We start from the raw sequence: 57671 nt of genomic DNA, 5'->3' as shown, positions 1-57671 counted from the left end.
GACACTCTTGTTACTCTTGAGATAGTCTTTGGTTTCTTGATGATAGTGTTCATTTCGGAGGGCTCGCTTTGGCTGGTTGAAAAAAGTCAAATCACCATAGAGACAGTTAACGCTGAGACTGACTTCCACATCTACAGGTACAATGATTTTAGTCGTTCCTACCATCTTTCTAAGTATAATGACATTGTCATGATTGGTTAGGATGACCCTCTCCAGATGAATGGTGTCCTTGCCCATGAGGCGAAAGAGATTGATATCATCAAACTGGCAAGTCTGGTAGCTTGAAAAATGATGGAGATTTCCAAACCAACGATTTTTCTCCTTCTTAACCGTCACCACCTCTTCAAAAATCAAATTTGTCTGCTCTTTTTCCTGGGTCATCATCGGATAAAGAAGAAAGAGGCTATAAATAACCGCAACAAAAATAGCTAAAATCACAAAAGGATTGAGCATGACGATGAAAAAGAAGAGAATGGTTGCCACTACTAAGAGAAGATTATTCCCCTCCTTACCAGTGTAATAGCGAATCAAAAGCAAAAAGAGGAATAAAATCAGCAGAAAACGCGAAAAATGCTCTGATATCATCAAAATCAGAGCTCCTGTCAAAAGACAGGCTTCGATAAATAAAAAGATTTTAAATTTTCTCATAGGTTCATCCTCTCCTTTCTATTTTATCACAATTCAAAAAAGCCACCTCAGTCTGAAGATGGAAAAAAGGCGGTGGTTACGCCTTTTTCATCTGATCATTTGCTTCTTTTAATTTTCCATAGAGAAGATAGTCTACTTTTTGCAAATCTGCTATGGTGGCACAATTAAGGGCACACATGATGAGTCGTAAATCATCTTTCCAACCCTGAACAATAGCAATGACCTCTTCAATCGAGTGGTTTTCTACTAACTCTAACATAGTTCGAGAAAGACCGACTGCCTTGGCACCAAAGACTAGGCACTTAATCATATCCAGAGGATTTCGAACCCCTCCACTAACCAAGAGTTCGACCTTGTCTTTCCAGTCTTGGGCATTGAGAAGGGCTTGCATGGTGGACTGGCCCCATTGATTGAGGTAATCACGTTGACCACTACGACGGTTTTCGATATAAGCAAAGCTGGTGCCACCACGACCTGATAGGTCAACAGTTCGAACACCCAGTTCATAGGCTCTTTCGATGGTCTTCACATCCATTCCAAAGCCCACTTCCTTCAAAATGATTGGAACGGGGATTTGCTTGCTATAATCTGCTAGATGCGATTGCCAGCTTCTGAACTTTCGTTCTCCTTCGGGCATGAGCAATTCCTGCATAACATTGACATGCACTTGCAAGAGAAGAGGATTCATCTCTTCTACAGTCTGAAGTCCGAACTCGACAGGCTTGTCCAATCCAATATTGGTCCCAAGAAGGAGATTTGGATGACTAGACTTGACAGAAAAAGAGTCATCTGTTGAATCTTTGAGAGCCGCACTATAAGATCCCGTCACAAACAAAATCCCACAGGCGTCCGCCACCTGAGCCAGCTTTTGATTGATTTCTTTACCTTTTTCACTCCCACCTGTCATGGCATTGATATAAAAAGGAAAATCCCACTTTCGACCAGCAAACTCTGTCGACAGATCGATTTCATCCAGGTCGTAAAGAGGCAAGGAATAATGAATCAACTCCACCTCATCAAAGCTATTATAGGAACTTTTCTGCTCAAGGGCATAGCGGATATGCTCATCCTTACGATTTGTCGTCATGTCCTATCCTTTCTTGATATAAGAGCTCAATCCCCAGATCGGCCCAGCGATTTTTTAGGGTTTCAGTTGATTGCTCATCAAAACTCAAGGCAATACCACAATCACCACCACCAGCGCCGCTACTCTTGGCAACGGCCTGCAAATCTTGACTAGCTTCTTTCAACTGTCTCAGCGAAGGTGTGTAAATATCTGCGCTCAAGCCTTCTAAGAGCTTGCTGGCTACTTCTACTTGCTCGATCACTTTTTCGGTTTCCCCCTGTTCCAAGGCTTCTACCAAAGAAGCCACCGTTTCTTTTGAGGAACTTAAAAAATTCTGATTGATATTTTGCTTGATTTGTTGAACCATATCACTAGATACAGCCACTTCCTTGGTCCATCCTACTAGGAAATCACATTCTAAAGTTGGTTGCACTTGCGAAATTGAAAAGCCCCAATCACGCTCTAAAATAGTCGCCAAATTTTCTTCTTCCAACCAAGCAGCCACCTTCTGGCGATCAAATGACTGGTAGAGAACCAATTCCTCTGCCACAATACAGGCAAGGTCTCCCATAGAACCATTGTCTCCACGCTTGAGCAAGACAGCGCTAACCAACTTGAACAAGAGCTCCTGATCAACCGAAAGATTATACAGAGCCAGCAAAGCCTTGACAACCAAGACAACGACGCTACCACTAGAACCCAGACCAAACTTTTTCCCTTCTCTTTCCATTTTTCCACGGATTTCTAGAGAAAAAGGTCGCAAGGTCTGCCCACGATAAACGAGGAAATCTTGCACTAAAGCAATCGTTTCTTGAATCAAGCTGTAGTCAGGATTTGGTGTCAAGTCCACTACGAAATCAAACATATCTGAGTAGATACGGTAACTATCAGAAAAAGCAATCTCCCCCTTCATATAGATGGGAATGGCCTTTATCAAGGCCAACTGCCCTGGCTCTAAAATAGCATATTCACCTGCCCAATAGAGCTTCCCGCAAGTTTTAACAGCAATCATCTTGGCTCAAATCCTTTGTTTTTGACACAATCAAGCGATAACGTTGACCGAAGATTTCTGATAAATGCTCCAAGTCTTTCTCCTGACAGAGAACCTTGACATTGGGACCAGCATCCATAGTAAAGTAACAAGCCTCTCCTTGCTCACGTAGCTGGCGAACAAAGTCCATGGCTTCATAAGAGGCATCCGTCAGATAAGAAAAGGTTGGTGACGCAGTTTTGGTCGTAGCGTGCATAGCAAGGGCATTTTTCTCCGTTAACTCCCCAACCTTGGCAAAGTCATTTTCCTTGAGATAAACCAGCATATCCTGATAGTCTTTCTCAGACTGACGGACCCAGTCATCAAAGGTCGTCGAGGTTTCCACACAGAGTTTCATCCCGTCACGACTAGAGATTGGTTTTTTCTTGTCCTCCAAGACCAACATAATCATGGCTAGTTTCAAGTCTGTCTCTACAGGGTAAATTTCCCCACTATCCTTATCCCAAGCACCTAGTGGTCCATAAAAACTCCTAGAGGATGAGCCTGATGCAAACTTAGCCTCCTGTGCCAACTGACTTCTATCCAATCCAAGCTGAAAATAAGCATTGCAAGCCTTAACCAAGGCGGACAAACCACTAGAACTTGATGATAAGCCCGCTGCGGTAGGCATATTGTTTTGAGTGTCAATACGAACAAAGCCATCACCATCTGGACGGTAGCGGTCAATAATCTTACTCATCTTGGCATGCTCAGCCTCATTCTGTAGCTGACCATTGATATAAAAGGCATCAGCAGTTGCAGGAGATGGCAGAGGCGACAAGGTCGTCTCCGTGTACATATTTTCCAAAGTCAGAGAAATACTGCTAGTAGCAGGCACCATCTCTTTTTCTTTTTTCTTTCCCCAATATTTGATAATAGCAATATTTGCGTAGGAACGTACTGTTACAGGCTCTCTATCCATGTCTGAACAGCTCCTTTCTCTTCTAATCTTTCTGCTAGTTCTTGTGCTTGTGTAAAATTGTCTGCCAAGGCTATGATACAGCCTCCTAGCCCACCACCGCTCATCTTGGAACCCAGAGCACCATGGCTAAGAGCCGTTTCAACCAAAGAATCTGCCTCAGGGCTACTGACACCAATTTCTTTTAGATGTAAATGCGCTTGACTAAGGATTTGTCCCAGCCCTTCAGCATATTTTTGTGAAATCGCTTCTTCTGCCTGCTGGGTCAATTCTCCCAAGGCATGCAAAAACGGTAGGGCATTCTTCCCCTTGCTTTGAACCACTTGGATGGCTTCACGAGTGTGACCATACACGCCCGTATCTGCAATGACCAAATAGGCGGATAAATCCATCTCAAGCTCTGTAAATCCTACGTTCTTAATAAAGCGAATAGGCTGGTCACTGAGACAGGTCTTGGCATCCAAACCACTTGGATTCATATGGGCAATCATCTCCGCCCGATTGACCAAGATTTCTAATACATCATGAGGCAGTTCTGCCTGATAGTAGTCAAATACTGCACGAATGGCCGCTATGCTGATAGCCGCTGACGAACCCATTCCCCGCTTCTCAGGGATAGCCGAGTCAATCTCACAGCGAATGCAGGCATCTTTGATATTCAAATACTCCAGCGAAGCATAAACTGCCATGGACAAGGTATCCTCCTCATAGAGACGCCAAGGACTCGCTGCAGGAACTACCTTACAAGTCACCTCCACCTCCAAAAGAGGCAGGGAAATGGCCGGATAACCGTAAACGACCGCATGCTCCCCTATTAAAATAATCTTACTATGTGCCTGACCGACACCAACTTTTTTTGTCATATTTTCCTTTTGCTAGACGAAAAAGCCGTCTCATTTTTTCATACAAGTGTTTATTCTTTCCTATCTATTTTATTATATTTTCACAAAAAAAGCGATTGTTTCCTTCACAATCGCCTCTTTCATTATTGAATCCATTCGCCATTATAGTTGACAGAATAGCCATCTACGGTCGTATTCACTGCCAAAGCACCTGAGTTGTAAGCATAGTACCATTTGCCATTGACCTGGAACCAGCCTATCTTCATATCTCCATTACTTGCATTTAGGTAGTACCAAGTTGAACCATCTTGATACCAACCAGTTGCCATAGCTCCTGATGAACGGAGATAGTACCACTTGTTACCAAGGTATTGCCAGCCCGTTTTCATATCACCATTTTCAGCATCTAGATAATACCAAGTCGAACCTTCTTGATACCAACCAGTCGCCATTGCTCCTGATGAACGGAGGTAGTACCACTTATTGCCAAGTTGTTTCCAACCAGTTTGCATAATGCCAGTTTCTGGGTCTAGGTAATACCACGGAGCAGGTTTGCTTCTATCAATGTCAACAGTAACATGGAAATCTTGAGTCCAACCCTTAGCAACTTCACCAATTGGTAGTGGATTGTAAGAATCATCGCCAGAAATTCCTAGCTTATTTAAATAATACCAATTGCCGTCTTCATAAGTCCAGCCTGTCTTTACAGCATAATGATTATCAAAATAATAAGTTCTCTTTTCAGCAGATGGAGCATATTGTTCACCGTATACTTTTCCTGTATTTTCAGACGTTTTTGCCTCTAGTACTTGTTTATCTGTTTGTTCTAGCAAAGCACCATCTTGTCCAAAATAGTACCACTTCTCCTCAAGGCCAATTTCTAAGACTGGACGATTATTAAATAAATTATCACGATAACCTGTTCCATGAATTTCTACGTATTGCCAACCGACAACCATCTCTCCTCTATCACCAAAATAGTAAGTTTTACCGTCTATTTTATGCCAATAGATTGCTTTATGATCATCTTTTACATAATATTTTCTATTATCCTTATCAACAAATTGGCCACCTGTGGTATCCGCAAATACAGTATTTGTAGCTAGCAAACCAAAGAAAAATGCTGTTAGTCCAACTTGCATCATTTTTTTCAAAAGTTTCATTTATATGTCCTCCAATATTAAATCCACTCACCAGATGAAGCAAAGTTATAAACTTTACCATCGATAGTTTGGCTACCTGTAACCATTGCTCCAGAGGAATTGAGATAATACCAGTTTCCTCCTACTTTTGTCCAACCTGTCTTCATATCTCCATTACTTGCATTTAGATAGTACCAAGTTGAACCATCTTTCACCCAACCAGTTGCCATAGCTCCTGATGAACGGAGATAGTACCACTTGTTACCAAGGTATTGCCATCCCGTTTTCATATCACCATTTTCAGCATCTAAATAGTACCAAGTTGAGCCTTCCTGATACCAGCCAGTTGTCATAGCTCCTGATGAACGGAGGTAGTACCACTTATTGCCAAGTTGTTTCCAACCAGTTTGCATGATACCAGTTGTTGGATCTAGATAGTACCAAGCTGAACCATCATTTATCCAACCTGTACGTATTTCACCACCAATATAGTCTTCTCCATTAATTTCTGTTTTAGCTAGATAATACCAGTTAGACTGGTCATAAAGCCAACCTGTCTTTAAAGAATGATCTTGATTAAAGTAATAGTTCGTGTAAAAACTCTTCTCTTCTTTATCTTCCGGATTTGTACGTTTTTCCCCATACTTTCTTCCAACGCTGTCTTTAGTTTTAACCTCTAATGCTTCCCAACCAACAAACTCTTGTAGCACTCCATTTTTATCGAAATAGTACCACTCTGACTTTGGAAAACCTTCTAATCTGATACCATTTGGGTAAGGACCAATTGTACTACCTTTAGATGGAAACGGAATATATTGCCAGCCGACCACCATCTCTCCAGATAAAGGATCAAAATAATAGTACTTCCCATCAATCACTCGCCAGTAGGTTTCTTTTAGGTCCCCCTTCTTGTAGTAGGTTCTACCATTTTCTTGGACAAATTGCCAACCTTCTGAATCAGCATCATCCGCCAATACTGCACTTGTCGCTAGCAAACCAAAGAAAAAGACTGCTAATGCAATTTGCATCAATTTTTTTATTATTTTCATTAGACGTATCCTCCATGACTGATTATAGCAAAGAGCAAACTGCATGTCAATATATAGAAAACCCTTCAAAAAAAGCAGTTACAAAACTGCAACTGCTTTTCTATTCTTGCATGGTGTAACCAACACCACGAACTGTTTTAATGTAGCTTTTTTGACCTTTTACATCAAGCTTGCTACGTAGATAACGAATATAGACATCCACGATATTTGTTTCGGTCGCACTTTCATACTTCCAGACACTTTCCAACAACTGCTCACGAGTCAGAACTTTCTTGCTTCCCATAAGAGTAGCCAAGAGGTCATACTCACGACGAGTCAAAGCAATCATCTCCTCGCCACGATAAACGGTATGATGTTCTACATCCATACGCAGATTGCGGTAAGACGTTGGAACCTTCATCTGACTACAGTGTTGGTCGATAAAGTCCCGACCTCGGAAAATCGCTGAAATACGAGCCACCAAATTGTCAATAATAACCGGCTTATAGATGTAAGAAACGGCAAAGCGTTGGATTGTTTCAATCTGATCTTGCAATTCTTCACGATGGTCCAAGACCATGATAACTGAGGCTGGCTTAGTCCGACTGAGCTTATCTGCAAAATCCTGGGCTGTCATATCCCCCAGACGAGCATTCAATAAAATCAAGTCATAGTCTGTCTGAAGAGCCATGGAGAGGGCTTTTTGCCCCTCCTCAACCTGATCAACTCGGTATTGCTCTTTTTGGAGTTCCAAACTTAAAAAATGAGCTAGATTTCTTTCTTTCTCAAGTAATAAAATCCGTTTCCCCATGGCAGACCTACTTATTTTTCGTCATACCAAGAGTAGTGGAAGGTTCCTTCTTTGTCTTTACGTTGGTAAGTGTGAGCACCAAAGTAGTCACGTTGCGCTTGGATCAAGTTAGCTGGAAGGTCAGCTGAACGGTAGCTATCAAAGTAAGTAATAGCTGCTGAGAAAGTTGGCACTGGCACACCAGCTTGAACGGCAAGAGCTACGATATCACGCACTGCTTGTTGATACTTAGCAGTAACATCTAGGAAGTACTCATCCAAAAGAAGGTTGGCAAGGTCTGCATCACGGTTGTAAGCATCTGTAATCTTTTGCAAGAAACGAGAACGGATGATACAGCCATCACGCCAGATAGATGCGATGTCTGCAAATGGCAAATTCCAGTTGTTTTCTTTAGAAGCTACACGCAATTGCGCAAAACCTTGTGCGTATGAAATGATTTTTGAAAAGTAAAGGGCTTGACGGATTTTTTCAATCAACTCAGCCTTGTCTCCTTCAAATTTGAAGGCAGCTGGTTTTGGAAGAACCTTGCTAGCATGTACACGTTCTTCTTTGTAAGTTGAAATGTAACGTGCAAATACTGACTCAGTGATGAGTGACAATGGTACACCAAGGTCAAGAGATGATTGGCTAGTCCATTTACCAGTTCCCTTGTTACCTGCGGCATCAAGAATGTAGTCTACGATTGGTCCATCTTGACCTTCATCATCTTTACGGCTCAAGATATCAGCTGTGATTTCGATCAAGTAGCTGTCCAATTCACCCTTGTTCCACTCAGTAAAGATTTCAGCCATATCTTCTGCAGAAAGACCTAGCAGGTGTTGCATCAAGTCATAGCTTTCTGCGATCAATTGCATATCACCGTACTCGATACCGTTGTGAACCATTTTCACATAGTGACCAGCTCCATCAGGACCGATGTAAGTCACACATGGTTTGCCATCTTCTGGTGCTTTAGCTGAGATTTCTTCAAGAACATCTGCAACCAATTCGTAGGCCTCTTTTTGACCACCAGGCATGATAGAAGGACCTTCAAGGGCACCTTTTTCACCACCAGAAACCCCAGTACCGATAAAGTTGATACCTGAGTTTGCCAATTCTTCGTTACGACGGATTGTATCTTTGTAGAAAGTGTTTCCTCCGTCAATCAAGATATCACCTTTGTCAAGGTGTGGAAGAAGGGCTTGGATAGTAGCATCCGTACCAGGTCCAGCTTGAACCATAAGCATGATACGACGAGGTTTTTCGATTGAGTTTACAAAACTTTCAACGTCATAGCTTGGTACAAAGTTCTTTTCAGGATGGCAAGCAATTACATCTTCAGTTTTTTCTTTACTACGGTTGTAAATAGCAACTGTGTAACCACGAGATTCAATATTAAGGGCAAGGTTACGACCCATTACGGCCATACCAACAACACCAAAGTTAGCTTTTGTCATTTGACACTCCTCTTGTTTAATTTGTTTTATTTTATCATTTTTACTTTTGAAAAGAAAGAATTTTGTAACGACTGCTTAGTAGTCCAAGTCATCCGCATGTCCAGAACCATTTCCAACAAAGTATCCTGTCTTACAGTTAAGGGTAAAGAGATAGGTTCCATCTGGCTTGTAGAGGTTGTAATAACCATTGCCATTAACGATATTGACACGTTCAAGGATGTATTGGTTACCAGTGATATAACCACGTGAGCGTGAAGTTGCTAGGATTTTTTCCAAGACACCATCCGCGAAATCCCAGGCAGAATTATTGCTATCATCAACAGCTGATTGATTGAACGGCACACGACTCGAAGCTCTCTGGAGGTCAACTCCAGAACTTGATAAACCGCCATGGCTATCATCACGTACAGAAACTGAATTGTTTGATGAGACGCTTGAAGATGGACTTGTGTTGTCTGTAGCCCTCTCTGTTGATGAACTTGAACTTTCTTGACTTGAGCTTGAACTTGAAGGAGCTGTTTGTTGACTCTTACCTAGACTGATAGCCTTATCTAGCACTTTATCAATCTCCGTATTTCCAGTTTTAATATCTGTAAATTTAGCATCTGATTTAGCTTTAGCGTTAGTGTCCAAAACTCCATCTACAATAGCTGGCTTATCAAATTGAGTATTGACATCTTGAATGGCCTTGATTTGAGTTGCTAGACTATCATACTTAGATTTTGCAAGCGTATATTCACGACTACCTTCTAGCTTATCAAGCAAGGTTTTAAGTTGACTCAGTTTATCAAACTGGCTATTCTTCAAAGCCGTTTTGTTGCTATCTGTATAGAAGGCATCATATAAATTATTGAATTCTTCCACATCTGACTGCGTGTTTGTAGTTGATTGAGAAGTTTGGATTTCCTTGGTCGAACGAGCCACTTGACGATAAACATAATAACCAGTTCCAAGGATAAGAACCACTAAGGCTGCTAGAATACCGTAAAGCGCCCATTTCTTCTTACTTTTTCCATCTTCACTATCTGTGACTCGATAAAGTGTTGGAATATCTTCAGTCTCAGAGGCTTCAACAAGAGGAGTTTCTGAAACTCGTGTTAATTCTAAATCATCAAACTGACTCAATTCATCTTCTGAAGCTGGAGAAGTTACTCCTGTTTCCTCACGAAGCTCTTGAAGTAAATTATCCAGAGTCTGAGTCTCCTCTATCTCTTCTATCCCTTCTTTTTCAACTAAATCATCCTTGCTAAACTGACGCGTTTCAAACTTATCTGCCTCAATTTCATCTTTATGTTGTTTCACATACTTGTCCAAGATAGAATCTCCAGGCAATACACCTGCTTCCACCTCTTCATTTTTTAGCATGGCTTCTCCAACCGTTAGCTCTTTGGCATCATCAAAATCAAATTGCGCTTCTTGATGTTCTGTTATATGACGATCATGTCTTTTCTTACTCATGAGTTTTCCTTCCTACTTTACTTCCTGACGTTTAACACGCTGACCGAAATATTGATACAAATCAACTTTTAAAGTTCCATTGTACAACTTGCGCTTCTTGTCCGCCTGACTGCCGTACTTGGTCTCAAAGGCTTCATCACTAGTTAGGATAAATTTGCTCCACGTTTTCAGCGGTGCAAATACTTGCCCCATCTCAGCATAGAGTTTGGTAACTCCTGCATCATCTGACAAGCGTTCCCCATAAGGTGGGTTAGAGATAATCACTCCATTGATTTTATCGGAACGCAAATCCTGCACGCGCATCTGCTTAAAGGTAATATCTCCTGCAACCCCTGCTGCCTGAGCATTGGCCTTAGCAATTTCCACCATACGTGCATCGATATCACAGCCCATGATATCTAGCTCAAGCTCACGATCCACTTTCTTAGCCGCTTCTGTACGCGCTTCTTGAATCAAACGATCACTAATCCAGTTCCACTCCTCAAAGGCAAAGGAGCGACGAAGACCAGGAGCCATCTTTCTAGCAATCATAACTGCCTCGATACAGAAAGTTCCTGAACCACAGGTCGGATCAATCAAGGGCTTGTCTGGATACCAGTTAGAGAGTTGCAAAATAGCTGCTGCCATGTTTTCCTTGATAGGAGCCCCACCCTTTTCGGTACGATAGCCACGTTTAAAGAGACTGGAGCCTGTCGTATCAATCATGACAGTTGCTATGTCTTTCAGAATAGAAACCTCAATCTTAAACTCAGGACCATTCTCCATAAGAGGAACACCTTCTGGACGGGCATAGTGTTTTTGCAACTTTTTAACAACAGCCTTCTTTGAAATAGCCTGAACACTGGGTTCATTGTGTAGTTTAGATTTCACACATTTAGCTTTGGCAATCGGAAATCGAGCTCCAAGTGGTAAATAATTTTCCCAATCTAGAGCAAAAACTCCCTGAAACAGCTCCTCAAAAGTCTTAGCTGGGAAAGTTCCTACGATGATCTTAATACGGTCTGCCGCACGGAGCCAGAGGTTGGTTTCGATGATGGCTCTCGCGTCTCCTTGAAAACGAACACGCCCATTTTCAACCTGACAATCGTAGCCCAACTCTCGCACTTCTCGTCCCACAACAGCCTCAAGACCAGCTGCCGCAGTCGCGATTAAATTAAATTCTTTTTTCATCTTCAGTCTTATAAGACCTTTCTATATGTCCACTTTAAAAAATGAGGTTGAGAAAATTTCTCAGCCCCAACCTATATGCAATTTTCTATAAGCCATGTTTTGTTCCAGAAGTGACTAGGACCACTCCCTTCGATAATCATCTGTCTACCACTAACAGCCTACAGCTGATAGCAGTCAGAGTACTACGTTCGTTTCCGCGTACTCCATGCCCCGACCGAAATTTGGGTTGCTAGCTTGAGGGGTTTACCGCGTTCCACTCTCTCCGTTTCCAGAAAGACTCCGTCACTGTGGCACTTTCAAGCCTACTCCGACCTATCCAAGGACTTAGCCATTTCGACTGCCGTAACGATCTCTCGTCCCTAGGCTTATGGTTTCGCCTAGCACAAACACTACAGGCATCACAGCCTGTGCTAGCATGGACTTTCCTCATGAAAAGAAATTCTCCTCACGCGATTATCCAAAAATTGCACTTTTCAAATAAGCTCTTATAAATCAGAGTTATCCAAAATTTGTTTACCAAATACTTCTTTCTCAAGACGATTTAGACGTTTCAAAATATCAAAATTCGTCATAGAAGTTGTAGCTGTCATTTCAAGAGGTTCTGCTTGAACCGGTGCAGATTCAGGTTTGCGAGACAATTCTTCCTTCAACTCTGCAATTTCTTGACGGAGAGACTTGACTAGGGCAGCATAAGTTTCGTAGTCCTTGATGACATCGTCCAAAAATTCATCAACTTCAACCTTACTATATCCACGGACTTCACGTCCAAACTCTTGCTCGAAAATATCTTTCGCTGAAAAAATAATACTTGCCATCTCTCTCTCCATTCTCGGTTTCTAATAGTATTATTATATAAAAAAAGGCATACAAAAATCAAGGTCAAAGCCTTACTTTTCAGAAAAATTTTCTGCTAGCTCATTTAAGTCTTCAAACGTTAACCTTTTTATGCGATAACCTGCCTGGTTTTTCATCAAATTGTCCATAAATTTTAATTTGGTCTCATTTTCTGGGTCATGGAAAAAATAAGCTAAGTCAGTATTTTCCAGCAAAAATCGTTGGTAGTCTCGTAGTTGCCCCATGTGTTCATATTTAGGATAGGCATATTTGACAAAATCGACCTGCTTAAATTGGTTAAGTTTAAGCTGATTCGCTTCATTCCAATTTTCCCCGTGTGTTTCAAAATCAAAAATGGTCGCTAGGCTGAAATCATATTCTTCTTTCATTTCATTTGCGACATCTAGCACCCAGGATTCAAATCCCAAGTTTCCTGTAAAGACCAGCCATTTAATCCCTTCTTCTGCTAAACTTTCTAAATCACGGCGAATGGCTTTCTTTATGATTTTTAATCTGATATCTTTTTCATTAAACAAACCCAAGTCAAAATTAGAATATCCCATAATTAAAGCTGTAGTCATTTTTACACCTTTCTTTATATTTTTATGGTATAATAGAGTGATGTTATTGTACCAATAAGGAGAAATATGGTCAACTATCCTCATAAAATTTCATCGAAAAAAAGCCAAACATCCATTTCTCAACCAAAAAATTTCGCAAATCGAGGAATGACTTTTGAAAAGATGATTAACGCTACCAACGACTACTATCTAACGCATGGCATGGCAGTTATCCATAAAAAGCCAACGCCTGTTCAGATCGTTCGAGTAGACTATCCTCAACGTAGTCGGGCCAAAATTGTAGAAGCCTATTTTAGACAAGCTTCCACAACAGATTACTCTGGCGTGTATAGAGGATATTACATTGACTTTGAAGCTAAAGAAACGCGACAAAAGAATGCTATCCCAATGAAGAACTTCCATCTTCACCAGATTCAACATATGGAACAAGTTCTAGAACAGCAGGGCATTTGCTTCGTACTGCTTCATTTTTCTTCTCAACAAGAAACTTATTTGTTGCCGGCACTTGATTTAATTCGCTTTTATCATCAAGATAAGGGGCAGAAATCAATGCCACTTGGATATATTCAAGAATATGGATATTTGGTTGAGCAAGGAGCTTTCCCTCAAATTCCCTATCTCGATATTATCAAAGAACATTTACTAGGTGGTAAAACAAGATGAATAAACAAACTATTCTGCGGTTCTTAAAGTATATTGGAATTACATTCCTCACCTTATTTATCGCACTATTTCTATTAGGTGGAGGTCTTTTCCTCTACTTTGTTAGCAAGGCCCCAGCCTTATCTGAAAGTAAATTAGTTGCGACAACCTCTAGCAAGATTTATGACAATAAAAACGAACTGATTGCTGACTTGGGATCTGAACGTCGTGTAAATGCTCAATCCAATGAAATCCCTACGGATTTGGTCAAGGCTATCGTATCTATCGAAGACCACCGTTTCTTTGATCATAGAGGTGTTGATACCATTCGTATCATGGGGGCAGCATTGAGAAACCTCCAAGGGAAAGGAGGGCTACAAGGGGCTTCGACCTTGACTCAGCAATTGATTAAATTAACTTATTTCTCTACTTCAACTGCTGATCAAACTTTGTCACGTAAAGCCCAAGAAGCTTGGCTGGCCGTTCAACTAGAACAAAAAGCAACCAAGCAAGAAATCCTGACCTACTACATCAACAAAGTCTACATGTCTAACGGTAACTATGGAATGCAAACCGCAGCCGAAAATTACTATGGAAAAGACTTGAAGGATTTAAGCTTACCACAGTTAGCACTCCTAGCCGGAATGCCTCAAGCACCAAACCAATATGATCCATATTCCCACCCAGAAGCTGCTCTAGAGCGTCGGAACTTAGTACTTTCAGAAATGAAGGGACAGAAATATATCAGTGCAGAAGATTACGAAAAAGCTATTAATACGCCTATCACTGATGGACTTCAAAGCTTGAAGTCAGCCAATAGTTACCCTGCCTATATGGACAACTATCTCAAAGAAGTAATCGACCAAGTCGAACAAGAAACGGGCTACAACCTTCTTACCACAGGTATGGAAGTCTATACTAATGTCGACAAAGATATCCAACAACGACTCTGGGATGTTTATAACACCGACCAATATGTCACTTATCCTGATGATGACATGCAAGTAGCTTCGACTATTGTGGATGTATCTAATGGTAACGTTATTGCACAACTTGGTGCTCGTCATCAAGCAAGCAATGTTTCATTCGGCACCAACCAGGCTGTGGAGACCAATCGCGACTGGGGATCAACAATGAAACCCATCACTGATTATGCTCCTGCTTTGGAATTTGATATCTATGACTCAACCGCTACCATTGTACGCGATATTCCGTATAATTATCCTGGAACAAATACCCCTGTCTACAACTGGGATAGAGGATACTTCGGTAATATCACCCTGCAATATGCACTACAGCAATCTCGCAATGTTCCTGCTGTAGAAACACTCAACAAAGTTGGATTAAACCGTGCAAAAACCTTCTTAAATGGTTTAGGAATTGACTATCCAGATATGCATTATTCTAACGCCATATCAAGTAACACAACTGAGTCTAATAAACAATACGGCGCAAGTAGTGAAAAAATGGCTGTTGCTTATGCTGCATTTGCCAATGGTGGTATCTATCACAAACCGATGTACATTAATAAAGTTGTCTTTAGTGATGGTAGCGAAAAAGAATTTTCTGACCCTGGTACCAGAGCTATGAAAGAGACCACTGCTTACATGATGACAGAAATGATGAAAACAGTCTTGACCTCTGGAACTGGTTTTAATGCCTATATTTCATGGCTCCCTCAAGCCGGTAAGACAGGTACCTCTAACTATTCAGATGAAGAAATCGAAAATCATATTAAATCAAGTCAACTTGTTGCACCGGATGAAATGTTTGTCGGCTATACTCGTAAATATTCGATGGCCGTATGGACAGGTTACTCAAATCGTCTTACTCCAGTCATCGGCAATGGGTTCACAGTTGCTTCTGCAGTCTATCGTTCAATGATGACTTACCTATCAGAAGATGACCACCCAGGAGATTGGAATATGCCTGAGGGCTTATATAGGAGTGGAGAATATGTCTTTAAGAATGGAGCTCGTCCTACATGGACTGCTCCTGCTACTCAACAAAGTTCTACATCTGCTCCTGCGAGCCAGACTCCAGAGACTTCAACCTCTCAGTCAAGTGTAACGACACCAAACACAAACACAAATCCAAATGCAAATACAGCTACTCCCAATGCTGGAACCAATGAGAATACAGTAACACAACAACCAAGTACCAATCAAGGTCAGCCTAACCAAAATCCTCAACCAGCGCAACAATAAATTACTAACCACCCAAAAATTGGGTGGTTTTTCAATCTTTTCTTTGTTAAATCAATAATTAGATAATAAAAACCTGAGAAGGCCAATTGTACTTCTCAGGTTTTTTGTTCTATACACTCCACTGGTTTAGAATACTATTAAGAAAGAGTTTAATTGTCATACACAACTAATCTTTTTTGCTTTTTGCTACAAAGATAGCAGATAAGACTAGTCCAACGCTTGCCAAGAAAATAGCTGTTTCTGACTGTTTTTCACCAGTCTCTGGCAATCTCTTGTCTTCCTTGGCAACTTGAACTGGTGCTTCTGGAGTCTGAGATTTTTCTAACGAACTTAGCTTAAATTCTGGTTTTTCTACTGTCGGAGCTGGTTGGTCACCTGCGGTTGACAATGGGCCTGTGTAGGCTGGTAGCTCATGTTTCAAGGCCATAACGGAGTTAACTCCACCCTGGAACTCTGGTTTCTCTACTGTCGGAGCTGGTTGATCGCCTACGGTTGACAATGGACCTGTGTACTCTGGTAGTTCGTGTTTCAAGGCCATAACGGAGTTGACTCCACCCTTGAACTCTGGTTTCTCTACTGTTGGAGCGGCTTGGTCACCTACGGTTGACAATGGGCCTGTATAAGCTGGTAGCTCATGTACCAAAGCTTCAACTGCATTCACACCACCCTGAAACTCTGGTTTCTCTACTGTCGGTGCAGCTTGGTCACCTACGGTTGACAATGGACCTGTGTAGGCTGGAAGCTCATGTACCAAGGCTTCAACTGCATTCACACCACCTGTAAATTCAGGTACCTCAAGCACTGGTGCTGGTTCTTCACCCTTGCTCGATTGAACAGGTTCTTCCGTCAATTCTTGATAGAAGCTCGCCAATTCATAAAACTCAGCCTTGCCACCTTCCCAGACCAGTTTAACATCTAGAAGAGAACCACCATTTCGGATAGCAAAGGTTTGGAGATTAGATGTAATGGCACCAAGATCTATCCAATTTTCTTGTCCATCCTTAAGTGTTCTCGCTTGAACTCGTGCTTTCGCTCCTTCAGGAAGGCTTGAAACAAGGCGTAGATGGTTGGCATTGGTTGGTTCTGACAAGTGATAAACCATTTCACCCTTATCATTTTCCGCCTTGTAGCTAGTCAAAACTTTTCCATCTACGAGATTAGTATAGAAGTTGCCTCGGCTTTCGCCACCGTTTCCTTCTACAGTTGGATCATTGATTGATTTGACAAATTCGCCATCATTGATCACCAATTCTGTAAATCCTACAAAACGAGCATCATAGTCAGCTGTATAGAGGACACGAAGATAATTAGCTTTGACTGGTGTTGTCAATTCACCCTCGATGTAACGATTTCCTGGCATCTTAGAATCATGTGTCCAACCATCTGTCAATGAATCATCGTGTGTACTATTGGCTACACCATCTCCCACTGTCACAACATCTGTCCAAGTTTTACCGTCTTGGCTGACTTGGATTTTACCATCACGAAGATAGTTTTGAGTTCCGTCTTGGATGTAGGCTCTGATCTTCTTGATAGTGCGTTCGCTACCAAGTTTCAAGGTTACATGTCCATCTTTATGGGCATAGTCTGAAAACTCAACGAAGTTGTTGTACACACCATCAAACAATTGATCGAGGTTATTAATCTTACGAACATCATTGCTTCCGTATGTTGGATGAATACCCATAGTTGTTGATTCTAGTGTTGTTGGTTGGACTTCTTTGGTAGTTACTAGAAGAGAAGTAGATGGAACAGCCTGTTCTTGGTCTGTTTTATTAACCAGACGAACATAACGTACCAAGTGGGTTGCGACAGATCTGTCTGTCAGCTGACTAGCTGGTGTCCATTCTTGCGCATTTACAGAGTACTCTAGACTGAGGGCTGGGTTGGCCTGGCCTTGGAGCTGGATGCTCTTGACTTGATGGATTCGATCAAGTTTCATACCTAGATAGCTATTCGCAGGAAGTTTGGTTCCAGCTGGAATTTGAAGTTCGTAACTGCCCAAGCTATCCACTACTGGTGTTTCCTTCAAGGCATCCACGTTGGTGTCTGTTAAGTCGCTATTTCCAGAACGTGTCTCAACAGAGAAGTCTTGGATACGCCACCAAAGGTCACTTGCCTTGGTATTACGTACTCGGATGTAACGAGCATTGATAGCTCTAGTCACTTCCTTAGTTTGTTCTCCTGATAGGCGATCTAACTCTTGCCATGCAGATCCATCTGTAGAGTACTCAAGTACACCTGCGGTAAGTTTATCGCCAGTTCCTTGGCGAAGACGAACTTTAGTAACTGACTTGACTTCACCTAGGTCAAGTTGTGCCCAGGCATCTACTGGAGTCGTATTGCTGCCGTCAGCATTTGCCATCATAGCTTCTGTATTATCTTTACCATCAGTAATTTGACTTGCTGATGTTCTCAATTTATAAACTAGATTTGAGCTAAGGCTAATTGTAGCAGTTTGTTGTTTACGAGCGTTCTCTACTGGACGATTTACTGCAATCTCGCGAACTGCAAACCAGGTGTCATCACGATCTTCTGTCGCAACCATACGAACTGCCTTAGCCTTAATATGGAGATTCTCAAATTTAAGAAGAGATTCATTTCCGACATAGCTTGGCTCTTTCAAGGTTACCCAGTTATCATTTTCATCCAAATACTGCACTTCAGCCTTGCTAAAGGTATCATGTGGATTTGCCTGAGTTCCCATAGCAAAGGTCAAGGTTTGGATATCTACCGGTTTGTTAAATTTCATACCGATATAATCACCTGTCTTGATACTATTTGGTGATTTAATCAAGGCATGAGTTGCCAAGTCACCGTCCGTTACTTCTGCCAAACCACCTTCTACACCTGTTCGATTGGTAATAAAGGTGCTGATAATTTGATCTGGATACAAGACTTTTTGAACTTCAGACGCTAGAACTTCTTTCAAAGATAGGATAAATGGACGGATATGTTGAACACCCAATTCAGCCTTTTCAAGATGGTCTACATAATGGAAGGTATGAGTTTGAGACTGTTCGTACAATTTCAAACCTTTATAGTAGCTATCCCAAAGTTTGGCTGCATCATTTGTAGCCATAGCCTCTGTTCCTGTTAGGAAGGCATCAAGGGCATTCATTTGGTCGATTGCATTATCCAACCAATAGTGGATCTGTGCAACCATCTTTTGATCACCTGATGCTTTATAAAGTTCAGCCGCTTCTTTAATCTTGGCAAATTCTGCACGCAAAGTTGCACGTTCTGCAGTTACATCCTGACCTGCTTTGAGCTTAGTCATGAAGTCTGTTAATTTTGGAGCCAATTCAACTGATTCTTCAAGTTTAACGACACGACCATCCATGTTTTGGTTGATCATATGCTTACCGAGTTCGCGGAAGGCTGCTGACACCTTGCTATCTTCAAAATGACCATTTTCAACAAAGTTGAAGGCAATGTCATTGAGTTTCTTAGCTTCTTCTTCTGATTTCCACTGTTTCCATGTATACTGAGCTCCAGCAAAGAGGGCAATCTTAGATGGTTCAGACTGTTGCATTGGGTTCAACATGATACCGGATAGCAAGCTTGGATCTACATTCGGATGAAGGAATTTCTCACCACCACCTAGAATCAAGTGTTGTTTAGAATTATCTGTAACCGGCCAGTTCACCCAAAGTGATACTGGACGATAAGTCTTACCACCTGCAGTTAGATTGTTCTTGAGAGTTGAGAGGAAGCTTTCAGAAACTTCACCCCAAATCTTACCACCCGTCAAGGTCATAGAGGTTGAACTTGGGAGATTTTCATTTAAAGATTTCAACTCTGCTTCACGCCCATTACCCCAATACTGACCTGGAACAAAGATCATTTCTTTGCGAAGACCGCTATAAGTTCCTTGCATTTCTGTCAACCAGTTGGTCATATCCTGCATCAAGCGGTTGTAGCTATTGTAGCCTCCAACTGGGCTTGGTGCATCATCGGCTAGAATACCAAATTCACGGACACCCACTTTCATCAACTGAGTAAATTTAGCCTTGATGGTTGCCAAGTCTTCTTGGTAATGCGCTTCATTACCAAATCGGATACGGTTGTTCATGAATGGATGAATGGTCCAAACATAGCGAGTTTTACTTTGATTTCCGACGCGAGCAAGTTCACGAATTTCAGCTAGTTTTTCTTCTGGGTAAAGTTCACGCCATTTCTTGTTGTGATATGGATCATCTTTTGGTGCGAAGAAGTATTGGGTCAATTTCAAATCGCCACCAAAACGCATGAGTTCAGCACGATCTGCATTAGACCATGGATTTCCATAGTAACCTTCGATGAAACCACGATTCTTGATTTCAGCGTAATCTTCCACTGTCACATTGCGAAGAACTGGAACTTGACTTTCCTTGAGCATATGTTTCAAGGTTGTCAAACCATAGAAGACCGCATCTGTGTCTTTTCCGACGATGGAAATTGAGTTGTCCTTGATGGTCAGAGCATAGGCATCAATCTTATCAAAGAGACCTGCTGAAACGTTAGATAAGTTTTGTTCTGCTTGTGTTCCTCGTCCATGTACTCCAAGATAGATATTAGTTGCGCCAGCAATTGCTGATTTACTAGTAGTGTAGGATACTTGATTGTCCTGCAAAACACTCTTCAAGCGATTACGAGTATAGATATCGAGTTGATCTCCCATTACCAGATTGACTTGCTTACGAAGAGCTGTTACTCCTTCTCCATAAGTCACTTTTTGTGGAGTTGGGAAAACCTTGTACTCTTTCTTGAGATAGTCTGCGCTCTTGCTGGCAGCCACAATGCTGTCTTCTCTAGCTGGTTTGCTTGCTGTGAATTGATCCGCTAGTTCAACTGTTCCATCACCTGTTTGCTCGACTTTTGGAGTTTCAGGTGTAGATGGTTGTTCTGGTTCTGGTGTTTCTTGTTCCTCTTTGATAGGCTTCAATAGATGAACTTCAGCTGCACTTGCAAAGCCCCCAACTCCTGATAGAACTTTCAACTCAATCTTGTTGGTATGAACCGCCGTAAAGTTGACTGTTTTTTCTTGAGCGTTGTTGTCCCAGTTTCCTTCTGAAACCTTGACCATTTTACCATCTTTTTGTGCGTAGATTTCGTAGCGAGTCACGACTCCATTTCCACCACCTGGACGTGGGAGATAAGTCAAACCATTGACTTTTTCTGCTTCTTTCAAGGTCATAGAAAGAGTGTACGGAGCAGTATCACCAGTCCATTTAGTATGCCAGAAGGTATTTGGATCATTGTCAAAGGCTTTTTCAACAACTCCTTCAGTCGCTGTTCCTGGTGTTTCTTGACTAGTTGCAGAAACTGTGAAATGATCTGTTGGAATCAAACGAGGATTTACAAATGGTTTATCTGACAGCTCTGCACTATGTAAAATTCCTTTGAACCCACCGATGCTTTCAAGCGGTAGAACCAAGCTATTGTGAGCAAAGCGAGGGTGAGCTGGATTTGCGATACGTTCAATCTTCTCACCATCCACATAGAATTCCGTTGATTGTGGTTTGGTCACGATAGAGATTTGATAACGTTTGTTCTTTTCAAGTTTTTTCTTGAACTGGATATGGAACTGTTCAAATTGATAAGCAAGATAGCCGTCTTTATCAGCTAGATAGATACGGTTGTCTCCACTTGTTGAGAAGGTTTGTTCACCGTCTCCAGTGACAGTTACATCAAACTTCAAGACATGACTTGGACCAACATCACCTGCCAGGCCTTCAATACTGCTATCTTTCTCAAAAGCCAATCCTTGCTCGCTTGTCTTCACCTTCTTGCTTGCATAGTTCTTCACTGTTTCAGGATTGATGGTAAACAAATCACTTTGATCAATCTCTTTTTCAGGATTTGACTGTGGCGCATAAGGGCTCGTTGGTAGGGTACGTTCTGCAAAGGTCGCAGCCGCACGGTCAGATCCCCAAGTGCGCTCTGCAGTTGTTTGCATGCTCTTAAAGAAGCGTTTAAAGATATCATAAGATGTCAAACCTGTCTCATGAAGATCAATATTGTCATTCCAAACTGCGTGGCCACCACCAATTACATTTGGATTTGATGCTTCTAGAAGTGGACCATGACCTGTTCGGAAATCATTTGGTGTCCACCTATTGTATTGTGTTTCATAGTTAGCATAGTCCCCATAAGCTGTTTGACGATTATCACCATTTGGTACACTATAAGTTGGAATATCTGTTATGTTGATAATCTTAGCTCCCTGAGCAATAGCTTCTTTTGGTTGCTGCCAACCGATACTCCAAATATCAACTTCTACATCTTTCCAATCAACCGCTGTTTTACCTCGTTTCGCACTGAGCGATCCCCAAATACGAGGTGTATAGCCTTTCCCTTTAATGTATTTAATAAGATCATTGACATAACGACGATAGCTTTCTCTACTTCCGTAGTATTCATCCGTTCCGATATGAACAGTAGATACCCCATGAAGTGGTGCATCTGGACCATCAAGAAGTTTGTCATAAACTGATTTGACAAAAGCCAGAGTTTCATCGTATTTATTATCTAGATCGAGCATGGCTACGCGCTCTACGTTATGTTTACCTCTGTAATCGCTCAGGCTACCTTGATACATGAGGTCTGGACGGACTTTAACAAATGACAGAGCATGACCTGGCGTGTCAATTTCTGGAACTAGATTGATATGCAAGGCCTTAGCAAGTTTAATCAGATTTTGCATCTCTTCTTTAGTATAGTGCTCGTCTGATGTTAATTTTTGACCATTCTTACCGACAATATCTGTCTCTACACGGAAACCTGTCTTAGCATGTTCTAGAACATACTTAAGCTCTTCTTCTTGTGTTAGATTCTTACCTGCCAAGTGTTCCTTTAGGAAGATATAGTTATCGTTGAGATGCAACTGCAAGTCGTTCATCTTGTAGTAAGCCATATTGAGCATGATGTCTACAAGGGTGTCATAAGGAATAAATTTACGACCTGTATCTAGCATAAAGCCACGGTGACTGAAACTTGGGAAATCACGAATTTCTCCATTTTGGAAATTGCTTTCCCCCATTTGAAGAAGAGTACGAGTGGCGTAGAAGGCTCCTGTGTTTGTTGCAGCTTCGATGGTAATGACACCATCTTGGATAGTGATTCCATAACCTTCCTTACCATAACCCTTATTTTCAACTTTTTTAAATTCAATTCGTTTTTGAGCCTGCTTGTCACCTGTCGCAAGTTCCAATCCACGACTTGCAAGGTCTGACTGGTAGAAGGTTGCTGCTTGTTCAAAGCCGGAATCCCCCGTCGCAAGAACTGTATCTGAAGTGATAGAAGATTGACCTTCTTTTCCATACCATTGTTGAACAGCTGGTGCTACTTTTGGTTTGATACCCACACCTTCGTCCTGATGTAGCCCCTTGATGACTACTTCAAATTCTTTAGTAAAGGTATGTGAATCTTTAATTTGCTCTACCATAACCTTAACGCGTTGATCAGTCAGAGGCTTATAAATGTGATTTTGAAGGTCAATCACACCTTGTTTGTTGCTACCGATAAGACTGACTTTTCCTGGTAAAGTTGGAAGTACTAAAGATTGTCCATCCTTAGCGACTGTCAATTCCGTAACTTGGCGAATATCTGTCACTTTAGTTGGATCAGGGATATTCGAATAAGCTCGAATTTCTTGAATACCAACGTTTCTCCAGCCCATTGTGCCCGCTTGATAGTCATTGATTTCTAACTTGAGATATTTAGCTTGAATACTATTGGCTAAGTCAACTTTCTCATCTAAAACAGGTTCTCCAGTCTTGGTATGAGCTAGCTTCCATTGTTTTTCTCCACTAGCATTTACATCATCTTGACCTGCATAGTAGAGGCTCCAAGATTTGATATTTGGATCATTTTGTCCCTTACGGACACGGCGATCCCAATCAATTTCCACATGTCTAATAAGTGTAGTCTTGGGAAGAGTTAATTCGAAAGTTGGTTTGTCAATATTTTGATTTGTTGCCCAGCGAGTATCAGGATTACCGTCCACTGCCTTGTCAGCAGTATAAGGAGTACCAGTTTCTGAGTCGTTTACTTGAACAGTAACACCTTCTAAGTGGTTACGATCTTCTCTATCTTCAATTTGCTTTTCAACTGGTTTGATTGTAGGTGTAGCTGGTTCTACAGGTTTAGAATCTGCTTTTGGTGTTTCAACCGGCTTCAGAGTCTCAGCTGGTTTGGGAGCTGTTGGAATTGTTGCTGGGCTTGTTTCTTCACTTGCTGCAGGACTTGTTCCTGCAGTATTTTCATGATTTTCTTCATGACCTGCATCTGCCGTTGCCTCTGATTCAGCTTTCTTTAAAGCAGCTGCTAAATCGTCCGGCAACTTGTCTAGTGGTTGAGCTTGTGTAATTGTTCCTTCTTTCTCAGGTGTTCCAACTGTCTCTGCAGCTTGCACTACATTTGCACCAAAGATACTAGCACCGATCATTACAGAGGCTGCACCAATTGCAAATTTTCGAATACTATAGTGACAGCGTCTTTCAAAAAAATGTCTATCCATCTTTCTCCTATTCCTTTCTCCCACTTATTACAGTAAGCGGTCTCATTTTCCATTTAAAAATGGAGAGAACCTAGAGGTTCTCTCCAACTAAGTTATTTCTGTCTGAATTCTAGTTCCTGTAAACTCTAAAATCCAGTCTTCTTTAATTTTCTTTTCGTTTTGTCGCAAGGACAGCAGCAGATAAGGCGAGACTGATGCTAGCTAGGAAGATAGCTGTATCAGATTGGCTTTCTCCCGTTTCTGGCAATCTCTTCTTATCTTCTGTTGAAACTGAAGTTTTAGATTCTGAAAGTTTACCTTGGCCCAATTGACTAATCTGATACTCAGGTTTTTCAATAGTTGGTGCTACTTGATCGCCTGCTGTAGTCAATAGTCCTGTATAGGCTGGCTTTTCGTTTACCAAAGCTTCTACTGCATTAGCTCCGCCTTTATATTCTGGTAATTCATGAACTAAGGCTTCTACTGCATTCGCCCCACCTTTATATTCTGGCAATTCATGAACTAAGGCCTCTACTGCATTGGCTCCACCTTTGTATTCTGGAACTTCATTGACAGCTGCTTCTGCCGCATTGACGCCACCTTTGTATTCTGGAACTTCATTGACAGCTGCTTCTGCCGCATTCACGCCGCCTTTGTATTCTGGAACTTCATTAACAGCCGCTTCTTCACCTGCTTTTCCAACTGGGCCTTTATACTCAGGTACCTCAAGAATTGGCGCTGCTTCTTCACCCGCTGTTCCAAGCGGGCCTTTATACTCAGGCACTTCAAGAATCGGTGCCACCTCTTCACCTTTGCTACTTGTAGGAGAATCTGGTTTCACAGTCTGATCTTGTAGTTGGTTAAGATATTCTGCAAAGTAGGCAACCATTCTTTCAGTCAAGAGATGGTTATCCGTAGCATATTTCATGCTAGCTACTACACTTGCTACTTCCTCTTGATTCTCTTTGCTGGTTAATTTTTGAGCTTTTGATAAAGCTGTTTCATAACCTGACAAATCAAGAGTTGTTTCTGCAACCTGTGGACGACTAAAGATCAACTCAGCAGCGGCTTGATATCTATCACCACCGTCTCCATAAGTCTTAGTACCTGTCAAAACAATTTTCTTAGCCTTGATTGTCTTACCAAAGTCAATGTCTTTTGGTTTATTGTTATCTGGCCAATCAGTTGCAGTGAAAGCATGTTCTTTACCAGACTCATCTGTCACAACTAGTTTCACATCTCGCAAATTACCATTTGATCCTGATCCTCGTGGCACATAACGGAAGCCTGTGATTTCTGTCGCTTCTTTCAAGACCATAGTTGCAGGTTTGCCAACATCTCCACCACTCCAAGATGTATGCCATAGACTTGACAAGTTACCATCAAAGGCATTTGCTAAATCTTCTCCCGCTTGAGCTGGAGCATTCAGACTTTCAAAGTCTTCTGCCACCAAGGCTGTTTTCTTTTGTACCAAGGCATTCTTAAGAGCATCAATCTTAGCAATTTCAGCACGCGCTTCTTCCACGCTAATGTCATCATCTGCTTGACTGAGGTTAAAGACAGCTTCCTTCAAGGCATCCATAGATTCCTTGGTATAGTTGGTCATAGCAACTGTTGGCAAGTAGTTCTTCAGAGCATTTTCTGTTAACATCTTACCAGTTAGAGTGACTTCCTCGATTTGAAGTTTATCCATGATAAAGTCATTGTAACCACGGAAGTTAGCATTTCCACCAGAATCTCCACGAGTATTGCTTGCGTTACCAGTTGAGTAGATACCCACCCAAGTATCGCCTGTTTCTGTACCTGTTACGAGGAAGGTTACCTTCTTGGCTTTCTTAGAATCTGTCCAAGTATTTGGTAGTTCATGCATTTCCAAATTACTTGCTTGATTACCGCGACGTCCTGATTGGAATTCTCCCTTACCAACTACAAAGGCGTAGGTATTGTCAGATCCTGCTTCGTATTCAAAGGTTACACGATAAGTCTTACCAGCTTCAAAACGGAAGTTTTGAGGAATTGTTTGGTAAACCAAGTTACGACGGCTAACTAGCCCATTTGTCTTCAATGACCAATTTCCTTCGATAACATCATCGACTTTCTTACCATTCCAATCACGTTGGGTATATGGATCATGTTTTTCAGATAAGTGAGTACGATTATCCTCAACCCCTTCGATACCACCAATTACAAATGGGAAAATCCCTTGAGCAACATTTTCAAAGTCTTGTTTAAATGTTCCTTTACCTGTATCATGATTATCTCCGTACATACTTGAATTGTTTTCGAAGGTACGAATTTCATCAAAGTAAGTTGCCTCATCACCAGCTTCACGACTCAAAGTAAGAGTGACATTTGATACATCTGAACCTGTTGTAAAGAAGGCATACATGTTTTGGAAGTAACTTGTATCATCAACTGTAGCATTGTCACGACGAGTATTATGGGCATAGGCCTTAACATAATTAAGAGCTAGTGACTTATTGGTATAGCTAGTCACTTCTTTTTCACCAGTATTTACTGTGATACTTGCCTTAGCATTACTACGGTTATCAACGCCAACATAAACAGCATACTTAGTATTTGGTTTCAAGCCAGTCAGTTTCTGAGTAAGGCTCACTGTGCTCTTATTGCCTTGGATACGAAGCATTTCATTTGCGCCTTGTGATTTGACAATTTCTGCCTTAGAAGCATCGCCAGAAATAGTCCAGTGTTTCAAAGTTCCACTGTTAAATCCTTGGTCATAGATGTGCATACCTTCGCTCCATGACATTTCAGGATTGGTTTGTTTTGAACGGTAGAGAACGTATGGTTGATTTGCAGTAAGATCAAGGGTAATCTTACCATCTTTCACAGCTACTTCCTGTTCTTCAGTCTTACCTTGGTCAGTTAGTTTATAAAGGTAAACCTTACTATTCGCCCAGTCGCTAGGAAGCGTCCAAGTTGTTGCACCAACTTGCGTATTGAAGTAGTACATTTTTTCCTTATCAGTAGGAAGTTTCTTACCATTCGCATCCCAGTTCCAAGGAGTCAAGTAAGCTGAACCATCTTGGATGACACGTCCGTTGAGAGTTACTGTACGTTCACGGTATTGTGGGCTATTGACATCATTTGACTTACGAGTCACAACTACCTTATTGTTGTCAGCATCTACCAATTCCACTCGCATTTCTGGAGTCCATTTATAGGTGCTACCGTTATCAGACATAGTGACTGGTGTACCGTTTTCCCACTTGCTTACAGTAAAGTGTTGGAAATACTTGGTCATGACATCATGAGCAAACAAGTTAGTTACATAGCCATTGTAGTCGCTACGACCTTGCCAACCTTCAAAGTCTTTCATGCTGTAACCACCTAGAAGTGGATAGTTGGCTGCACCACCGTAACTTCTGTAATCCCCAACCCAAGAATCTTTTTGGTGGTTACGGATAAAGCGCGTGATGGCACTGTTGATGCCTTTATTAGTATAGCCACCATAGGTCAAGTCAGCTGCCCAGTGTTGGAAGGTAGAGTCGTATTCACCACCATGGCCCCACTCGATTGCAAAGCGCCAGCCTTGTTTATTAATTTCTTTAGCAAGAACGTGGGTAGCCCAAGCACCATTATCACCTGATTGACCATTGCCCCAAACATCCACATAGATAAAGTCAAGACCTTCACCAAGTTTTTTCTTCAATTCTTCCCAGCGAGCTAAGCGACCATGCGCCAAGTCATAAGCAGCATCAATGTTAATACCTTGGTCTAGCCAGTTCCAACCATAGCTGTAGCTTCCATCTGGATTCTTACGAAGAATATTTTCGTTAAAGTATTTAGACTCAGGATAAGTTTCAGAAGCGTTGACGTGGATACCTAGATGAGCTCCATATTTCTTCGCTTTCTCAATCAAAGCCTTGAAATCTTCGACACCACCAATACGTTTACCAATATCAGCATAGTTCAAGTGGCCTGAGTCATGACCTTCACTACCATAACCTTTAAGGAGAACACCTTGTCCAAGACCATCTGTATGGAGATTGATCTTCTTGATACCATCCAAGGTCATAAGGAATGGGTTTTGTGCCTGAGAACCAAAGTTCATCGCAATACGATAAGCTGTGATATCCTTGACTTTTTCCCAACCTTGAGGGTTGTTCATGATACTACGATAAGCAATGGCACCATCTTGCCAGTCCACTTTTTTATCCGCATTAGCATCTTCAGTAATCACAACCTTTGCACTTGGAAGTTCTTTAGTGTACTCTGGGAAGACAATACCCTTATAAGCTTTTTCCCATTGCCACTCAGAACTATGAATTCCGACATAGTTGGCATTTCCAACGGTTTCTTTATAAGCCGTCAAACGGGTCCAGTCATTAGAGCCACCACCGTAACTGTTTTGAGAATTACTCCAAACACCTGCAGCAAGCTTATCTGTAGAAACAAATCCATACATGTAACCCTTAGCCAAATCCTTCATTGGATTGGTTACTTCAATATGATCATCCCCGCTGACATGCGTATTGTTTGACATAGTTGCCCCATCAAACTTAGCACCAGCTTGCTCACTAGAAACAGATACTAAAGCATTCCCGAGGAAACTAATAGTAGAGAGTAATTTTCTTTCATCGTCAATCTTTTGACCTGGAGTGACTTGATTGTGGTTGACAATCTTAGTTACATCAAAATGCAATTGATTATCCACAACTTGCAGACGAACTGTCATATCCGCATTAATAAGATTAGCCTCATCACGGAGTTTCATTTCATATTCTGCAGTTGTTTCATTTATTTTCTTATAAGTAACCTCAGGGGTAATTCTGTGGTTATTGATAAAGACTTGATTGAACTGTCGAACCTGTCCTGGTAAAGTATGGCCATTTAGTGTATATTCCTTGACACGTGGAAAGGCTTGGTCAATCACTGCTTTTAGGACTTTAGACTGGATGGTATCATAAGTCACTTTACTATCATCTACCACCGCACCAGTTTCTTTTTCAGCAGTAGCTTCAGTAGCTTGAACTCCGTCTTGGTTGTCAGTCTTAATATTTACAACTGTCTTTTCAGTACCATATGTACCAGCTTTAAGTAAGATTTTCTTTTCATTTTTAAGATTTTCATTAACAGCAGCTGGCAAAGTAACCGTATCAAAAAGTTTTACATCATTATTTGTTGCATTCAGCTGACCATCTGATTTTAAGCTAATAGTCAGATGATTCACTGAGCCATTTACTGGAGCTGCAACACGACCACCCTGATACCATGTGCTATTACCTGGTGTCTTGTATTCCCAGAACCAACCTGATTTATCATATCCAACAAAGACATTATTGTTTGTATCTTTAAATTTCAAGAAAACACCAAAACGTGATTTGCCTGTTTCAGATTCTTCTTTGAAAGTGAGATCTACATTCGCATTCCCATTCGCATCCACAGTCAGTCCTTGTTTTTCAAATAAGGCTGGTTTGCTGGCATTGTCATTTTGATCTGTTGAAGACAACTTATTGTATCGAACACCATTTTCCTCACGAATGGCTACAGTCCCTTGTTGTTCTTTTCTTGCTACAGTTTGCCATTCTGGAGTGACTTCCTTTGGTGTCTCTGGCTTAGCTGTCTCTGGTTTTTCTTCTTTCGGCTTATCTGCTTTTGGCTTTTCTTCAACTGGTTTTTCAGTTTCCTCTAAATTCGCAGGTTTTGAACTAGAGATTCCCTTAATATGATCTTGGATCCATTTTAATTGTGCTGGAGAGAAAAGGATTCCTCCACTACGAACGCCAACCACACCATTTTGATGAACCCCAATCAATTTACCATCCGTGTCAAAGATACCGCCACCGCTAGCACCTGGTTGTCCACCTTGATAACCAACTCCTTGGACTCCTTCACCATAAGATTCAGCAAAATCCACAGCAGTGTTAATAACTGGTGCCAACTTACCAGCAGGATAGCCAAACATATTGACTTTATCCCCAACTTTCTTAACAACTGGCTTTTCAGTAACTTCTACAGGAGCATTTTCAAGAACTGTACGCAATCTTACAAGAGCCAAATCATTCTTATAACCCTTTAGATAGCCATCTCGATCCCAGTGAATCACATCTTTTTTACTAAATTTTACATCTTCTAAACCAGGGTAAGAGATGCTAAAAATATCTCCATCCCCTTTATCATTATCCACAACTTTACGGATATTTCCATCTTGTTGATCCTTGATAAAGTTGTGAGAAACAGTCAAAACAAGATCCTTACCAATGACAATACCACTACCTTCTCCTGATGGAGTCTTAATCTTAACAGTAGCGCCATAGTTCAATTCTCCATTTTTTGTTTTGGCAACATCTTCAGGAACTAGACTACCAGTATCTTGTGCTAATTGGTCTTTATTTACCTCTTTACCATTATCAGTAGCTTTTTCAAGTTTTCCTTCCAATTCTTTCGGCAACTTGTCGGTAGTTTCTTTGTTTTCCTTTTCAAGAGCTAGTAACTCTTCTTCAGTTTTTGGTCCAGCTGTTGTTTCAGCAGAACCTGGATTTGCTGCTGCAGCTTCCTTATCGAACTCTCGTCCATTATCGCTCGCTTTTTTATCCAAATCAGCCAGCTCACTTGGCAAATTATCTGTTGAGCCAACTGTTGGTGTGTTAGCCATTACTGGAGCAGTAGCAAAAAAACTAGCTCCAATCATAACTGAAGCAGCACCTAGTGCAAATTTACGAATACTGTATGTACAGCGTTTTTCAAAAAATCGTTTGTCCATTAACCCCTAATTCCTTCCATTCACGTTCGTAAGCGTTTACATTTTTTGTTCGAAAAATACTCCTTTCTATCTGAAAAGTGCAATGCTTAACGTCTATAGATAAAAAATAATTGCACTTTTAATATAACAAATTTTGATAGATAAAGCAATAGAAAAGCTAGGAAAATTGCTAATTTTTTCTTCATTCTGACAAAATCATACTTTGAAATTAAGGGAAAAATTGTCACATAATAAAAAGGATTTAGCATTTCTATCGAATGCTAAATCCTTTATCATTCTGTTTCAATAGATGATTAAAATCTACTTCACATGTTTTGCAAGTTCTTCTTGCGCTTTTTTATTGGATTCTTCTTTTTCTTTCATCCATTTATCTTGAGCTTTTTGGTATTCATCTGCAGTGACTGCCTTGTCTTGAAGTTCAAGATATTTGTATCGGAGCGGATCGCTTGTCCCCTTGTTTCCTGCGAAAGAGAAAGGTAAGGTAAATGGTACCATCTTAGACAAGATTGGACGCCCTGTACGAGATGTCGTTGGAATGACTAGGGCACTATCTGTCAACCATGCTTGAGCTTCGGCATACTTGTTATAACGTTTTGTAACATCTGTAGTTTCTTCCCCTGCTTCATTGACCATTTTATCATAATCATTGAGACCAACCTTTTTAGCCGCCTCATTGTCTTTTCCTGAATCAAATCCTAGGTAAGTTCTCGTATTTTCCCCTACAGAAGGCTTGATGATATCAAGATAAGTTGATGGATCTGAGAAGTCTGGTCCCCATCCAACATTATCAGAAAGATCCCAATCCTCGCCAGCAGCAGTTTGTGCAAATAAAGTAACATTAAGCACTTCATCTTTTTGCAATTGTTGAATATCAAGAATGACATTATCAGTTCCTAAAGCCGCTTCCAAGGATTGTTTCATAGATTGGACACGCTGAACTTTTGTAGTTGCTGTTTGGTCAACAGGCATATCTAGGTGAATTGGGAATTGTACTCCCTCAGCTTGAAGGGCTGCCTTAGCTTTGGCAAATTCTGCCTTGGCTTTCTCTGGATTATAGAGACCATCTTGAGCATCAGCAAGGTTCACATCCTTCCATTCATCCCCATAAGTCACCAATTTTTCTTTGACCATGTCACCAAAGTTTTTCCCATCTGCTTGGACAAATGTTGGTGGCACAAAAATATTACGTAAGATTTTGCTTGCACCGTTTTGTCCATTGAGTTGAGAAGCATATGCTGTACGATCAAAACCAAAGGCAATAGCCTGACGGAAATCCTTGTTTAACAAAGCCTTTTTAGTTGAAGTCTTTTGTTCTTCGCTAGTCTTTGAAGTATATTTATAGGACTGACGGTCAATGTTTGTTCCTACTACATAAGTCGTAGAGTCCTGTTGCGTATAGACAATATTGTCCTTCATCTCTTTCTCAAGCTCTGCAAAACTTGCACTTGTTGGATAGAGACGAGCTGCTGAAAGACTACCATCTTTAAAATTTTCTGCAGGTTTACTAGTATCTTGACCATCCCAGAATGACAATTTGACTTTGTCAATATGGACATTGTCTTTATCCCAGTAGTTAGGATTTTTTGCAAATTCAACAGTAGATTTTGTCACAATGGATTTCAACAAATATGGACCATTATACAAGATGCTGCTTGGATCTGTTGCTTTAGCAAAGTCATCCCCTTTTGAGTTCAAAAACTCTTCATTGACTGGCGCTAAGACACCCATAGTTGTTTTAGAATTCCAAAAACTTTCAGGTTTGTTCAAAGTGTATTGGACTGTTTGATCGTCAAGAGCTTTAATTCCAACTTGAGAGAAATCTTTATTTTCCCCTTTAGCGTATGCATCCAAACCTTTGATTGAATCCTGTACCAAGTAAAGAGCTTCTGATTTCTTATCTGTCGCATATTTAAGACCTGTCACAAAGTCCTGAGCCTTGACAGGAGCATATTCTTCTCCTTCAGATGTGTACCACTTAGCATCCTGACGAATCTTATAAGTGTAAGTCAACCCATCCTTAGAAACTGACCAGTCCTCTGCCATTGAGGGAATAAGGTTCCCGTATTTATCATTTTCAAGCAATCCATCAATCACATTACTAGTAATGTCAGCAGTCGCTGCCTTACCAGTTGTTAAATAGTTGAGGTTATCTGGGTCTGTCTCGTAGGTAAATGCAAAAGTCTGCTCACCTTTAGCACCTGAGCCCCCAGAACAAGCAGCTAAGATACCTGCTGCTAATAAAGTGACTCCCGCAAGAGCCAATACTTTCCTTGTTTTCATAGTACTCTCCTTTGTTTTTCTATCCATTATAGACCCTTTTTAAAGTCCTGTCAATAGAATTTTCTGAATTTTTTGATTTATATTATATATTCTTACAATTCAGTCTCTTTTCTTCTTAAATATAATTCGATTTTCAATATAGACAATCAAAATGGAGAAAATCAATTAGATCTTCTCCATTTATTTTCTATTATCATCACGTAGGATGATTACTTTAATAAATTATTTTTCTTCCTTTTTTCTTGCTACCAACCCCAAAGAAGTGGTTGCAGCAATAATCGCAAGTACGATTGATGCTTTTGAATCTTTCATACCTGTTGTAGGAAGTTTTTTAGCATTCTCTACATATACGACTGATTGAGTTGCTTTTGGTGCCATATATGATACCTGAGAATTTGAAACTTCTTTCTTTGTACCGACTAAAACAACCTCATCAATAGCTTTCGTTAATACTTCTTCATTATCAACGACACGACCAACTTCTTTTCCATCAGCTTTAAAGATTGTAGCTTTGATCTTCTTACGACCAACTACACCTGGAGTTTTAACAACACGTTCACCTTCTGTAAGGGATGGATCGAGTTCTTCAACAATGTTAAACTTGATTTCCTCTTCTTTCACTTCCTCACTGAATGTTAATTCAGGATTTTCAGGTTGAATCAAATTAGAGATACGTCGTTTTAGAAGATCTTTATATTCATCTTCTAATTTAACAAGTTCAGTTTGTTTATCTGCTACACATTTGTGAAGCTCTGTAACTTTAGCATCTGAAGCAGCTTTTTCTGCTTTCGCTTTTTCATAGATTTGCTTAGCATTTTCAAGAGAAGTTACTAATTCTTCTGCTTTAGCTTTTTCAGCCTCTTTAGTTTTAACGTTCGCTTCAGCGTCTTTAACATCCTTCTCAGCTTGGGCTAATTTAGCTTTCGCTTCAGTAAGAGCAGTTGTAGCTTTTACAGCTTCTTGTTTAGCTGTTTCTAATGCAGCTTTAGCTTTGTTAAGTTCTTCAGCTTTATTAGTAAGACCTTGACGTAAGTTGTTTAAGTTAGTTTCAGCTTCTTGCAGTGCTTTTTCTGCAGTTGAAAGTTTGCTAGTTGCATCAGTAAGTGCTTTTTCAGCAGCTGGTAATTGTTTTTTATACTGCTTAGCTGTATCTAAGTTGCTTTGAGCAGTAGTTACTTCAGCTTGGGCATCTTTAACTGCTTTTTCAGCGGCTTGTTTTTTAGCGCTATATTCTTTTGCAGCTGTAGGATCGTTTTTGATTTCAGTTGCATCGAATTTAGAAGGATCAGTTACAATACTGTTTGTATCTTGTCCAGGTTCTTTATTTTCTCCAGCTGTTTGGAAGTTGTGGACAAAGATTTCAAGGTTATTAAAGTATCTATAAGCTTTATATCCATCACTATAAACTGGATCTGGATTAAATCTAACAGATGCAGTAACGCTTGTTGCGTTATACTCAGAAGCTTTACGCCCCAATTTGTTTCCTTCTCCATCTTTACGATATGCAATGCTTCCACCAATAGATAAAGCATTTTCCCATGCACGGTGAGAATTTGCACCAGTATAATCTTCGTTGTTAGTGAACATTTTATTGTTGTATGCTTCGAAGATATATTGTTTTAATTGTCCCATTGTCATAGTAGGTCTACGAGTGTTTTCTTTCATAACTTCTTCGATAGACTTAGGTATTTGACCTTTTGTAGCAGGAATTAATGTTTTATTATCTTCCGTGTTTTTCCATGTTTTAGCATTAGCAAAGATTATATCACTTTGGTTTTGGTTGTCACCAGTTTTGTATGATAAACCATTTGCTTTTGCTGCAGCGTTGATTCCATCGTAATCAGGTTTAGCGTAAGTTTCTTTAACTTTCGCATATTTTTTGTTACGATGATCAGCAGCTTCATTAGCGAATTTTTCCATACCTACAGTTGTTTTAACTTTAGGGTTTCCTAGTTGTTCACGGATTTGGTTAACGATGTGAAGACCAAATAAGTTGATTTCTCTCTTTTGATCAGCTGTTAAGTTCCAAATATCAACTTCACGTTTGTCAGTTGTATTAGTGTATGTATTTTTAGCCTTGTTAGTTTTTGCTAATTGTTCTAATTTTTTAGTATTAGCATTTACTTCATCTTGGTTTCTTGTGCTAAGTTCGTTGGCACGCCCATCACCAGTGTTGTTTGGATCATTTTCACCCATTAATTTAGCACGCTCGTTTAATGCAGCTGCAAAGTCAGCACCTAAATTAAATTTAACATCAGAGAAATCGTATGCTTGTGGTTTTTCACCAAGATCTTTAAGCGCTTTTTCTTTATCTGCTAAAGTTTGTTTTTTAGCAGTCAACTCATTATTTAAATCGGTTACCTTTTTATCTGCAGCATCATCAGCTTTTTTAGCGTCAGCTTTTGCTTTTTCTGCTTCAGTTTTAGCTTTTTCTGCGTCAGATTTAGCTTTTTCTGCGTCAGATTTAGCTTTTTCTGCGTCAGTTAGAGATGGAGTTCCATTTTCTAAGTCTTTTACTTTCTTAGCAGCAGCATCGACAGCAGAGTTCGCCTTGTCTGCTTCTGTTTGTTTTGGTGCTACATCTTTAGCAAGAGCGTCTTGAGTGGCTTTTTTAGTTTTTACATCAGCTTCAGCAGTTTTAACGGCTTCCGCAGCTGTAGTTGCGTTGTCTTTAGCTTTTTGGATAGCTTCCGGTGTAGCTTCCTTTACCTTTTTGGCTGCCACTTTTTCCTTTTCTGCAACTACTTTTGCATCAGTTTCCGCCTGCGTTAGATTAGCTTCTTTTTGTTTAATTGCTTCTTTAGTGTCTAAAACTTTTTTCTCAACATCTGCGATTTGTTGATCAGAAACTGGCTTAAGTGTTTCTACCTCTGTAGTTTCCTTATTAGCAGTTTTATCACTTGCCTCATCCGCACTTACTTGATGAACTGAAAATGCAGTAAAGGCCGCTGCAGTTGCTACCAAGGCTGTCTTTATTTTTTTATCCATCTGGTTTGAATCTCCTAAATATTTATACGTGTTTGAAGCTGATTATATCATTTTTTAAGCTTTTTTTCAAGTTTTTAGTTCGTTTTTATATGTTTTATATGTGTATCTAATATCTCAAAAAAATCGAAGATCTCCATCCTCGATTTCATTCACTATTTGACTTTTCTTAGATACTTCATTGGATAAAATACGAAATCTCCATAAGGTATTTTCTTAGAGAGATAAAGTATTACGATTGAACCAAACCATCCTAGAAGGAGTCCCATCAATATATGGATAGCGATATTGCTAACACCTAGTTTCAATAAAGCAATTCTAGTTACAGAAACGATTGGTGCATGCAGAAGATAGATTACCAAACTATCTTTTCCTATCTCTCTGAAATAATCAGCAAAGCGACTCAGTTTATCACTTAAAATGGGATAGGAAGCCATAGCTAAAATTACAGAAACCGGGAAAATGAACCCATTTAGACCTGGTCTATCGTATGAAATATAAAAAGTAGGTCCAGATAACTGCCAATAAATTAAAAATACTGTAATGACGATAAGTGTCACACAACTAATTAATTTCCATCTTTTTGTTAAAAAAGTTCCAACACCTGAGTGTCTGAGCCATGATCCTAACAAAAAGAAGAAAGTCCATAGAAAAATTTTCTGAACGATATAGATATTAGTTGGTGCAAATATAGAAAGAAGGTAGGTAACTACACTGATGATAAATAACTGATGATAGGATTTTATCCAAATAGAAAGGAAGGCAACCACTAAGTAAATCCACCAAAGAACATAGAGATACCACGATACTCCAAGAGGCGTTTGATAAATATTTAACAAATCCCCAAAAGAAGCTGCATTTCTCACTGTCGCTCCGCCTAATTTTTGAAGACCAAACTGTATGACAGAATAGAATAAATAAGGAATTCCTAAAATAATTGTTTTTTGTTTTACAAAGGTTGCAAAAGTCTTTAAATTGTCTACTGGTTTAAAGAAAAAGCCTGACAAAGCATAGAATACTGGAATATGAAACAGATAAAAAATCTGAGTCACAAATAATAACCATTGATTGTTAGCTTCAAATCTTTTGGATTCAAATAGGCCTAAAACAACATGGCCAAAAACAACCATTAAAACTGTTAAGCCCTTCCCAAAATCAATCCACTCTATTCGGCCAGGCTTTTGTTTACTAAAACTATTCATTTCTTTTGATATCTCCTATTAAGATGAATAAAATGAGGAAAAGAAGTATTCCCTCATTATAACATCAAATCTTTAGTTTCCCAACTCTTCCTCTACAACATTTAGGGCACGTTCAATGACCACATGCATGTCGTAGTATTTATAATCGGCCAAACGTCCGCAGAAAATCACCTTATCATTCTGTGCTGCTTCTTCTTGATACTTAGCAAACATAGCATTGTTTCTCTCATCATTGATTGGATAATATGGTTCATCTCCACGTTTCCAATCAGCTGGGTATTCACGAGTAATGACCGTTTTATCTTGTGTACCATACTCAAAATGTTTATGCTCAATAATGCGAGTATAAGGAATTTCACGTTTTGTATAGTTTACAACTGCATTTCCTTGATAGTTTTCTTCATCTAGAACTTCATGCTCAAAACGAAGGCTACGGTATTCTAATTCACCATGTTTGTAATCGAAATATTGGTCAATCATCCCTGTAAAGACAACTTTTTCAGCAGAAGCTTCTAATTCCTGACGATTGGCAAAAAAGTCAACTCCAAGTTCTACTTCTACACCCTTCAGCATATTTTCGATAATGACATTATAGCCACCGATTGGAATTCCTTGGTAACGATCATTGAAGTAGTTATTATCAAAAGTCAAACGAACTGGTAGACGTTTGATGATAAAGGGTGGAAGGTCAGTCGCAGAACGTCCCCATTGCTTTTCAGTGTAGCCTTTGATCAACTTTTCATAAATATCTGGACCGATCAACTTAATAGCCTGTTCTTCCAAGTTTTTAGGTTCAACGTCCTTCATATGAGCCGTTTGTTCAGCAATCTTATCTTTGACTGCTTGAGGAGTTTTTGTCCCCCACATAGCATAGAAAGTATTCATATTAAAAGGTAGATTATAAAGGCTACCCTTGTAATTAGCTACAGGCGAGTTGATATAGTTGTTAAATTCAGCAAATTGATTCACATAATCCCAGACTTTCTTGTTAGAAGTATGGAAGATATGTGCACCATATTTATGAACATTAACACCTTCTACATTCTCACAATAGATATTCCCACCAATGTGGTCACGTTTATCAATAACTTTTACTTTTTTTCCACGCTTAGTTGCTTCATAAGCAAAAATTGCTCCAGATAAACCAGCACCAACGATTAAATAATCGTACATATTACACTCCTTTATTTTTTAATAGTTGTTGTTTTAACTCATTTGGATTTATGACCTTCAAGATTAAAATCAAGCTGACATAAATGATTGCTCCCAGAACAGCATATAGTCCCACATTAATCATTGGTGATACATTTAGGAATTGCTTTATAAATAACAAGATACCATACATAACTCCAGATGAAACTATAATTTTAATCAATGAACCTAGAATGGGCACCTCTCTCAAATAAGAACGAGTATAGAATAACTGTATCAGCCATACTAGTACCTCTGTTAAGACAGACACAATTGCAGCACCTATATAGCCCAACTTGGGAAGCAAAAGAAGATTTAATCCTACACTAACAATAGCAGGAATTGTTGTTGATAGCATAAACTCTTTATTCTTATTATGAGGTATCAAGATTTGAATACCCATAATATTGGTCCAACCAATAAAGAACATTCTAAAAATCATAATTGCTATCGCATAACGTGCCTCTTGAAAATCTTGACCCAGGAAAAAATTTACAAAATCATCATTTACAATTAACATCCCTGCCATAATGGGGAAAATTACCAAATTATAAATCAGAAATGACATCTCATGCATTTTGTTAACTGCTTTATGATCTCCTGTAGATAAAAGATTTGAAACTCGGGGTAACATGACACTTCCTAATGAAGTTACCAATGTTAGTAGAATCTTTACTAATTTCAGTGATTGGTCGTAAATACCAACATCCCTTTTGGATGCTAGCACTCCAAGCATTGTACTATCTAAGGTGATATAGAGCGATATCGCAATCTGAGGTAAGAATAATAAGATTACTGGCTTCAAATGCTGTCTAGCATATTTCCAATCAAAGTGCGGTTTCCCAATGAACTCTCTCGCTGGTAACCACATACTTAATTGCCCTAACAATTCAAAAATCGTAATCAGTGATATATATAAATAGAGATTTTCAGGTGTTTTTATGAACGAAAAGATAGAAATAACACCAACTAACCTAACTGTAATATTTCTGATTGTAATTTTTCTAAAATCTTCTAAACCTTGAAATAACCAAGAAATATCTAAACCTTTTGATATTAAACTTAGACCTAAAATATAAGCTACAGGATTTTGCATAGCCGGTAAAGTAAGACAGAGAAGGATATAAAGAGCAGAAGAGAACAGTGTCGCTCCTAGTTGCAGTGTATAAATCCCCCAAAAATTCTTTCTAGTATCTTTTCTACTACCTGAAATCGCCTTAGTACCATAGTTGTTTACTCCCAGAGTAGCTAGCATAAGAAAATAGGTAACAATTGAGTTAAAATAACTATAGGTTCCCAAATCATCTGAGCTAAAAACCCTAGTAACATAAGGTGTCGTAATAATCGGTAAAATGATGATTAATAATTGATAAGAGAGATTATAAGCGTAATTTTTTAGAACTTTCATTATTTTTTACTTCTAAACATATTTTTTTATTATCAATCTGTAAATTTACAATTCAAAACTTGATTTGTCTGGGAATTTAGACTGAAATGCCTGATGTATTTTTTGATCATATTCAGAGAATTTTCCATCTTCATCCGTATCGTTGATACAAATAATCTTATATTTCTCATTTTGAATAGCTCCTTGAATTTCTTCAACTTCCCAAATATCAAAATACTTCCCAAAATGAATAGATTGGGGCATGAACTTACCAGACTCTACATTCCAGTGAGACATAACATAATGACTAATATCTGATAACTGTCTAAATCTATGAGAGCTAACTTCTTCCAATAATTTCGGCTCTTTTTCCCAGATTAAATCAAAAGTCGATTTTAAATGCGACAAACCAATATGGTAATTTTTATATCCTAAAATACCTGAATAAAAAATACTGAAAATATTCCCAACTAGGTACTTTCCTAATTTTAAACTATAAAATTTACGCCATTCTGAGAAAGTTTTTCTTTTTTTATTAAAATGTTTATTCATCAGAATGGTATTATTTAATTCTATATGGTTGAAACTTTCTCGAGGAGTTATTGGTAAATAAATCCCAAAATCCTTTGGGAGATTTACTTTAAAGAAATCATCTGCTGTAGTCGGTGCAGCAAAATACATATCATCATTTAAAAGAATAAAATTTTCACTTAACTCTTCGATTCTATGTAAATTCAACTCAATTACATTAGAATTATAAGTTGGAAGATATTCCTGAGGTATATAATCGGTATGTTTTACAATTTTTAATTTTGGATTCTTTGTATTTAACCATTCTGGAACATGACCATAAGTTATAAAGAAAATACGGTTAATCCAATCTGCATAACGTTCTACCGCACGAAACCAATACTTAAAATTTTCTGATGGTCTGTATCGATTGGCATTGTTTGATTCTGACCACTCAACATCAGATTCATATAACCTCTTTTCTTGTAACCAATCAGGATCTGTACCATCAACCCAAGTAATTACAAGATCTATTTTATTATTCATATACTTCTCCAAAGAGTCTATTTAATTATCTTATCCACTGCAGTCTTTAGATAATAACCTTCTTTAAGATTTTTCATAATTTTTTTAGCGTTTGTTGCCATTTGCAGATATTCATCCCGACTAATTTTACCAAGTATTTCAGATAATTCAAACAGACTATTGACTACTAAGCCTACTCCATTCTTTTCAACAAAGTTTGCCTCAGCTGAATCTTTCCAAACAATAACTGGTAGACCTGACGAAAGATACAGGGATAACTTATGGGGATTATTATATCTTAAATAATTTCCTGTTACGCCGTCACAAGTGTCTAGACTTTCTCCGTCCCATACTAATCCGAATCCACTGTTTAAATGATTAGGAACATCTTCTGGAGCAAAGGCACCTAAATAGGAAACATTAGAAATCTCTGTTACTGGTTGAAAACCAATTCCCATCAATTGAAAATGAATATCAGAGACTTTATCTAATTGATACAAATAAGGACTTTTATCAGGAGAAAGATTTCCTGCGACAGTCACTTTTTTGGAATATTCAATAGAGGAAGACACGTCTTTATCATTCAAATAATCAAATATTTCTAAAACAACAAGCTTCTTTTCATCTACGCCATACTGAACAAACCAATCTTTCATTTTTTCATTATGAACAATAATTGAATCAGCGAAAGATAGCATTTCATCAAATTCTTTCTGGTAGAATGGATCATCATAAATCCCTCTAATTAACTCCACATCATGAACCAATGAAATAATTTTTACTTGTTTTTTCTTTAATTTCAGAAGACTTGATGTTCTACCAAAATGATTTCTGCGATAGGGATGTTGTAACAACAAAACATCCCCTTTAGACAATCTATTCAAAACATTATTCCACTGTTTATAAAAAGAAAGTTGTCTTATAATTTTCGATACAGGGGATTTATCCTCAGGCTTGTGGCGTACAATTTCTATTTTTTCGAAGTCTAATTCTTCCAAAATATTGACACAATCGTTGGTCGCTTTACTCCCTGCGTGCATGTGTGTCCCATACGATTCAACAATCTGATATTTTTTCATTCAGTTCTCCCAACAGTATATTCTGTAAAGTCAATGCTTGAGTTTCAATTTCAAATCCTTTTAGCTTAAACATTTCTTTTATTTCATACTCGCTTGATCTAGGTGTTTCTAATAACTCAAGTATATTTTTTGCCCAAACATCAATAGAGTCATCTAGAGACAGGTAACGAATAGAATCTACTATTTTCAATTCTTTCGTAACTGCATCACTCACCAAAACAGGTAGTCCATTTGCTTGAGCTTCGACAGCAGATAGGGGCAATCCCTCAAATATCGAAGGCAAAACGAATAAATCGAGAGAACTTAACCATTTCTTCATATCATTCTGACTTCCTGCCAGCAGAACTTTATCTTCAATTCCATAAGATTTTATTTTTTCTTTGATTAAATCTACAGTTGAATTTGCACCCGCAACCTTACCGATTATTACTAATCGAAGATTAGGATTTTTCTTGCAAGCTTCATTAAAAACATCTATTAAAAAGGGTTGATTTTTTTGGATATCTAGTCGGCCCACATTACCAATAACTTTACAATCATTCCATCCTAACTCTGTTCTTAGATTCAGTCTATCTTTTTCTGAAAAAGAAAAGTTTTCTACATCAATAGCATTTTGTATAATTTTTGCACTTGATCTTATCTCATCAGGAAACATATAATCTGCAGCAATCCCAGAGCAGGCAAAAAAATGTGTTGCTGTTTTTGGCAACTTAGATCTGTTCACATTATGTAAAATCTGTCTTATTGTATTTCCCTTGAACATCGAACTATGACTATGGATAATTCGTGTTTTTATCCCATATTTTTTAGCATATTTTAAAAGGTCAAGATTTGGAATAGCCATTGCATTATACCAAATAGCATCATATTTTTTCCCTTCTGTAGCAAAAAACTCTCTTAATTCCCTCATATACTTAAGAGGATTTTTTCCTTTACGAGGTAAATAATAAACTTTTGAACCTTTTGAAACAATTTCATCTTCAAATACAATAGGTTCTCTAGTCCTTTTAATAAAGTCAACTTGAAAAATAGATGAATCAAGATGACGATAATAATTCATGATAAAGGTTTCTGTACCAGCAAGAACAGGTGACATTCCTGTCATTAAAATTTTATAGACCATTATATTTCCTTAGTTAGTTCTACGATTAGCTCTTTAATTTTGGGATAGTTTTCTATATCAAACTTTCTTGAAAACAGGTATCCATTTTTGGCAGCTAGTCTTAATTCTTTTAAATCTTTCTCACTGTCAGTCCAAGTGTAAGGTTTGCCATCCCACCAATTAATATAGCGTAAATTTCCTTGAAATTCTTTTTTATAACCGTGATTAATTGATGCATCGTACACCTTATAGTCTCTTAACTCTTTATTTAAAATCATTGGTATAAATATTTCGTCACTAAGAAAAGATTTTCTAAACATTTTCTCAGTATCTGATTCTTTATCGATTAATATTTCCACAATATTATTTGGTAGTGAAACCCACTGACTAGCTTTTATAGGGCTAACATTAAACAATTTATAACGATTTACTCTAAATAGTTTTTGAATCCATACTTCTAAATTACGATAAATCTTGAATGCAAGTTTACCAACAGCACCTGGTAGAGTCCGATATGTAAAGCTTTCAAAAAGATGATAATATTTAAATCTATTTATATCTTCACCATTATCCTCTAAATTCATAAAAGTAAGAAATGAATAACCTTTATAATCGTCAAAAAAATCATGAATTCTTTGCTGAGAAAGTAATGGTAAATCTACCCCACTTATTAAATGATAAAAATAGTAAGAATCTCTTTTAGACGCAGCCTTAAATAAAATCATTTCAGCTTCAATTTGGGAATATCCTCCCCAACTCACTGAAACTCTTTCTGTAAAATAAACTTGAGATTGCTTTGCACTGGATTTAATTAAATCCAAAAAATAATCATCAATATTTGATTTCTTATCAATATGAATAAAAATATCATTATCTTGATGATCCAATAAAGAAACCAAAAACGCTAGCTGATTAAATTGGCTGTGAGCTAAGATTAAATATGCATGCTTATGCACCATAATTTTTTATCCTTATCATAGTATTTATCGCTTTAGCAAATATGTTATAGGAAGTTGTAAAGAGTATAATCAGTATCTTTCGACTAAGAGGAATGGCTTGTTTTAGCAAGACTCTCTTGTTTTTCTTCAATCTAGATTGCATTAATTTGATTTGAGTTTCATTTAACCTGCGAATGTTCTTATAATCTTCAGAAAGAGCTATTTCTGTCAAAAGAGCCAAATCCGCTCTATAGCGATTAACTTGAGCCCACTCTTTGTATTTATCATTATTACTTTCAGTCGCATACTGACATACTAAATCCCAGCCTTTTAACACATCAAAATGTTTAGATGTAAATTTAGCTGTTAAACCCGAATTATTAATAAAATAATTATAAACAATCTTATCAGTAACTACTATCTTTTCTGAGTTTAGAATGTAGCGAAACATTGTTGGAACATCTTCTGCAAAGAAACTAGGTGGAAATTCTATATCTTTTACAACTTCTCTTTTATACAATTTATTCCAAACATAATACTCAATTGTCTGACTTTCAATCTTAAAGTAACGTTTGGCATACTCTTCCTGTGTCAATACTTGCGAAACAGGTGTATTTTGTTGATGGTCCACAATCTTTGAGGTTCTATAGACCCCTCCTACAACCATATCTGCATTGTAACTTTTAGCTTGTTCCAATAAAAATTCGACTGCATCAAGTTCCAACCAATCATCCGAATCCAGAAACATGACAAAATCTCCTGTCATGTATTTTAACCCAGTATTACGTGCTTCAGATAACCCTTTGTTTTCCTGATGATATACCTTAGCTCTTTTATCTGTTTGAACAAACTCTTCACAAATAATCCCTGATTTATCCGTAGAACCATCATTAACTAAAATCACTTCTAAATCTTTATATGTTTGATTGAGTACAGAGGACAGGCACCTATCCAAATATTGTTCTACATTGTATACAGGAATAATAATACTTACTTTCGTCATTTTTCTCCATTATCCAATTGTAAATTCTCTTCAAAAGCAGACTGGTTCTGATTCATTAAAGTCCCAATCAAAATCAAAAAAATGTTATAGTGAAGATTTATGATCAAATCGTCTATCATAGCATGAAAACTTAGTATAATCAGAATCAATGATAACACATATTGTTTTTGCTTCAAAAGATAATGTAAAGTTAATGTAAAAATTAACAATAGTATCACCAAAACAAGTAATCCATAACGTTGTAATATTTGGATATAGAGATTATCAACATACAAATATTCACTCAATCCCTTTTGTCCATTGATATCTAAACCATTCCCAACCCAGTTAATCTTTTGTCCAAATAAATTATATCCATAAATATTTAACGAACGATTGGCATAGTAAATTCGGCCACCTAAAAAATGGTTGATTTTTATACTCAAATCGTTTAAATAAGAATTGGAAAATTGTAAGTACATCCTCGAAACTACATAGCTAAAATATGCATTGACCAAATAAGTAAATTTAAAACTTTTCAGTATAATAGAAAAAGTTTCCAAAACGGAAGGATACCATTTCACTATTAAATTAACACTAAGTAATAAAACTGAACTAATAAAAGTTAACCTTGAATCAGTCTGAAGAAAGAGCCAGAACGTTGATACAAATAAAAAAAACAAACGTTTATAGCTTATCTGATCCCGAGCTAAAAATAATGTTGTCGCGACAATGTTCAGCATTATTGTAGATGGAAATAAAGAATATCTAAATCCCAAAAAATGTCGAACTCTTCCTAATGAAACCTCTACATAATTCGGAATATAGCCTATTTCACTACTAATAATTACAAATAACAAAATCAAGACACTGACATATAAAGAAACTCGAGCTACATAGGTGAATGAAATATCCCTCAATCCAAATATAAAAAGAATACTAATAGCTATGGTTGATAAAAAACCAGTTACACTTCCAACCAAAAGATAAACAAATAGAATTCCTAACAACGAAACTAAATTTCGAATATTAAATTTGTTACCAATCAATTCCTTCACTATTAAAAAAAGTACAGAAATGATAGTCATAAGATAATAAATTGATCCAGATATATATCTTGCATAAAAGCTTGTGTTTATTAAAGATACAAATAAAAATAATGCCAAAGCAAATATGCTTAATAGCTCTCCCAATTTAATTTTTCTAATTGTTATACTCATATCTAAGTCCTAAAAACTTTTCCCATATTTCTTCCCAAAAAACTTTGCCATTAAAAATGAATTTATTTTTTTGAACAAATCCACCTTTTCCATGTACATAAAAGGTACTTCTTTTGGCATTAAAGAATGTTTTGTCAACCAAACATTGAACAATAACTCACTAACTCTACCAAATAATCTTGCTTCAAATGGAGTCAATCCTGATAAATCCATGCACCCATACATATTATCTAAGATAGAAAATAACCACGTAAAGTAACTATCTGCTAATTCCTTTTTCATGATAAACATGTTAAACATATAGCCACTTCTCTGCTTCATTACCTTATCAAAACTTGACAAATATTCTGGATACTTCTGTTGAATTATTTTTCTAGCCAAATCTAAATGACTGCCATCAAGTGTATGATCATAGTGAGAATAAAGAGTTTCTATGTAATAATTTCTTTTTTTGGGAACAATAATATCCGAGTTCTCCAATAACTCCTCAATTTCATTTTTATTCAAAATAACATCATCTATATTTATTGATTCATTATATAACAATGCTTTTTTCGTGAAATATCGACGATAATGTACCAATCCCAAGTAGTCACATTCTAAATTTTTCCATGCCCAATAGAGACCAGTAAGTTCACAATAGTACGGATTTAAAACGGAAATATTGTCTCCAGTATTGTCTCCTTGAAAACCCAAATCTCTTTTTCCTTCACATCCAACATGGATTGGGAGATAAAGTTCTTTATCCTGTGGCATAATAAATTCTTTATGTGTAGCCACGATTATTTTTATCACTGACATTTTCTATCTACTTCGCTCCATCTCTCATAAGTACAACTTTAATAGTTTTTAGTAAAATTTCAATGTCTTTCCAAATTGTCCAATCGTCTATATAAGCTACATCTAATTTAACAACTTCATCAAAATTCTTAATCTCACTTCTACCACTAACTTGCCAAAGTCCAGTGATACCCGGTTTAAAACTCAATCGACGTTTTTGTTCAGGTTTGTATGTCTCATATTCATCAACTGTTGGCGGTCTTGTTCCAACCAAACTCATGTCTCCTTTCAGAACATTCCAAAACTGAGGAAGTTCATCCAAGCTAGTTTTACGGATAAAGCGACCAATTTTTGTAATGCGAGGATCATTGTCCATCTTAAACATACCACCCTGCATGGTATTTTTCTCCAACAATTCTCTCTTTTTATCCTCAGCATCAATACACATTGATCTAAATTTATAAAAAGTAAAATGTCGGCCGTTTTTCCCTATGCGAGTCTGGGCAAAAATAGCAGGTCCACCATCTTTTCGAATAGCTGGAACTAGAACTATACTAACTAGACCACAAATCATTAAACCAAAAATAGAACCAATAATATCTATGACACGCTTAGCAATTACATGACTATTCTTATAAAATTTCGTCGAAAAAGTAATGACATTTAAACCAGCCATCCCACGGATTTTTTTGTCACGCCCTAGATTATGGTCAAAAGCATTTAGATTAACCGTTACATCAATTCCCATCGTTTCAAAACGAGAAATAAATTCACCAATATCATATTCTTCACTAGGAAGATTGATAAACACTTCGTCCACAACTTCGTGAGTTGCAAAATTTAAAATATCTTCGACTGGTACGACGGTAATAGTATCATGTTGGAAATTAGGTCTATCTAATACACTAACTGCCACCAGTTCTCCAAAGAAATCACCAGTATCAAGTAATTTATTCATTACTTTTTCAACTCTAGATGTTGCTGTAATCAAGAATAGTTTTTTACTCCATTTCAAATTAGGAAATATCCGTTTCGAATAATATTTGATACAAATATTGACTAGATACATTAGAATCGAGTGTAAGGTTAAGAAATACACCATGCCTCGTCTAGAGATACTAAAGCGTTCTTCTAAAAAGAAATTAGAAAGACTAATTGCCAATGCAAAGAAAATGATATATTTTGTCAAGCGAACAAGTTCAATCAAACTCCCTCGTCTAAAAAAATCTTGACCGTAATCGCTAAAATAAAATACGATGTAGTGGAGAATATATAGGACAATCATTGTTGTTGAAAGAATATCTGTCTCTTTAACAAAACTAAGAGAATACCCCAGTAACACTACTATAAAACTCTGGATTACTGCCAGAGATATTTTTATCCCTTTCTCTTCCATAACTACTTCCTTAGTCTATCCCCTATTTTTTACCGTAAGAACCATACTCACCGTAAGAACCATATTTCTCAGCTGAAGTATTGAATTTATTTAATACAACTCCTAAAAATGGTTTATTCGTTTGTTCCAATTGACCTTTAGCCTTGAGCACATCTTTTCTGTTTGCCTCTCCTGCCGCAGTAACTAAAACAGATGCATCACATTTTTGTGTAATAATAGCTGCGTCGATAACGATACCAATTGGCGCTGTATCCACAATAATATAATCAAAATATTTGCGAAGTGTGTCAATCATAGTACTGAAGTTTTCACTTTGCAATAAAGCAGTTGGGTTGGGTGAGATAGACCCAGCTTGAACCACAAATAGATTTTCAACATTGGTATCACATAAACCATGAGATAGGTCTGTTGTTCCAGATAAAAACTCGGTCAATCCAGTAATTTTTTCACGTGATTTGAAGACACCTGACATGACCGAATTACGAATATCAGCATCTACTAACAAGGTCTTGTAACCTGCACGCGCGAATGCCCAAGCAATATTTGTAGAAGTCGTTGACTTTCCTTCACCCGCTTTTACAGAAGTGATAGAAATTACTTGTAAATTATTTCCACTCAATTGTATATTCGTACGCAAGGCATTATAGTATTCTTCCGCTTTTTTGACCAGATTTAATTTTTTCTGTGCTATTTCTAATGTCGGCATAACTCTCTCCTATTTCAATTTCTCCAAATTTGGAACAACTCCCAACAATGCGATTTGCATAACATCTTCAATATCCTCTGGACGTTTTACTCTTGTATCAACCAGTTCAACGATAAGAACAGCGATAACCATAAAGACCGTTCCCCCAAGTAATCCAATAATTGTATTTCTACGGATATTTGGAGAAGATGGTGCTATAGCAGGACGAGCTTCTTCAAGTGTTGTGACATCAGAAACGCGTGTGATACTGATAATCTTTTCAGCAGCTACCTCTCTTAAGGAGTTAGCAATCCGACTAGCTTCCTCAGGGACTCTATCATTAACTGAAATAGATACGATACGGGTATCGACTGGTACGGTTACTTTGACTTTATTAGCCAAATCTTTTGGAGACAAATCTAGTTTCAAATTAGACGTAACCTTTTCCAACACATCTTGAGACAAAATAATTTCACGATAGTCTTTAACTAAGTATGACCCAGCTTGCAAGTCTTGGTTTGTCAAACCTGGTTTATCCCCTTGATTACGGTTGACTACATAAATCCGTGTTGTACTGGTAAACTCCGGTTTAACGATAAAAGCACTATAGGCAAAAGCTAAGGCTCCAACTACAATTGCAACCATTGCAATCAGAATTTTTCGTTTCCAAAGAATTTTAAGCAGGTGTAATACATCGATTTCCATAGTATTTTGTTCTTTCATATTTTCTCCTAAATTATTTGATCCATTATAATTTTCCTAGGGTTCTCTACAAATAGTTCTTCCGCCTTAGCTCTACCATACTTTTTAGAAATAATCTGATAAGCCTCCTCCATATAAGGAGGTCTACTATCTAAGTTATGCATATCACTTGCAATGACATGAACTAGGTCTCTCTCTAAAAAATATTGAGCTCTCTTTTTCATAAATTTATAGGTTTCACCAAAGAGCTTAGGTTTTAGAACATGCGAACTATTTACTTGTGTATAGCATCCCATATCAATCAGCTCTTGAACACGTTTTTCATTATTTTCCAGAGCATCATAACGTTCAATATGAGCAATCACCGGGGTAATCCCTAACATCAAAATATTGCTTAATCCTTTATGAATATCGCGATAGGGTGTATTCATACTAAATTCAATCAAAGCATAACGACTATTGTTGAGAGTAGGAATGCACTTTTTTTCTAATTTTTCTAGAACATCTGGAGTATAGTATATCTCTGCTCCATAAGCAATGACCAAATCATCTGCCACTTCTTTAGCAATCTCACGAACCTTTAAAAAATTCGTCGCTATTTTTTCTTCTGGAGTCTCAAACATCCCTTTTCGACGATGGGAAGTCGAAACAATCATCCTAACACCTTGTTTATATGCTTCTCTTAAAAGGGCTTTACTATCTTCTATAGACTTTGGCCCGTCATCTACATCAAAGACAATGTGAGAGTGGATATCAATCATGTCATCTTCCCTCCATCACATCTTGTATCGCACTTTTAGCAGCTGCTAAGCTACTATCATCGATTTCCATCATATAGAGATTACTATCTGGCATAGCATAAGAAGGAAGTCCCATTTGACCTGTACCTTTGATATCTTGAGAGTTGACTTTATAACTACCACCACTATCTAACTGAGCATTAACCAAATCCATCATCGTTTCGATAGGCATATTTGTTTGAAGAGAATCTTGCAAACCTTGAATTATATCACTATAATTTTTCAAGGCTTCACTGGACGTTAATTTCTGAATGATTGCGACAATAACCTTTTGTTGATTACGTCCACGATCACGATCTCCATCAGCTAAAGAGTAGCGTTCACGGACAAATCCAAGAGCATCTTTCGAATCCAAATGTAATGTACCTACCGGATAATTTTTCCCATTATTTGTATATGCATTAAACTCTTGATCATTATAAACATCAACTCCACCAAGGAGGTCGATCAATTTCAAGAAAGAAGTGAAATTCAAACGAGCATAATAGTTCAAGTCAATACCATAGAGATTTTCCAGTGTATGAATTGAAGCATCTACTCCATAAATACCTGCATGAGTCAACTTATCTTTTTGATTATTCCCTCCGTCTGCAATCGGAACATAGGAATCACGAGGCGTTGTTGTCAAGAGAATCTTTTTCGTTTCACGATTAACTGTCATAATGATATTGACATCAGATCGAGAAACTGAACTGATTGGACCGTAAGTATCAATCCCACTCACATATACATTAAAGGACTGATTCTTAGAAACTTTAGGAGCAGCTACTTCTTTTGTGATATTTTTAGTGTAGATTTTCCTAATTTTTGATGCGTAATCAGGATATTCTGATTCTATAATATTTTCAAAGACACTGTTTAGAATGATTGCCTTTGTATCACCAGCTAGCAAACTCTTATAGGCCGCAAGGTATGAAGTGCTTTGTACAACCGTCAATTCTTTGCTCTGACTAGCCTTGATATCAGCTATCAATTTTTGAATATTCTCATTATCTGTATTCGTAGGCCCTGTAACACTATCTAGTTGCGTGACATTATGAACGTCACTATCTTTCAGAACAACAACACTCATTGAGTATTCTGAGTAATTTGAAGTAGAATTGATATGACTAGTAAAGCCGACAAATTGTTGTAGTGCAAAAAAAGAAACTGAACTCACTACAATAGCTAGCGTTAAAAAGAAAATCGTAAACTTTTCTGCTTTTCTATAAATGATCAAAAGCAGACTCGCTAAAGCGACCAAAATCACTACAGCTGCCGTCATAACATTCAGGTATCTAAACGCCAATATATTATGTCTAAAAATCAAGAACAGCAAAAAACCACCCAATAATACATAAATGGTTAATAAAGCTATATTAATGCTCCGCTTAACTTTACCCGAACGGGCTCTTTTTGAACGTTTATTCATAGTTTTCCCCTATATGTTGATTATCAGAATTATTATATCACAATCATGAAATAATTTCCATTTATTCCTTTTTTTATCAGCGTTTTCAACACATCTTCTAAATGTACTCCGAAGGAAGAATTGTTTTTTTATAATCTGTATAGTATCTATCGCTTCCTATTTTGACATTCTCGTTTCATAGACAGAAGAATCAAAATCAAAAATATAACAAACAAGGTCCCTTACGGAACCTCGCTCATCATTATTTAACATGATTTTCTGCTTCTTTTTGGGCTTTTTCGATTGCTTTTTTGCTTTCTTGCTCCCATTTGATTTTAGCTTCTTCATACTGTTTGGTTGTTACAGTATCTTTTTGCAGCTTCATGTACTTGTAGTTATTGCCGTCACCCTTGATGCCGACTAGTGAATAACCTCTTGTAAATGGCGTTACTTTGGTTACAGATGCTGTTCCACCGCTCGACATAGCTGACATAATCAGAGAATTGTCAATCATCCAAGCCTGTGCTTCAGCATATTTTTCATAGCGTTTGGCTACATCTTTATTTTCACTATCTGCATCTTTAAGCATCTTAGTGTAGGTATCAAGACCCAAGCTAGCAATCTTAGCTTTATCTTCCTGAGCATCTAGACCAAAGATCTTGAGGTAGAATCCATCCTCTGCATTGAAAGGATTGAGATAAGTTGATGGATCTTGATAGTCACCTACCCAACCATCAAAGTTCAAATCATAGTCACGATCAGCTGGTGTCGGTGCCAAGAAGGCTACGTTGTTAAAATCATCTGTTGAAAGTTGTTGAACGTCAATGACAATGTTATCAGCACCCAAAATTGACTCAAGGGTCTGCTTAACTGAGTTCATGCCTGTCACAGCATTTTTACTCGTCTGATCAACTGCCACATCCAAGTGAATTGGGAAGGTCACACCTTGACTTGCCAATTCTTTTTTAGCTTCCGCAAATTTTGCTTGGGCTTTTTCTTTGTTGAAATAGGCATCCTGAGCATCTGCCAAGTTAATACCTGACCATTCTGTGCCATAGTTAACCAATTTAGAAGCGATTACTTCTCCAAAGGTCTTGTCTCCAACTTGGACAAATGTAGGAGGCACTAGGGTGTTACGAAGGGTCTTGCTAGCTGCTTCTTCCCCATTTGACTGGGCAGAATAGGCTGTACGGTCAAAGGCAAAGTTCACTGCTTGACGGAAGTTCTTGTTCAAGACAGCTGTCTCAGTTGACTTCTTCTGCTCATCTGTCGTTTTAGACGTATGGTTGTAAGCCTTACGGTTGACGTTGAAATTGAAATACCAAGAAGTCTTGTCCTGCAAGCTATAGACGATATTATCCTTATATTTCTCCTTTGTCTTAGCAAAGTTAGAACTATTTGGATAAACCCCAGCGATTGAGTAAGCTCCACTTTCAAAGTTACGGATGGTCAATTCTTGGTCTGAGCCATCAAAGTAAGCCAATTTTACGTGTTCAATCGATACTTTGTCATGATCATAGTAATGCGGATTTTTCACATACTCGATCGATGATTTTGATGTGAAATCTTTTAACAAATAAGGTCCACTATAGAGAATGCTATTTGGAGATAGGGTTCCAAAATCTTTCCCTTTTGAATTTAGAAACTCTTCATTTACTGGGAAAAGAATACTGTTCGTTGTTTTTGAGTTCCAGTACGGTTCTGGGCGTGCCAAAGTATACTCAACAGTCTGGTCGTCGATGGCCTTCACTCCAACCTTAGAAAAGTCAGAATCCGCTCCTGTAATGTAATCATTCAAGCCCTTGATCGAGTTTTGAATCAAGTCAAGCGCCTGTGATTTATTATCCACTGCGTACTTGATACCTGTCACAAAATCCTGTGCCTTGACTGGGGCGTACTCTTCACCATCAGCTGTGAACCATTTGGCATCTTTTCTCAATTTGTAGGTATAAGTTAGACCGTCGCTTGAAACAGACCAGTCTTCTGCCAAAGACGGAACTAGGTTTCCATGATTGTCATTTTCAAGCAAACCATCAACTAAGTTAGTAATGATAGCTGTATTATCAGCGTAGTAGTCTAGTAAATAGTTAAATGTAGTTGGGTTTCCACTAAAGGTTGATGAGTAAGTTTTTGTATCTGAACCTGATTGTCCGCAAGCAGCCAAAAGCAAAGCAGCTGCAAAAGTCAGGCCTGCACTAAGAACACGCTTTTTTGTCTTCATCTTCTTTCTCCTTTATGTCAGTTTTTATAACATAATCTTATTTTACCAAAATAGTGAGAATTTGTAAAGTTAATTGAATTTTGAGAATGAAAGTTTATAAACATTGACAATAAAAAAACAAAGGATTTTTGCCTTTCATACAGTTCTCCCTTGTTTTTATACGATTTCATTTTTAGATTTTTCTGTAAAAAATGTTTATAGCAATTCCACACAGAAAGCATCCCATGGAGCTAAGACTTGTTTTTCAAAGGCTTCTTGAGCTGAGGTGTTTTCAATCAAGATCGATTTGACGTTTCCTTCTACGGTCAAGTCTTGTTCTTCATTGGATAAGTTAGCTACGACTAGGAAGCGACGGTCACCATCTTTACGGACATAGGCAAAGACTTTGTCAGCTGTTTCCAATAGTTCAAAGTCAGCTCGAATCAGCCAGCTATTCTCCTTACGGATTTGAACTAGCTTCTGATAGGTATAGAAAATAGAATCTGGATTTGCCAGCGCTTCTTGAACATTGATTGTTGGATAGTTTGGATTCACTGCCAACCAAGGTTGACCTGTTGAGAAACCAGCGTTTTTGCTCTCGTCCCATTGCATAGGGGTACGGGCATTGTCACGTCCAATAACACGGATACTGTCCATGATTTCTTCCATCGGAACACCTTTTTCAAGAGCCTCACGCGCATAGTTAAGAGATTCAATATCTTCTACTTGATCCAGTGTTTCAAACGGATAGTTGGTCATCCCAATTTCCTCACCTTGGTAGATATAAGGAGTTCCTCTCATGAGATGAAGCAAGATGGCAAAGGCTTTGGCAGATTTTTCTCGATATTCTTGGTCATTTCCCCAGATTGAGACGATACGAGGGAGGTCATGATTGTTCCAAAAGAGTGAATTCCAGCCGTCCTCAACGCCTAACTCTGTCTGCCATTTGTTGAAGATTTCTTTTAACTTAGGAATATTCAGTTCTTTTTGATAGTGCCACTTAGGCTGACCTTCCTGATACTGAAGACCGATATGTTCAAAATGGAAGACCATAGACAATTCTTGCCCCTTTGGATTAGAGTAGAGCTTGGCAATCTCTGGCGTTGCTCCCCAGGTTTCCCCTACTGTCAAGAGATTCTTATCTCCAAAGGTCGCTTGATTCATCTCCTTGAGATAGGGATGGAGCATAGGTCCATTATTGACTACTTTCTCATCAGGAATTTTGCCAATCATGTCAATAACATCCATACGGAAACCGCCAATGCCTTTATCAATCCAGAAGTTCATCATCTCATAAATTTTCTGGCGAAGTTTTTCATTCTCCCAATTGAGATCCGGCTGTTTCTTGCTGAAAAAGTGGAGATAGTATTGACCCGAATTTTCATCGTATTCCCAAGCAGATCCGCTAAAGATAGAATCAAGGTCGTTAGGTTCATCCCGCCAAATATAGTAGTCTCGCTCAGGACTGTCGGGATTTTCACAGGCCTCGACAAACCAAGCATGCTCATCTGAGGTATGATTGACCACCAAGTCCATGATGATACGAATATCACGCTTCTTGCCTTCCGCGATTAGTTGATCCATGTCCTCCATGGTCCCAAAAATAGCCGCAATCGCTTGATAATCAGCAATATCATAGCCATTATCATCCATAGGACTGTCATAAACTGGAGAAAGCCAAATCGCTGTAATTCCTAACTTGGCTAGATAGTCTAACTTACTGGTAATTCCTAGCAAATCGCCAATTCCATCTCCGTTGCTATCCATAAAGCTCTTAGGATAAACTTGATAGACTACAGCATTGTGCCACCATTTTTCTTGCATCTTCTTACCTCATTATTTTAATAATCTACAGTCTATGATAGCGCTTTTCAGAATTTTGTGCAAGCGTTTGCCTAATCTTTTTGATTTCTTTTTTAACTCCATAGTTTCCTAACTTCCAATTTTTTATTATAATAGAGGTCAGAGGTAAAAAAATGAAAAAACAATCTTTTAGTTCTGAACAATATTTGAATCTACAGCGCGACCACATTTTGGAGCGCATTAACCAATTTGACGGCAAGCTCTACTTGGAGTTTGGTGGCAAAATGTTAGAAGATTTCCACGCTGCTCGTGTCCTTCCTGGTTATGAGCCCGACAACAAAATCAAGCTCTTGCAAGAGTTGAAAGAGCAAGTCGAGGTTGTAATTGCCATTAATGCGAGCAACATCGAGCATTCTAAAGCGCGTGGCGACCTAGGCATTTCTTATGACCAAGAAGTTCTTCGTTTGATTGATAAATTTAACGAATTGGGAATTTTTGTTGGCTCAGTTGTCATCACACAATACGCTGGCCAACCTGCTGCAGATGCCTTTCGCAACCAGTTAGATAAAAATGGGATTGATTCTTATCTTCATTATCCAATCAAAGGATATCCGACGGATATGGATCACATTATTTCTCCCGAAGGCATGGGGAAAAACGACTACATCAAAACCAGTCGCAACTTAATCGTCGTAACCGCTCCTGGACCTGGTTCTGGAAAATTGGCAACTTGTATGTCCAATATGTACCATGACCAACTCAATGGCATCAAGTCTGGTTACGCTAAGTTTGAAACCTTCCCAGTCTGGAACCTGCCCCTTCATCATCCAGTCAACTTGGCCTATGAGGCTGCCACCGCAGACCTTGACGATGTCAATATGATTGACCCTTTCCATCTCCAAACCTACGGAGAAACCACTGTCAACTACAACCGTGATATCGAAATCTTCCCAGTTCTCAAACGTATGTTGGAACGTATCCTAGGTGAATCTCCATACGCTTCACCAACAGACATGGGTGTCAACATGGTTGGTTTCGCTATTACAGATGATGAAGCTGCTGTCGAAGCTTCTAAACAAGAAATCATCCGTCGCTACTATCAAACTGTTCTTGATTTTAAAGCTGAAAAAGTCGGAGAAACTGCTGTCAAGAAGATTGAACTTCTCATGAACGACCTCGGTATCACACCTGCAGACCGCAAGGTTGCTGTCGCAGCACGCCAAAAGGCAGAAGAAACTGGTGGCCCTGCCCTAGCCCTTGAATTGCCAAATGGGGAAATCGTGACTGGTAAAAACTCTGAACTCTTTGGTCCTACAGCTGCTGCCTTGATCAATGCTATCAAAAAATCAGCTGACATCGCTAAGGAAGTGAAACTAATCGAGCCTGAAGTCGTCAAACCAATTCAAGGTCTTAAAATCGATCATCTAGGTAGCCGCAATCCTCGCCTCCACTCAAATGAAATTTTGATTGCACTTGCAATCACAGCTATGG

37 protein-coding genes and 1 other RNA gene (2 of these 38 running past the window's edge) are annotated in these 57671 nt (G+C 38.5%); 3 read left to right on the top strand and 35 right to left on the bottom strand.

Annotated features, from left to right (window positions below):
- The 14 genes from liaF to D7D53_RS00685 all read right to left on the bottom strand — a co-directional run.
- On the bottom strand, positions 1–648 hold the 5' portion of the coding sequence (gene liaF / locus D7D53_RS00750) for a cell wall-active antibiotics response protein LiaF (protein ID WP_120769817.1). 51 nt of this gene lie to the left of the window's left edge; 648 of the gene's 699 nt are visible here — the first part of the coding sequence; it begins with the start codon at positions 646–648; its stop codon lies beyond the left edge, outside the window.
- A gap of 76 nt (positions 649–724) precedes the next feature.
- Complete coding sequence (fni, locus tag D7D53_RS00745; RefSeq protein ID WP_120769816.1) at positions 725–1735, bottom strand: type 2 isopentenyl-diphosphate Delta-isomerase; 1011 nt, start codon at positions 1733–1735, stop codon at positions 725–727.
- Positions 1719–2726, bottom strand: a complete 1008-nt coding sequence (locus D7D53_RS00740; protein WP_120769815.1) for a phosphomevalonate kinase — start codon at positions 2724–2726, stop codon at positions 1719–1721. Before D7D53_RS00740 ends, fni begins: the two co-directional genes overlap by 17 nt.
- Positions 2713–3666, bottom strand: a complete 954-nt coding sequence (gene mvaD / locus D7D53_RS00735) for a diphosphomevalonate decarboxylase (protein ID WP_120769814.1) — start codon at positions 3664–3666, stop codon at positions 2713–2715. The genes D7D53_RS00740 and mvaD overlap by 14 nt, the downstream gene beginning before the upstream one ends.
- Positions 3648–4526: a mevalonate kinase gene (gene mvk / locus D7D53_RS00730; protein WP_120769813.1), complete on the bottom strand. Its 879-nt coding sequence runs from the start codon at positions 4524–4526 to the stop codon at positions 3648–3650. Before mvk ends, mvaD begins: the two co-directional genes overlap by 19 nt.
- A gap of 122 nt (positions 4527–4648) precedes the next feature.
- Complete coding sequence (gene cbpC, locus D7D53_RS00725) at positions 4649–5668, bottom strand: choline-binding protein CbpC (RefSeq protein ID WP_120769812.1); 1020 nt, start codon at positions 5666–5668, stop codon at positions 4649–4651.
- Between the two features lie 17 nt (positions 5669–5685).
- On the bottom strand, positions 5686–6696 hold the full coding sequence (gene cbpJ, locus D7D53_RS00720; RefSeq protein ID WP_120769811.1) for a choline-binding protein CbpJ: 1011 nt from the start codon (positions 6694–6696) through the stop codon (positions 5686–5688).
- Between the two features lie 100 nt (positions 6697–6796).
- A complete protein-coding gene (locus tag D7D53_RS00715; RefSeq protein ID WP_033686437.1) occupies positions 6797–7486 on the bottom strand; it encodes a response regulator transcription factor in 690 nt (229 codons plus the stop codon).
- Between the two features lie 11 nt (positions 7487–7497).
- The gene (gndA, locus tag D7D53_RS00710) at positions 7498–8922 is read right to left on the bottom strand and encodes an NADP-dependent phosphogluconate dehydrogenase (protein ID WP_000158778.1); all 1425 of its coding nucleotides are present in this window, start codon (positions 8920–8922) and stop codon (positions 7498–7500) included.
- 75 nt (positions 8923–8997) lie between these two features.
- Positions 8998–10380, bottom strand: coding sequence for a cell division site-positioning protein MapZ (gene mapZ / locus D7D53_RS00705; RefSeq protein WP_120769810.1), 1383 nt, complete (start codon positions 10378–10380; stop codon positions 8998–9000).
- Positions 10381–10392: 12 nt separating this feature from the next.
- Positions 10393–11550 (bottom strand): THUMP domain-containing class I SAM-dependent RNA methyltransferase, encoded by a 1158-nt coding sequence (locus D7D53_RS00700; protein WP_120769809.1) that lies wholly within the window; start codon positions 11548–11550, stop codon positions 10393–10395.
- Positions 11551–11633: 83 nt separating this feature from the next.
- An RNA gene (gene rnpB, locus D7D53_RS00695) (RNase P RNA component class B) lies at positions 11634–12015 on the bottom strand.
- Between the two features lie 20 nt (positions 12016–12035).
- Positions 12036–12365 carry a cell division regulator GpsB gene (gene gpsB / locus D7D53_RS00690; RefSeq protein ID WP_000146534.1) on the bottom strand — a complete coding sequence of 110 codons (330 nt, stop codon included), beginning with the start codon at positions 12363–12365 and terminating at the stop codon, positions 12036–12038.
- Positions 12366–12437: 72 nt separating this feature from the next.
- Positions 12438–12965: an SLOG family protein gene (locus tag D7D53_RS00685; RefSeq protein WP_084927850.1), complete on the bottom strand. Its 528-nt coding sequence runs from the start codon at positions 12963–12965 to the stop codon at positions 12438–12440.
- A 66-nt stretch (positions 12966–13031) separates the two neighbouring features.
- Here D7D53_RS00685 and recU point away from each other — a divergent pair, with 66 nt between their 5' ends.
- Positions 13032–13628 carry a Holliday junction resolvase RecU gene (gene recU / locus D7D53_RS00680; protein ID WP_084927851.1) on the top strand — a complete coding sequence of 199 codons (597 nt, stop codon included), beginning with the start codon at positions 13032–13034 and terminating at the stop codon, positions 13626–13628.
- Positions 13625–15814, top strand: a complete 2190-nt coding sequence (pbp1a, locus tag D7D53_RS00675) for a penicillin-binding protein PBP1A (RefSeq protein ID WP_120769808.1) — start codon at positions 13625–13627, stop codon at positions 15812–15814. The genes recU and pbp1a overlap by 4 nt, the downstream gene beginning before the upstream one ends.
- Before the next feature lie 166 nt (positions 15815–15980).
- Here pbp1a and D7D53_RS00670 read toward each other — a convergent pair whose 3' ends face one another.
- From D7D53_RS00670 to D7D53_RS00565, 21 genes are all read right to left on the bottom strand, one after another.
- Complete coding sequence (locus D7D53_RS00670) at positions 15981–24317, bottom strand: SIALI-17 repeat-containing surface protein (RefSeq protein WP_120769807.1); 8337 nt, start codon at positions 24315–24317, stop codon at positions 15981–15983.
- 142 nt (positions 24318–24459) lie between these two features.
- Entirely contained in the window at positions 24460–31023 is a 6564-nt protein-coding gene (locus D7D53_RS00665) for a SpGH101 family endo-alpha-N-acetylgalactosaminidase (RefSeq protein ID WP_120769806.1), read from the bottom strand.
- Between the two features lie 300 nt (positions 31024–31323).
- On the bottom strand, positions 31324–33303 hold the full coding sequence (locus tag D7D53_RS00660) for a peptide ABC transporter substrate-binding protein (RefSeq protein WP_120769805.1): 1980 nt from the start codon (positions 33301–33303) through the stop codon (positions 31324–31326).
- 222 nt (positions 33304–33525) lie between these two features.
- Positions 33526–36291: an SEC10/PgrA surface exclusion domain-containing protein gene (locus D7D53_RS00655; RefSeq protein ID WP_120769804.1), complete on the bottom strand. Its 2766-nt coding sequence runs from the start codon at positions 36289–36291 to the stop codon at positions 33526–33528.
- A gap of 152 nt (positions 36292–36443) precedes the next feature.
- Positions 36444–37490 carry an acyltransferase family protein gene (locus tag D7D53_RS00650; RefSeq protein ID WP_120769803.1) on the bottom strand — a complete coding sequence of 349 codons (1047 nt, stop codon included), beginning with the start codon at positions 37488–37490 and terminating at the stop codon, positions 36444–36446.
- A 72-nt stretch (positions 37491–37562) separates the two neighbouring features.
- Positions 37563–38663, bottom strand: coding sequence for a UDP-galactopyranose mutase (glf, locus tag D7D53_RS00645; protein WP_120769802.1), 1101 nt, complete (start codon positions 38661–38663; stop codon positions 37563–37565).
- 1 nt (position 38664) lies between these two features.
- Positions 38665–40089: a flippase gene (locus tag D7D53_RS00640; protein ID WP_120769801.1), complete on the bottom strand. Its 1425-nt coding sequence runs from the start codon at positions 40087–40089 to the stop codon at positions 38665–38667.
- 45 nt (positions 40090–40134) lie between these two features.
- A complete protein-coding gene (locus D7D53_RS00635) occupies positions 40135–41124 on the bottom strand; it encodes a Stealth CR1 domain-containing protein (protein WP_120769800.1) in 990 nt (329 codons plus the stop codon).
- Between the two features lie 17 nt (positions 41125–41141).
- Positions 41142–42182, bottom strand: a complete 1041-nt coding sequence (locus D7D53_RS00630) for a glycosyltransferase (RefSeq protein ID WP_120769799.1) — start codon at positions 42180–42182, stop codon at positions 41142–41144.
- Positions 42160–43305, bottom strand: coding sequence for a glycosyltransferase family 1 protein (locus tag D7D53_RS00625; protein ID WP_120769798.1), 1146 nt, complete (start codon positions 43303–43305; stop codon positions 42160–42162). The genes D7D53_RS00630 and D7D53_RS00625 overlap by 23 nt, the downstream gene beginning before the upstream one ends.
- Positions 43305–44243, bottom strand: coding sequence for a beta-1,6-N-acetylglucosaminyltransferase (locus D7D53_RS00620; protein WP_120769797.1), 939 nt, complete (start codon positions 44241–44243; stop codon positions 43305–43307). The genes D7D53_RS00625 and D7D53_RS00620 overlap by 1 nt, the downstream gene beginning before the upstream one ends.
- The gene (locus tag D7D53_RS00615; protein WP_120769796.1) at positions 44233–45225 is read right to left on the bottom strand and encodes a glycosyltransferase family 2 protein; all 993 of its coding nucleotides are present in this window, start codon (positions 45223–45225) and stop codon (positions 44233–44235) included. The genes D7D53_RS00620 and D7D53_RS00615 overlap by 11 nt, the downstream gene beginning before the upstream one ends.
- Positions 45222–46424, bottom strand: a complete 1203-nt coding sequence (locus tag D7D53_RS00610; RefSeq protein ID WP_120769795.1) for a polymerase — start codon at positions 46422–46424, stop codon at positions 45222–45224. The genes D7D53_RS00615 and D7D53_RS00610 overlap by 4 nt, the downstream gene beginning before the upstream one ends.
- Positions 46425–46433: 9 nt before the next feature.
- Positions 46434–47225, bottom strand: a complete 792-nt coding sequence (locus D7D53_RS00605) for a DUF4422 domain-containing protein (RefSeq protein WP_120769794.1) — start codon at positions 47223–47225, stop codon at positions 46434–46436.
- A gap of 7 nt (positions 47226–47232) precedes the next feature.
- Positions 47233–48600 (bottom strand): sugar transferase, encoded by a 1368-nt coding sequence (locus D7D53_RS00600; RefSeq protein ID WP_120769793.1) that lies wholly within the window; start codon positions 48598–48600, stop codon positions 47233–47235.
- Between the two features lie 22 nt (positions 48601–48622).
- Entirely contained in the window at positions 48623–49306 is a 684-nt protein-coding gene (locus tag D7D53_RS00595) for a tyrosine-protein kinase (protein WP_120769792.1), read from the bottom strand.
- Positions 49307–49315: 9 nt separating this feature from the next.
- Positions 49316–50008: a capsular polysaccharide biosynthesis protein CpsC gene (cpsC, locus tag D7D53_RS00590; protein WP_120769791.1), complete on the bottom strand. Its 693-nt coding sequence runs from the start codon at positions 50006–50008 to the stop codon at positions 49316–49318.
- A gap of 8 nt (positions 50009–50016) precedes the next feature.
- Positions 50017–50748 (bottom strand): capsular polysaccharide biosynthesis protein Cps4B, encoded by a 732-nt coding sequence (gene cps4B / locus D7D53_RS00585; protein WP_120769790.1) that lies wholly within the window; start codon positions 50746–50748, stop codon positions 50017–50019.
- 1 nt (position 50749) lies between these two features.
- Positions 50750–52198, bottom strand: a complete 1449-nt coding sequence (gene cpsA, locus D7D53_RS00580; protein ID WP_120769789.1) for an LCP family glycopolymer transferase CpsA — start codon at positions 52196–52198, stop codon at positions 50750–50752.
- A 241-nt stretch (positions 52199–52439) separates the two neighbouring features.
- Positions 52440–54398, bottom strand: coding sequence for a peptide ABC transporter substrate-binding protein (locus tag D7D53_RS00575; RefSeq protein ID WP_120769788.1), 1959 nt, complete (start codon positions 54396–54398; stop codon positions 52440–52442).
- Positions 54399–54593: 195 nt separating this feature from the next.
- Positions 54594–56201, bottom strand: coding sequence for a glycoside hydrolase family 13 protein (locus D7D53_RS00565; protein ID WP_120769786.1), 1608 nt, complete (start codon positions 56199–56201; stop codon positions 54594–54596).
- 152 nt (positions 56202–56353) lie between these two features.
- On the opposite strand from D7D53_RS00565, the gene D7D53_RS00560 reads away from it, so the two are divergent.
- On the top strand, positions 56354–57671 hold the 5' portion of the coding sequence (locus D7D53_RS00560) for a DUF1846 domain-containing protein (protein WP_120769785.1). 167 nt of this gene lie beyond the right edge of the window; only the first 1318 of its 1485 coding nucleotides appear in the window; its start codon is at positions 56354–56356; the stop codon falls past the right edge of the window.

Origin of the sequence: Streptococcus gwangjuense, assembly GCF_003627155.1 — a bacterium.
GTDB classification, from domain to species: Bacteria; Bacillota; Bacilli; order Lactobacillales; family Streptococcaceae; genus Streptococcus; species Streptococcus gwangjuensis.
The sequence above is the reverse complement of the archived record's forward strand: the minus strand, read 5'-3'. Positions and strand labels throughout refer to the sequence as shown.

Excerpts from the sequence above, each read along its gene's own strand:
- D7D53_RS00715 (WP_033686437.1), bottom strand. The coding sequence starts at position 7,486 with ATGGGGAAACGGATTTTATTACTTGAGAAAGAAAGAAATCTAGCTCAT.
- D7D53_RS00635 (WP_120769800.1), bottom strand. The coding sequence starts at position 41,124 with ATGAATAATAAAATAGATCTTGTAATTACTTGGGTTGATGGTACAGAT.
- glf (WP_120769802.1), bottom strand. The coding sequence starts at position 38,663 with ATGTACGATTATTTAATCGTTGGTGCTGGTTTATCTGGAGCAATTTTT.
- D7D53_RS00605 (WP_120769794.1), bottom strand. The coding sequence starts at position 47,225 with ATGTCAGTGATAAAAATAATCGTGGCTACACATAAAGAATTTATTATG.
- cbpC (WP_120769812.1), bottom strand. The coding sequence starts at position 5,668 with ATGAAACTTTTGAAAAAAATGATGCAAGTTGGACTAACAGCATTTTTC.
- D7D53_RS00610 (WP_120769795.1), bottom strand. The coding sequence starts at position 46,424 with ATGAGTATAACAATTAGAAAAATTAAATTGGGAGAGCTATTAAGCATA.
- mapZ (WP_120769810.1), bottom strand. The coding sequence starts at position 10,380 with ATGAGTAAGAAAAGACATGATCGTCATATAACAGAACATCAAGAAGCG.
- D7D53_RS00620 (WP_120769797.1), bottom strand. The coding sequence starts at position 44,243 with ATGGTGCATAAGCATGCATATTTAATCTTAGCTCACAGCCAATTTAAT.
- cpsA (WP_120769789.1), bottom strand. The coding sequence starts at position 52,198 with ATGAATAAACGTTCAAAAAGAGCCCGTTCGGGTAAAGTTAAGCGGAGC.
- gndA (WP_000158778.1), bottom strand. The coding sequence starts at position 8,922 with ATGACAAAAGCTAACTTTGGTGTTGTTGGTATGGCCGTAATGGGTCGT.
- D7D53_RS00655 (WP_120769804.1), bottom strand. The coding sequence starts at position 36,291 with ATGGATAAAAAAATAAAGACAGCCTTGGTAGCAACTGCAGCGGCCTTT.
- cpsC (WP_120769791.1), bottom strand. The coding sequence starts at position 50,008 with ATGAAAGAACAAAATACTATGGAAATCGATGTATTACACCTGCTTAAA.
- D7D53_RS00630 (WP_120769799.1), bottom strand. The coding sequence starts at position 42,182 with ATGAAAAAATATCAGATTGTTGAATCGTATGGGACACACATGCACGCA.
- fni (WP_120769816.1), bottom strand. The coding sequence starts at position 1,735 with ATGACGACAAATCGTAAGGATGAGCATATCCGCTATGCCCTTGAGCAG.
- mvaD (WP_120769814.1), bottom strand. The coding sequence starts at position 3,666 with ATGGATAGAGAGCCTGTAACAGTACGTTCCTACGCAAATATTGCTATT.
- D7D53_RS00660 (WP_120769805.1), bottom strand. The coding sequence starts at position 33,303 with ATGAAAACAAGGAAAGTATTGGCTCTTGCGGGAGTCACTTTATTAGCA.
- D7D53_RS00700 (WP_120769809.1), bottom strand. The coding sequence starts at position 11,550 with ATGAAAAAAGAATTTAATTTAATCGCGACTGCGGCAGCTGGTCTTGAG.
- D7D53_RS00575 (WP_120769788.1), bottom strand. The coding sequence starts at position 54,398 with ATGAAGACAAAAAAGCGTGTTCTTAGTGCAGGCCTGACTTTTGCAGCT.
- D7D53_RS00600 (WP_120769793.1), bottom strand. The coding sequence starts at position 48,600 with ATGGAAGAGAAAGGGATAAAAATATCTCTGGCAGTAATCCAGAGTTTT.
- D7D53_RS00665 (WP_120769806.1), bottom strand. The coding sequence starts at position 31,023 with ATGGACAAACGATTTTTTGAAAAACGCTGTACATACAGTATTCGTAAA.
- D7D53_RS00640 (WP_120769801.1), bottom strand. The coding sequence starts at position 40,089 with ATGAAAGTTCTAAAAAATTACGCTTATAATCTCTCTTATCAATTATTA.
- D7D53_RS00685 (WP_084927850.1), bottom strand. The coding sequence starts at position 12,965 with ATGACTACAGCTTTAATTATGGGATATTCTAATTTTGACTTGGGTTTG.
- D7D53_RS00625 (WP_120769798.1), bottom strand. The coding sequence starts at position 43,305 with ATGGTCTATAAAATTTTAATGACAGGAATGTCACCTGTTCTTGCTGGT.
- recU (WP_084927851.1), top strand. The coding sequence starts at position 13,032 with ATGGTCAACTATCCTCATAAAATTTCATCGAAAAAAAGCCAAACATCC.
- mvk (WP_120769813.1), bottom strand. The coding sequence starts at position 4,526 with ATGACAAAAAAAGTTGGTGTCGGTCAGGCACATAGTAAGATTATTTTA.
- D7D53_RS00650 (WP_120769803.1), bottom strand. The coding sequence starts at position 37,490 with ATGAATAGTTTTAGTAAACAAAAGCCTGGCCGAATAGAGTGGATTGAT.
- gpsB (WP_000146534.1), bottom strand. The coding sequence starts at position 12,365 with ATGGCAAGTATTATTTTTTCAGCGAAAGATATTTTCGAGCAAGAGTTT.
- cps4B (WP_120769790.1), bottom strand. The coding sequence starts at position 50,748 with ATGATTGATATCCACTCTCACATTGTCTTTGATGTAGATGACGGGCCA.
- D7D53_RS00595 (WP_120769792.1), bottom strand. The coding sequence starts at position 49,306 with ATGCCGACATTAGAAATAGCACAGAAAAAATTAAATCTGGTCAAAAAA.
- D7D53_RS00670 (WP_120769807.1), bottom strand. The coding sequence starts at position 24,317 with ATGGATAGACATTTTTTTGAAAGACGCTGTCACTATAGTATTCGAAAA.
- cbpJ (WP_120769811.1), bottom strand. The coding sequence starts at position 6,696 with ATGAAAATAATAAAAAAATTGATGCAAATTGCATTAGCAGTCTTTTTC.
- pbp1a (WP_120769808.1), top strand. The coding sequence starts at position 13,625 with ATGAATAAACAAACTATTCTGCGGTTCTTAAAGTATATTGGAATTACA.
- D7D53_RS00740 (WP_120769815.1), bottom strand. The coding sequence starts at position 2,726 with ATGATTGCTGTTAAAACTTGCGGGAAGCTCTATTGGGCAGGTGAATAT.
- D7D53_RS00615 (WP_120769796.1), bottom strand. The coding sequence starts at position 45,225 with ATGACGAAAGTAAGTATTATTATTCCTGTATACAATGTAGAACAATAT.
- D7D53_RS00565 (WP_120769786.1), bottom strand. The coding sequence starts at position 56,201 with ATGCAAGAAAAATGGTGGCACAATGCTGTAGTCTATCAAGTTTATCCT.